The sequence below is a fragment of the Streptomyces sp. NPDC050535 genome, from assembly GCF_044457665.1.
Lineage (GTDB): Bacteria > Actinomycetota > Actinomycetes > Streptomycetales > Streptomycetaceae > Streptomyces.
On the sequence record NZ_JBITHE010000006.1, the window covers coordinates 189,592 to 247,262 of the forward strand.

Sequence of the window (57,671 nt, forward strand, 5' to 3'; positions counted from 1 at the left end):
CCCGCGGCGGCCGCCCCCGGGGCGGCCCCCGGGGGGGTCGCGGGCCCCCGGGCCCCCCCCGCCGGGGGGCGGGGCCCCCCCCCCCCGGGGGGGGGGGGGGGCCCGGGGGGGCGGGCCCCCCCCACTTCTGTGCGTACGGGGCTTCAGCCCGCCGCCGGCACTGGCACCTGCGCCTTGAGGAGAGCGGGCAGCCGGGTGGTGCGCGGCTTCTGCGGGACCTCCGCCACCGCCCGCGCCAGCGCCTGGTCCACCCCGTGCACCACGGAAAGGTGGCGCTCGGCGCGGCCGAAGGCCGTGTAGATCCACGGCCTGGTCAGGGCCTGCGCGGCGTCACCGGGGAGCACCACCACCGCGGCCGGCAGACGCAGACCCACCGCCTGGTGCGCCGTGAGTGCCCAGCCGAGCCGCACGGACCGCTCCACCCGCTCCTTGGGTACGACCACGGGGGCGCCCGCGCACTCCAGATGCAGTCCGTCGGCGTCGGCCTTCACCACGAGCCCCGGCACCGTACGCCCCGGCGCGGGGGAGTACGCGATCCGGTCGCCCGGGTCGAAGCCGCCGAAGCGGCCGGGGCCGGGGTTGAGCCGCTCCTTGAGCGCGCTGTTCAGCGCGCGGGTGCCGGCCGCTCCGCCGTGCCCCGGAGTGATCACCTGCGTCTGCTCGGCCGGGATGCCGAACGCGCGGGGCACCGAGTCCGCGACCAGCTGCACCGTGCGGTGCACCGCCTCACCCGCGTCACGCACCGGGACGATCACGACTTCCTTGCCGGGCGCGTCGACCTGGTTCAGCTCGCCGATCCCGATGCCGGACACCAGCTCGCCGATGGGACCGGGGTCCGGTGTCCGCGAGGCGACCTGCGGCCAGACACGGGCCGCGAGAAGGTCCGCGAAGACCCGCCCGGGGCCCGCCGACCACAGCACTCCGGGATCCCCGCTCAGCACGAGGCGGGCACCGTCCGGCAGCGACTCCGCCAGCATCGCCGCCGTCTCGATGTCGAGCTGCGGCGCGTCCAGGACGACGAGAAGGTCCAGGCTGAACGTGCCCTCCGCGTCCCGGCCCGGCCCCTCGGCACCGGCGAGCAGCCCGGCGACGGTGACGGCTGCCCGGTCCTCGTCCGCGGCGGCACCCTCGCGGCGCTCGCCGCCCGGTGACTCCGCCTCCTCGAGCAGCGCGGCGAAGCGCCGGCGGCCGTCCGGCGTGTGCGCGGCGGCGTACGCCCGCAGGCCCAGCCGGCCCGCCGCGACGACGAGCGCCGCGGCCTCCGCTCGGGACGCCTCGCCGCCGGTGTGCAGGACGATGCCGTGACCGGCGACCGCGCGGATCAGCTCGGCGCTGGAACCGGACGCCGAAGCGGCGGCGGACGGCCAGTCGGTCGCGTCCTCCTTGGGCAGGGAGTTGACCACGCGGGCGAGGCCGTCGGCGAGGCTCTCCTCGGCCAGCGCGTACCTCTCGAGACCGACGAGGACGCGGACCGGGCGTTCCTCCTCGGTCTCCTCGTCGTCCTCCTGCGCGGGCGCGGCCGATTCGAGCGCGTCCTGGAAGACCAGGGCCTCGCCCTCGGCCAGCGCGCTCTGTACGGCCGCGTCCGGGTCCGGCACCGAGTGCTGGGCGAGCGCGGCGGTGAGCGCCGGGGCGTCGAGAGCGGTGTGTCCGGCGATCGCGGCCTGCTCGAGGAGCCAGACGGTGAGCGCACGGCCCCGCCGCTCGTCGTCCGGGCCGCACTCCGCGCCGAGCAGCGCCCGGGCGAACCCGTCGGCCTGCTCGGGCCGCACCCCCGGGACCCGCAGCAGCTGCCAGGGGTCCTCGCGCAGTCGCCCGTCCGCGCCCTCGCCCAGGGTTTCGGCGACCTGTGGTGCGAGCGCGTCGGGCGCGCCGCCCTCGGCGAGCACCGCGCTCACCGTCTCGACGGCCTCCGGGGCGGGCGCCGACGGCCTGTCGGCCGGGGTGGGTGCGGGCTCGGGTCGCCGCGCGGGCTCGGGCACGGCGGCTCGGGATGCCGGCTCGGGCGCACGGAACGCGGTGGCCGCCGGCTTCTCACCGCTCTCCACGGCGCGGACCGCGGCGAGCAGGTCGGCGGCCGTCCCGCTGAGCTTGCCGCCGGCCGCGACCGGCCCCTGCTTCTCGGCCTTCCGCCGCGCGATGCGCTCCCGCTCCAGCCGCTGGGCCGCCAACTCGGCCGCGGCCTCGGACAGCTGCTTGACGGTGCCTTCCGCGCCTTCGACGGTGCCTTCCGCGCCCTCGGGGGTCGCGGTCGAACCGTCGTCCGTGCCGGCGCCCGTGTCCCCGCCCTCGGGGGTTTCCGTACCGGGCGCCCCCGGCTCCCCGTCCTGCGTGGTCTCGGGCTCCGTGCTCACAGCGTGCTCCAGTCGTGATCGGGATAGTGGTGCACCGGTGCTGACACGTCGTCGAGCGCCCGGCAGATCTCGTCAGGAAGACTAAGGGTCTCCACTGACAACGCGGCCGTGAGCTGCTGCGCGTTGCGCGCGCCGATGATCGGGGCGGCGACCCCCGGCCGGTCGCGCACCCAGGCGAGAGCCACCTGGAGCGGTGTCACCGCGAGGCCGTCCGCCGCGGTCACCACCGCGTCCACGATGCTGCTCGCGGCTTCGTCCAGGTACGGCGCGACGAAGGGCGCGAGGTGTTCGGAACCGCCCCGGGAGTCGGCGGGCGTGCCGGCACGGTACTTGCCCGTGAGGACGCCCCGGCCGAGCGGCGAGGAGGGGAGCAGGCCGACGCCCAGATCGAGGGCGGCGGGCAGCACCTCCCGCTCTACGCCGCGCTGGAGCAGCGAGTACTCCATCTGCGTACTGGCCAGCCGGGTCCGCACCCCGGGCGCCGCGAGCTGCCAGGTCGCCGCCTTGGCGAGCTGCCAGCCGCAGAAGTTGGACACTCCCGCGTACCGCGCGCGGCCACTGCTGACGGCCAGGTCGAGGGCCTGGAGCGTCTCGTCCAGCGGTGTCCCCGGATCGAAGGCGTGCACGTGCCACACGTCCACGTGGTCGGTGCCGAGGCGGACGAGCGAGGCGTCGAGGGCCGACAGCAGGTGCCCGCGCGAGCCGTCGAACCGGCGGTCCGGGTCGGGTACGCTCCCCGCCTTCGTCGAGATGACCAGATCCCGGCGCGGCACGAGCCCTTCCATGAGCTGTCCGAGCAGATACTCCGACTCCCCGTCCCCGTACACGTCGGCCGTGTCGACGAGGTTCCCGCCCGCTTCCCAGAACGCCTTCAACAGGTGCGCGGCGTCATGCTCGTCGGTGTCCCGGCCCCACGTCAGGGTGCCGAGTCCGATCCGGGACACACGCAGGCCTGTACGGCCGAGATGCCTCTGCTCCATGGACGCCGAGATTACTGGCCAAGGCTGTCCGCGTGGGGCCCTGTGGACAACCAGAATCACCCGAGGCCGATCCCGTACCTGCCACGGCGCCCACCAGCGCGCTAGTGTCTCGGACACAAGGGACGTTACTGATCAGTAAGGGGAATCGGTCATGCAGCTCGGGATCAACCTCGGCTACTGGGGCGCCGGAATGGACGCCGACAATCTCGCCGTCGCCCAGGAGGCCGACCGGCTCGGATACGCGGTCTGCTGGGCCGCCGAGGCCTACGGCTCGGACGCGGCCACCGTGCTCAGCTGGGTCGCCGCCAAGACCGAGCGCATCGACGTCGGCTCGGCCATCTTCCAGATCCCGGCCCGCCAGCCAGCGATGACCGCGATGACGGCCGCCACCCTGGACTCGCTCTCGGGCGGCCGCTTCCGCCTGGGCCTCGGCGTCTCGGGACCGCAGGTCTCCGAGGGCTGGTACGGCGTCAAGTTCGACAAGCCGCTGGCCCGCACCCGCGAGTACGTCGAGATCGTCCGCAAGGCCATGACGCGCGAGCGCCTCTCCTACGAGGGCACGCACTGGACCCTGCCGCTGCCGGGCGGCCCGGGCAAGCCCCTCAAGCTGACCGTGCACCCGGAACGCGAGCACATCCCGCTGTACGTCGCCGCCATCGGCCCCAAGAACCTGGAGCAGACCGGCGAGATCGCCGACGGCGCGCTGCTGATCTTCCCCTCGGCCGACCACCTGGAGGACACCGCGATCACGCACCTGCGCGCGGGCCGGGAGAAGGCGGGGAAGACCATGGAGGGCTTCGACGTCTGTCCGACGCTGCCGCTCGCGCTCGGCGACGACAAGGACGTGACCACGCTGGCCGACATGTTCCGGCCGTACACGGCGCTCTACGTCGGCGGAATGGGCAGCCGCAAGCAGAACTTCTACAACCAGCTCGCCCAGCGCATGGGCTACGAGAAGGAGGCCGCCGAGATCCAGGACAAGTACCTGTCCGGCGACAAGGAGGGCGCTGCCGCCGCCATCCCGCACTCGCTGATCGACCAGACCACGCTGCTCGGATCCGTCGACCGCATCGCCGACCGGATGAAGGCGTACGCCGCGGCCGGGGTCACCACGCTGACGCTGGCCCCCGCGGGCTTCTCGCTGGAGGACCGGATCGCCTCGCTCCGGGCCGGCACCGACGCCCTGGAACGCGCCGGTCTGGCGTAACGCGGCGGGACGTCCGCCAAGAAGTTTCCGCGGCCGTGGTGGGGGCTCGGGGGTCTTCCCCGCCACGGCCGTCACTGGGAACAACGCGCCAGGGCCCTCTCGGGTTACGCCCCCGGGCGTCCCTCTCCGTCCTCCGTTCGGCGGAGTTGTCCGACATATCGGTTGCCGCGCTCCTGTCAACCCATTTGACTCGGTTTCTGCGGAAACCCTGTATGGAGGTGGCAGTGATGCTTTCGGCCAAGAGTTTGTTCCAGGAGATCCTCGACAACGACGAGTCGTTCCGGCTCTTCTGCTCCATCGCCGCCAGCGGTGAGTCACAAGGAGGCTGGGAGAACGCGCGGATCGCCGCGCTCGTCCCGGAGGGCCAGCGCGCCCTCGCGCCCAAGATCGCCCGGCACGGCGCCGACGAGGACAAGCACGGGCGGATCTTCAACGCCCTGATGAGGAAGCGCGGTCTGACACCTGTCGAGGTCCCGTCCGACACCGACTACACGATGCTCCTGGAGCGGCACGGGATCGGCCTGGCGCACGACAAGCTCAAGAGCGACGAACAGCTGAGCGTGCGGGACATCGTCACCTACCTCGCCCACAGCAGGGTCACCGAACAGCGTGCCTCCGAGCAGATGGAGCTGCTGCGCAAACACTTCGCCGACGACCCCGACCTCGGCCGGGCAGTGAGGATGATCTCGAACGACGAGGACAACCACCTCGCCTACTGCCACGAGGAACTGCTGCGCTTCGCGCACGCCGGGCACGGCCGCGCCATCCAGCGGACGCTGCGCGAGTGCGCGCACGCGGAGATCCGCGTCTACCGGGACGTCAGCCTCGCCGTGATGGCCCACATGGGGCGCATTCTCGGCTGGTCCAGGACCAGGTCCGCGACGCTCGCCGCGGGAATCCACGCCGTCCACGCCTACGAGCGGGCCATGGGCTGGCACCGGATGGTCTCCCTCCGGATGCCCGAGCGCCGCGACGCGCTGGGCGGGCCCGCGACGGCGGCACCCGAGTTCGCGTAGCCCGGTGCCACGCGCGCGTGGCACCGGGCTACCAGGCCGTCCCGCCCCGGAAGGGGGGACCGTCTCACAACCAGCCACGCTGCTTGAACTGCCTGTAGAGGGCGAACTCCAGCACCACCATCAGCAGGATCACCGCCGGATAGGCCCACACCCAGTGCAACTCCGGCATGTGGTCGAAGTTCATGCCGTAGATGCCCGCGATCATCGTGGGGACCGCGGCCATGGCCGCGAACGCGGAGATCTTCCGCATGTCGTCGTTCTGCCGCACGCTCATCTGCGCCAGATGCGCCGCGAGGATGTCCGAGACCAGCCGGTCCAGACTCTCCACGGACTCGTTCACGCGCATCAGGTGGTCGTTGACGTCGCGGAAGAAGGGCTGTGCCTGCTCGTTCACGAAGGGAACGGCCGCCGCGTAGGGTCCCGTGCCCGCGAGCCTGGACAGCGGGACCGCCAGGGGGACGGTGGCCCTGCGGAACTCCAGGATCTGCCGCTTGAAGGTGTAGATCCGCGACGCGGTCGTGCGCGAGCCGCCGAGATTCGGTGAGAAGACCTCCGCCTCCAGCTCCTCCAGGTCGGTCCCAAGTTCGGTCGCGACCTCCAGATAGTGATCGACGATGGCGTCGGCGATCGCGTAGAGCACCGTCGTGGGCCCGTGCCGAAGCTGCCCGGGGTCGTGCTCCAGGTGCTTCCGTACCGCCGCGAGGGGCGAGCCCTCGCCGTGCCGGACGGTCACCACGAAGGAGTCGCCGATGAAGATCATGACCTCGCTGGTGGAGACCCTGTCGCTCTCCGGCTCGTACACGACCGGCTTCAGGACCACGAACAGCGAATCGTCGTACACCTCCAGCTTGGGCCGCTGGTGTGCCTTCAGAGCGTCCTCGACGGCCAGCGGGTGCAGCCCGAACTCCTCGGTGACGAGGTCGAACTCCCGCTCCGTCGGGTCGTGCAGCCCGATCCAGAGGAACGCGTCGCCCTCGGCGCGGGCTTCGGCCAAGGCGTCGGACAGGTCGTCGGGCCCCTCCGTGCGGCGCCCGTCGCGGTAGATGGCGCTGTCCACGATCACGGAGCGTATTCTTCCGCCGAAGGGGTCGCGGTGCACGCCGGGCATGCCCCGTCAGGGTCCGGGCCTGGTCCCCGGGGCGCCCGTTTACGCTGGGCCGCATGCCCACTCTGATCCTCGTCCGGCACGGACGCTCCACCGCCAACACCTCCGGCCTGCTCGCCGGCTGGACGCCCGGCGTCGCCCTGGACGAGCGCGGCGCCCAGCAGGCCGCCGCGCTCCCCGGGCGGCTCGCGGCGCTGCCGATCTCCGAAGTCGTCGCAAGCCCCCTGCAACGCTGCCAGGAGACCGTCCGGCCGCTTCTGGAGGCACGGCCGGAGCTGCGCGCGCACAGCGACGAGCGCATCGGGGAGGCCCACTACGGCGACTGGACCGGCCGCAAGCTCGCCGAACTGATGGACGAGCCGCTGATGGAGGTCGTCCAGACGCATCCTTCTGCGGTGGCGTTCCCCGGCGGCGAGTCGATGCGGGCCATGCAGACCAGGGCCGCCGAGGCGGTGCGCGAGTGGAACGCGCGCGTGGAGCGTGATCACGGCGCTGACGCCGTGTACCTCATGTGTTCGCACGGCGACATCATCAAATCCCTTGTGGCGGAAGCACTCGGACTTCATCTTGACCTCTTCCAGCGGATCTCTGTTGAACCGTGTTCCATCACCGCGATCCGTTACACACGGATGCGGCCCTTTCTCGTGCGCCTCGGGGACACCGGTGATTTCGCGTCCCTGGCGCCGCGTGAGGAACCCCCGAGCGGTGCTGCCACGGTCGGGGGCGGTGCGGGCGCACCGTGATCGTCGGCCGCAGTAGGGTGAAGCGGTCGAAGCAGCGCTGCAGTTGTCATCCGTAGCGCGTCCGTAGTTGTCAGCAGACTTGTCAGCAGCCGATGCGGCCCGCGCCGTCAGCCGGTCCGCATGCCGAATCAATGGAGACAGGACGTGTCCCGTCAGGTGTTCCTCTACGACCCCCCGGACCGTTTCGTGGCCGGTACGGTCGGGTTGCCCGGGCGCCGTACCTTCTTCCTGCAGGCCACCTCGGGCCCCCGGGTGACCAGTGTGGCTCTGGAGAAGACCCAGGTGGCGGCGCTCGCCGAGCGGATGGACGAGCTCCTCGACGAGGTCGTACGGCGTACGGGGGGCAGCGCGCCCGTCCCGGCCGTGGCCCCCACCGAGGTGCCCGACACCGCCCCCCTCGACGCCCCCGTCGAGGAGGAGTTCCGGGTCGGCACCATGGCGCTGGCCTGGGACGGTGACGAGCAGCGCATGATCGTCGAGGCGCAGGCCCTCGTGGAACTCGACGCCGACTCCGACGAGGACCTCGCCGACGCCGAGGAGCGACTGCTCCAGGACGAGGAGAACGGCCCGCCGATGCTCCGGGTCCGCCTCACCGGCGCGCAGGCCCGGGCCTTCGCCAAGCGCGCCCTGGACGTCGTCAACGCGGGCCGGCCGCCCTGCCCGCTGTGCAGCCTCCCGCTCGACCCGGAAGGACACGTATGTCCGCGCCAGAACGGATACCGCCGCGGAGCGTGACCACGGCCGAGCTGCTCGCCAAGGGCGAGCTGAAGGTGCGCGGACGCATCCGCGAGGCCTCGAACGCGGTGCTGTACTGCTCCGTGTCGTACGAGGGCCGGGACGCGTTCTGCGTCTACAAGCCGGTCGCCGGGGAGCGGCCGCTGTGGGACTTCCCCGACGGGAACCTCGCGCGGCGGGAGGTCGCCGCGTTCGAGGTGTCCGAGGTGACGGGATGGGGGCTCGTGCCGCCCACCGTGCTGCGGGACGGGCCGTACGGCGAGGGCATGTGCCAGCTCTGGATCGAGGCGGCGCCCGACGCGGAACTGCTGGCCCTGGTGGACGGCGAGGAGCCGGCGGAGGGCTGGAAGGCGATCGGGTTCGCCGAGGTCGGTGAGGGCAGGACGGCGCTGCTCGTGCACGCCGACGACGCCCGGCTGCGGAAACTGGCCGTGCTCGACGCCGTGATCAACAACGCGGACCGCAAGGGCGGCCATCTGCTGCCCGGCGGTGAGGGGCGGCTGTACGGCATCGACCACGGGGTCACCTTCAACGCCGAGAACAAGCTGCGGACGCTGTTGTGGGGCTGGGCGGGGGAGTCGCTGACCGGCGAGGCACTCTCGGTGCTCGCCGCCCTGAGGGACGCGCTGGCGCCCTCCGCGCCGCTCGCCACCCGGCTGGCCGAACTCGTCACCGCCGCCGAACTCGATGCCACGCGCGCGCGTGTCGAGGCGATGCTGGCCTCGCGGAAGCATCCGGAACCCAGCGGGGAGTGGCCGGCGATTCCCTGGCCGCCGGTCTGACGGCACCCCGGGAGGCAGGCTTCTCCAGCGGCCCCGACGCATACCGTCACGAGCCGCGCAAGAAGGCCTTCCCGGCCATCGGACCTGGTCCGGTTCGTATACGTAACTTCCGGCCGGTTAGGCTCATGGCATGTATGCCTGGCCCGCTTCCGATGTCCCCGCCCTGCCTGGTGAGGGCCGCGACCTCCGGATCCACGACACCGCGACCGGTGGGCTCGTCCGTCTTGACCCCGGTCCCGTCGCCCGAATCTACGTGTGCGGTATCACGCCGTACGACGCGACCCATCTGGGACACGCGGCGACCTACAACGCGTTCGACCTCGTTCAGCGCGTGTGGCTCGACACCAAGCGGCAGGTTCACTACGTCCAGAACGTGACCGATGTCGACGACCCGCTGCTGGAGCGCGCGGAGCGGGACGGCATCGACTGGGCGGCGCTCGCCGAGAAGGAGACCACCCTCTTCCGTGAGGACATGACCGCCCTGCGGATGCTTCCCCCGAAGCACTACATCGGCGCCGTCGAGGCGATACCGGGAATCGTTCCGCTCGTCGAGCGGCTGCGGGAGGCCGGAGCGGCGTACGAGCTCGAAGGGGATGTCTACTTCTCCGTCGAGTCGGATCCGAACTTCGGCAAGGTCTCCAACCTGGACGCCGCCGCGATGCGTCTGCTGTCCGCCGAGCGCGGTGGCGACCCGGACCGCCCGGGCAAGAAGAACCCCCTCGACCCGATGCTCTGGATGGCCGCCCGCGAGGGTGAGCCCAGCTGGGACGGGGGCTCGCTCGGGCAGGGCCGTCCCGGCTGGCACATCGAGTGCGTCGCCATCGCCCTCGACCATCTCGGCATGGGCTTCGACGTGCAGGGCGGCGGCTCCGACCTCGCCTTCCCGCACCACGAGATGGGCGCCTCGCACGCCCAGGTGCTCACCGGCGAGTTCCCCATGGCCAAGGCGTACGTGCACGCCGGCATGGTCGCTCTGCACGGCGAGAAGATGTCGAAGTCCAAGGGCAATCTCGTCTTCGTGTCCACGCTCCGGCGCGACGGGGTCGACCCGGCCGCCATCCGGCTCGCGCTGCTCGCGCACCACTACCGGGCCGACTGGGAGTGGACGGACTCGGTCCTCGACCAGGCCCTCGCGCGACTGGAGAACTGGCGGGCCGCGGTGTCCCGCCCGGACGGGCCGCCCGCCGACGCGCTGGTCGAGGAGATCCGCGCCGCCCTCGCCGACGACCTGGACGCGCCGACGGCGCTCGCCGCGGTCGACCGCTGGGCCGCGCTCCAGCACGAGCGGGGTGGCACCGACGAGGGCGCCCCCGGCGTCGTGTCACGCGCCGTGGACGCCCTCCTCGGAGTGGCTCTCTGACGGCCGGCTCATCTGCGGGGTGGTGCTCATGCGGGTGCCACCTTCCCTCATCAGCTGAGCATGGATGGCGTTCCCGCGGACTGGGAGCTGCACGAGGCGAATCCGGCGAGAGGCCGGCGGGGGCCGTCAGCCCGTGATCACCAGGCCGACGATCTCGTCGTCCGAGAACCAGACACGCACGTCTGGCCGTCCGCTCGCGAAGGCGGCGTGCACCGCCTGGCGGATCTCGGCGGACGGGTTGTTGAGGCTGCGCCAGCTGCCCGCTACGAACAGCCGGAGCCTGGGCGGGAGTTCACGCGGATACGGCAGGAGCTCGTCCCAGTAGCGCTCGGCCCGGCCCGAGCCGACCGCGTCGGGCAGCAGGTGGGTGACCGCCGCCCTGATGTCCGGCCGGCTGCCGATCCGCTGGGAGGCCGGCCGGCCCGGCGCGTCCTGCTGCGGGGAACCCGTGGCCCGGAACACCGCGCGGGCACGGTCCGGGGAGATCGGTTCCTGACCGGCCGCCTTGAGCATGCCCTGCAGCGCGGCCAGGGCACCGGCCACCAGCGGTGAGGCGGACGAGGTCCCGGAGAACCTGTCCGTGTACCAGCCGATCTCCTCGGTCCCGCCCTGGAGGTCACCGGGCCGGTCCCAGAATCCGCCGGTGGTCGTGACCTCGTGTCCCCAGCCCTGTGCGTCCACGCGTGCCCCGTAGTTGGAGAACGCGAGCCGCGAGCGGTCCGGGCCGTGGTCGCGGCCGTGCGTGCCGGGCGGCGGTGCGCCCGCGCCGACCAGGATCGCGCCGGAGGACCGGTTGGAGGGGTTGAAGGGGTTCCGCCACCACTCCGGGAACTCGGCGGGGCGCCGTTCGTAGACCCCGTCGTCGAGCGACTCGGCGCCGTTGCCGGCGACCGCCACCACGACCACGCCCTTGGCGGTCGCGTACCGGACGGCGGCGAAGTTGTCCGGCCACCACTCGATCGGGATGTAGCCCTGCTGGTCGTCGCGCTGTTCGAAGTCGAACCGCGGGCCCGGAGCGTGCAGTTCGATCAGGATGATGTCGCCGGGGCCGAGCCGGTCGGCCGCCGAGTGGATCGCGGGCGCCGTGCCGATGCCCTGGAAGGACGCGGCCGCGGTCACGCTGTCCGGCACGATGCCGGTGATCCCGTGCTCGTCGCGGTCGCCGCCGAGCACGCCGATCACGGCGGTGCCGTGGTTGCGCCAGGCGAGGTCGGTCAGCGGAGTGCCGACGACGACGCCCGCGAGCTTCGCGGCCAGGTCCTGGTGGCCCAGTTGCCAGGCCCCCTCCACGTCGATCACCGTCACGCTCTGGCCCGAACCGCCCGGCCGCTGCCAGGCCCAGTACGCGTCGATCCCCTCGGGCGCCGGCCGCAGATATCCCTGGCGGCCGGTGAAGTCCGGGGTGACGGGCGACCCTTCCTTCACTTGCCGGGCGTCGTCGGCGCCTTCTTCGGTCCGCCCCGCTGATCCCACGGTGGCCGGTACAGGGCCCGGCTTCACGTACGCCGCGTCGATCTCCGGCAGTGCCGCGATCCGTGAGCGCAGTTCCTGGGCGCGGCGCTCGACGCCACTCACCCGGTAGAACAGTGCGAGGTCGGGGCCACTGTCGGTGGTCGTCGCCGTGGTCTGCCGCAGGCGTTCCTCGCTGCCGAACAGCGGCTCCAGGGAGAGCTGTTCGTCGCTGAGGAACATGTTGAGGGCCGACACGTCCGCACCCGCCACCGAGTGGACGCCCTCGGTCCGGGCACGAAGCCCGGCCTCGGGGCGAGCGACGACGATCAGCTCCTGCTCGGCCCCCCGATAGGTGAATCCCGCTCCGTCGGGCCCCGGCCAGGACGTTCCCGGGCCCTGTGCCGGCTGTACCTGGTCGGTCATCGCGTACCGATCCCTTCGGTCCATGCTGCCGTTCCTGGCCCGGTCCGTACGGGTGCACCGTCGCGGGATGACGCGGCGTCATGTCCCGTACCGGGGCCGCGCCTTCGGGGCACACCCTGCTACGGGCACGGCGACTCGGCAATCCGGCCGAATGCTGAGGAGGCGGGCGTCGTGCGACGGCTGAGGGGCGGTGCGCGTCCTGCGCACCGCCCCTCAGCCGTTCTGTCCTTGTCCTCAGGTCCTCGGTCGTCAGTCCTCCGAGGAATCCTTGGGATCCGAGGAGCCCTTGGGAGTGTCGTCGGAGCCCTCGTCCCGACCCTCGTCGTCCGTCCCGGTCTCCGCGTCCGCCTCGGGCAGTTGCGGCTTCGACGGCCAGGGGCGGCCGCCGGGGCCGTCCCGGAGGAACGAGGCGGCGTCGCCGCTCTCGGTCGCGTGGCCCCCGGGCTGGGTGGCCGGACCACCACCGTCCCGTCTGCGCAGATAGCGCTCGAACTCACGGGCGATCGCTTCGCCCGACGCCTCCGGCAGATCGGCGGTGTCCCGGGCCTCCTCCAGCGACTGCACGTACTCGGCGACCTCGCTGTCCTCGGCGGCGAGCTGGTCGACGCCCAGCTGCCAGGCCCGCGAGTCCTCGGGCAGCTCGCCCAGCGGAATGCGCAGGTCGATCAGGTCCTCGAGGCGGTTGAGGAGGGCCAGCGTCGCCTTCGGGTTCGGCGGCTGCGACACGTAGTGCGGGACGGCCGCCCACAACGACACGGCCGGTACGCCCGCGTGCGTGCACGCCTCCTGGAGGATGCCGACGATGCCCGTGGGGCCCTCGTACTTGGTCTCCTCCAGGTCCATGGTGCGGGCCAGGTCGGCGTCGGACGTCACCCCGCTGACCGGAACCGGACGTGTGTGCGGGGTGTCACCGAGCAGCGCGCCCAGGATCACCACCAGCTCCACGCCGAGCTCGTGCGCGAAGCCGAGCAGTTCGTTGCAGAACGAGCGCCATCGCATCGACGGCTCGATACCCCGGACCAGCACCAGGTCACGCGGCTTGTCCCCGCCGACCCGGACCACCGACAGCCTGGTCGTCGGCCATGTGATCTTGCGGACACCACCGTCCAGCCACACGGTGGGGCGGTTCACCTGGAAGTCGTAGTAGTCCTCGGCGTCCAGCGCCGCGAACACCTCGCCCTTCCATTCCTTGTCCAGATGCGCGACCGCGGTGGAGGCGGCGTCGCCGGCGTCGTTCCAGCCTTCGAACGCGGCCACCATGACCGGGTCGACCAGCTCGGGAACTCCCTCGAGCTCGATCACCCAGTGCCTCCTTCCGACGGGCCCTCACGTACGCCCCAACCTTACGGCGTGCGAAGGGGGCCTCCGCAGCCCCCTTGCACGGGGGAGTGAACGGATCACTGCCCCACCGGGACGCCGGAAACACGCGTGATCGTCACCGGGCGACACCCCCGGGTCATCGGATGAGTCGTCTTCGGCTGCCCCGGCCCGGGCGCGGGGAGCGGCAGGACTGACGTCGGTCGCCCGGCCAGGACGCGGGACTGAGGCGGTTCACAGGGTCGAGCGAAGCCACTGTTCCACGCTCGCGATGTGGACCGTCGCCCATGAGCGGGCCGCCTCCGCGTCGCGGTCGCGCAGGGCCGTGAGGATCGCGCGGTGTTCGTGCAGGGTGCGGCTGACCGCGTCCTCCTGGGTGAGCCCCCGCCAGATGCGGGCTCTGGTGGTTGGCCCGGAGAGACCGTCGAGGAGGGAACAGAGCACCGAGTTCCCGGAGCTCCGCACGATGCCGCGGTGGAACTCCAGGTCGCAGGCCACGAGTTCCTCCACCGAGGGCGTCTCGCCAAGCAGGTCCAACTGGGCGGACAGAGCGTCCAGTTGCTGCTCGCTGATGCGCGAGGCCGCCATCGCCGTGGCGGCCGGCTCCAGGATGCGGCGAACCGCGAGGAACTCGAGAACCGTGTCGTCGCGGTGGAAGTCGACGACGAAACTCAGTGCCTCCAGCAGGAGTTGGGGATCCAGGCTGGTGACGTACGTGCCGTCGCCCTGCCGGACATCCAGGATGCGGATGAGCGACAGGGCCCGCACCGCCTCGCGAAGGGAGTTGCGGGACAGCCCGAGTTCGGCGGCGAGTTCGCTCTCCTTGGGAAGCCGGTCGCCGGGGCGCAGCGAGCCGGAGACGATCATTCCCTTGATCTTCTCGATCGCCTCGTCGGTGACTGCCATGGCGGCCTCCCTGCCGTTCAGAATGCGGTTCGGGATGTCGCCAGGGCATCCGCTCAGACATCCGATGTCTCAGTCCATTATGCGGGTCGGCGGGCTGAACAGGACACGGAATCCCCAGGTCGGCTCAGGCGAGTGCCTCCAGGTCCGCCAGCGCGGCGGCCTCGTCGAGAGTGGTGAGCGCGCGGTCCCGCATCAGGATCCGGCCGTCGACGACCGTGTCCCGTACGTCCGCGGAGTGGGCGGCGTAGGCGAGCGTGGACCAGGGGTCGTGCAGGGGCCGCAGATGCGGAGCGGCGAGGTCGAGCACGATCAGGTCGGCGCGCTTGCCGGCCTCCAGCGAACCCAGGTGGTCGCCGAGGCCCAGCGCGCGGGCGCCCTCGATCGTGGCCATCCGCACCGCCTGTTCGGCGCCGACCGCGGTGGGGTCGCCGGCCGCCTTGTGGATGAGGGCCGCCTGTCTGACGGCCCCCAGCATGTCCAGGGTGTTGGAGCTGACCGCGCCGTCCGTGCCGAGGCCGACGGTCACCCCGGCGCTGAGCAGCCGCGGAACCGGCGCGATCCCGCAGCCGAGCTTCAGGTTGGAGACCGGACAGTGCGCGACCGACGTGCCGGTGCGGGCGAGGGCCGCGATCTCGGGGCCCGTCAGATCCACGGCGTGCGCGAGCAGCAGGTCGGGGCCGAGCAGCCCGAGCGAGTCGAGCAGTTCCACCGGACGCCTGCCGTGGGCGACCTCGACGGTGGCGACCTCGGTGGCGTTCTCCGCCGCGTGGATGTGCAGCAGCGCGCCGAACTCCCTTGCCAGCGCGGCGATTTCGACGAGCTGTCCGGGTGAGAGTGTGTACGTCGAGTGCGCGAAGAGGACGGGACGGACGCCGGGCCGCGTCGTCGCACGGTCGGCCAGATCGCGGCGCGCCCACTCCAGCCGGTCCCCGTACGCGATGCCGTCGGCGGGGTCCGGTACGTCCATGAAGGTCGGCCCGGTGTGCAGTCGCCAGCCCGCCTCACGCGCGGCCTCTTCGGCCGCCTCGTGGAACCAGTACATGTCGAGCGCGGAGGTCACCCCGGCCCGTACGCTCTCGGCGACCGCGACCCGGACCGCCGCCGCGACGTTCTTCGGGGACAGCAGCTCGGCTTCCCAGCGCAGCACCCGCTCCAGGAATCCCTGGAGGGTGACGTCGTCGGCCCGGCCGCGCAGCAGCGTCATCGCCAGGTGGGTATGGGTGTTGACGAGTCCCGGCAGGACGAGGCAGCCGCTCGCGTCCAGGGTGTCGGTGGCCGCGTACCGCGCGCGGAGTTCCTCTGCGGGGCCGACGGCGAGGATCCCGCCGTCGCGGACGGCGACCGTGCCGGAGCGCACGAAGGTTCCGGCCTCGTCGACGGTCAGGACGTCCCCGCCCTCGACCAGCAGGTCGGCGGGCTCGCTCATGCCGCGGACCCCGGGTGCTCCTCGGCCAGCAGCCGCAGTGCCTCCAGCGACACCACGGCGCCCCGCTCCACACCCTCCGCCACGACATCGCGGTGCGGGTTGTATCCGCCGGTGTTCTCCTCGTCGACCAGTTCGTCCGCGTTCGCGCCGTCGACGACGAGCACGCCGCCCGCGACGAGACCGCGCAGCGAGGCGGTGACCAGCAGCGCGGACAGCTCCATCTCGATCGCCGCGAGGCCCGCGTTGTCGTACGCGGTGAGCGGGATCAGTCCGGGCTGGAAGGCCGCCCGGGTCCAGACGAGACCCCGGTGGTGCGGGGCGCCGGCCGCGCGGGCCGCGCGCTGGAGTGCGAGGACCGCCTCGGGGGCGGACACCGCGGGGTACTCGGGCGGCAGCAACTGCTGGGTCACGCCGTCGTCCCGTACGGCAGCCTCCGCGATGACGAGATCGCCGTCGCCGACACCGGGGCGCATCGCCCCGGCCGTGCCGAAGCGCAGGAAGGTCGTGACGCCCGCGTCGGCCAGCTCCTGGAAGAGCAGGATCGCGCCGGGCGCGCCGACCCCGTGCGAGGCGACGGTGACCGGCAGGCCCTTCCAACTCCCGCTGAACACACGGTATTCGCGGTGGTACGACACCTCCTCGGCGCCGTCGAGCAGTGCGGCGACGGCCGCCGCTCGGGCCGGGTCGCCGACGACGAGGGCGTACGGCGGGAGGCCGGTGCGCGGTATTCGGGTGATGGGCAGCAGGTCCTGGGTCATACGGCGGCTCCAGCGGGTTCGGCGGGGCGGGTACGGCGACGACGGCGGGCCGTCGTGAGGAAGAGGGCGCCGAGGGTGACGACGTACGGCGCGGCGTCGGTCGTCTGCTGCGGCAGACCGAGGCCCTGAAGACGGAAGCCAGCGGCCTCCGCGAGGCCGAAGAGCAGCGCGGCGAGCAGCACGCCCAGCGGCAGTGCGCGGCCGAGCATCACCGCGACCACGGCGATCCAGCCGCGCCCGGCCGTCATGTTCTCGGAGAACAACGTGACGTTGCCGAGGGCGAGTTGGGCCCCGGCCAGACCGCACAGCACACCGGAGACGAGTACCGCCGCATACCGGTACTTCGCCGGGCTCACTCCGAGTGTGGCCGCCGCCTCGGGGGCTTCGCCGACCCCGCGCAGCCTCAGCCCCCACACATGCCGGGACAGCATCAGAGCGGCGACACCGACCGAGGCCCACGCCACGTAGGCGAGCGGCGAGAAGCCACCGACCAGTGGCAGCCCGGCAAGTGACGGATCGTCAAAAGTGCCCTGGACGCCGAAGACCGTACGCAGCAGGAAGCTGGTCAGGCCCACGGCGAGGAGGTTCATGGCGATGCCCAGAACCACCGCGTCGCCGCGCAGGGTTACGGTACCGACAGCGAGGATCAGCGAGTACGCGGCGGCGGCGAGCGCTGCCGCGAGGACGCCGAGCCAGGGGCTGCCGGTGAACCAGCTCGTGGTCACGGCCGTGAAGCAGCCCATCAGCATCATGCCTTCGAGGCCGATGTTGAAGACGCCCGCGCGCTCGCAGACCGCGCCGCCGAGCGCGGCCAGCAGGATCGGGGTGAGCGCCCGCAGCGCGGACATGAGGAGATCGGAGTCGAAGAACATCACACGGCCTCCTTCCGCCGGAACCGGCGCAGCCACTTGTCCGGGAAGGTCAGCCGGGCGGCCAGGAACACGATGACGATGGCCTGGAGCACCTGCGTCAGTTCGCGCGGCACCTCCGTCGTACGTTCCATGGAGAGCCCGCCCACCTCGAGTACGGCGAAGAAGAACGAGGCCAGGACCGTGCCCAGCGGGCCCGCCGCGGCGAGCAGCGCGGCCGTCAGGCCCGTCCAGGTGTATCCGGGGGCGGTGAGCGCGCCGTCGAGGAAGCGGTACGGGAAGCTCAACACCCCGATCGCGCCCACGAGTCCGGCGAGCGAACCTGACACGGCCATCAGCCGGAGCGTCAGGCCCTTGCGCTCGACGCCCGCGTACGCGGCGAAGCGGGAGTTGAGGCCGGTCATCCGGATCTCGTACCCCACCGCCGTACGGGAGTCCGCGAACCAGTACGCGGCCGCGGCGGCCACGATCAGCAGCAGACCGACCGTCACGGTGGTGTCGCCGAAGGCCGGCAGGGCCACCCCGTCCGGCAGTTGACGGGTCTGGGGAAGGCTGGAGCCGGGTTCCTTGAGCGGATAGCGCACCAGGTACGAGGCTAGTGAGGACGCCGGGTAGCTGAGCAGCAGGCTGCTCACCAGGAGCGGTACGCCGAGGTGGTTCTCGCAGAGCGCGGCCAGGGCGGCGTAGCCGGCGCCCGCCGCCATGCCCGCGAGCAGCGCGAGGACGACGGTGAGCGGTGCGGGCAGCGGCGAGTAGAGACCGGTGACCGCCGCCGCGATGCCGCCGAGCACCAACTGCCCGTCCCCGCCGAGGTTGATGAGCCCGGCACGCAGCGGAATCGCCAGCGCGAGCGCCATGCCGAGCACGCTGGTGGTGGTGCTCAGCGTCGAGCCGATGCCGTCGGCGCCGAGGGAGCCGCTGACGACCGCGCTGTACGCGGTGACCGGATCGGCGCCGGTGCCCACCAGGAACAGCGCGCCGATGACGACTCCGGCGAGGACGGAGAAGGTGACGGGGGAGCGGAGGACTCTCCCTATGTGGGCCGTCGCAGGGCCCTTCGTGCCGAGGTGGGCCATGTCAGTCTCCGGCCTTCGCCGACGAGATGCCGCCCGCCATCGCCAGGCCCAGCGTCCGCTCGTCCGCCTCGTCCTTGGTGTACGTCGCCGTCACGCGGCCCTCGTACATCACGAGCACCCGGTCCGCGAGCCCGCGGATCTCGCTGAGCTCGGCGGAGACGAGCAGGACGGCGTGGCCCGCGTCGCGGTAGGCGACCAGTTCGTCGTGGATGTTCTGGATGGCGCCGATGTCGACGCCCCGGGTCGGCTGCTCCACGAGCAACAGGGGTGCGTCGTGCGCCAGTTCGCGGCCGATCAGCAGCTTCTGGAGGTTGCCGCCCGACAGCGCGGAGGCGGGCACCTCGGGCGTGGACGCCTTGACGCCGAAACGCTCGACGAGACGCCGCGCGTGGGCCCGTACGGCCGAGGGCGCCAGCAGTCCGTGCCGCGTGGACAGCGACGTACGGTGATGGCCCATCGCGAGGTTGTCGGCGACGGACGCGGCCGGCGCGGTGCCGACCGCGTGCCGGTCCTCGGGCACGTACGCCAGGCCCCGGGCGCGCCGTTCGGTCGCCGAGGCGTGCGTGATGTCCTGGCCGCGCAGGGTGACCCGGCCGCCGGTGACCGGCCGCAGCCCGGCCAGGGCCTCGATCAGTTCGCTCTGGCCGTTGCCCGCGACGCCCGCGATGCCGACGATCTCGCCGGCGCGGACGGTGAGTCGGACCTCACGTACGGCCGTCGTGCCGAGGCCTGTCACCTCCAGCACCACGTCACCCGGGGTGCCCGTGGCGTGCACGCGGTCCAGGTCGACCGCGCGGCCGGTCATCGCGGCGGCGATCTCGTCGGCGCTGGTGTCCGCGGTGCGCAGCCGGGCGACGACGCGGCCGTCCCGCAGCACCGTCACGTTGTCGCTGCCTTCGAGGACCTCCCGCAGCTTGTGGGTGACAAGGATCACCGTGCGGCCCTGCGCGGTCAGCGACTTGAGCACCGCGAACAGGGCGTCGGCCTCGGCCGGGGTCAGCACCGCGGTCGGCTCGTCGAGGATGAGCGTACGGGCGCCACGGTGCAGCAGCTTCAGGATCTCGACGCGTTGCCGCAGCCCGACCGGGAGGTCGCCCACCCGGGCGTCCGGGTCGACGGCGAGGCCGTGCTCCTCGGCGAGTTCGCGCACCCGGCGCCGCGCCGCGGCCCGGTCGAGAAGGCCGAAGCGGCGGGGCTCGGCCGCGAAGACGACGTTCTCGGCGACGGTCAGCGAGTCGAACAGCTTGAAGCTCTGGTGCACCATGCCGAGCCCGGCGGCCATCGCAGCGCCGGGGTCCGCGAAGGACACCTCACGCCCGTCGATCAGCACCGAACCGGCGTCGGGGCGCTCCATCCCGTACAGGACGGACATCAGCGTGGACTTGCCCGCGCCGTTCTCGCCCATCAGGGCGTGGATCTCGCCGCGCCGGACCGTCAGGTCGACCGCGTCGTTGGCGAGCGTGCCGGGGAACCGCTTGGTGATTCCCCGGAGTTCGACGACGACCTCGGCCTCCGCCGGGACGAGACCGCTCTCAACCGGCTGCGGGGTCATCGACCTTCAGCTCTCCGGACACGATCTGGTCGCGCAGCGCCTCGACCTTCGTCAGGACGTCCTTGTGGTCGGCGATCACGCACTTGGAGGTGTCGACGCCGTCCTCGAGGCCGGTGAGGCTGATGCCGCCCTCCTTCAGGCCGTACGAGATCGTCTTGCCCGCGTTGCCGTCGAGGACCTGCTTGATGCCCTCCTCCACCGCGACGTCCGTCTTCTTGATCACGTTGTCGACGACCGTGCCCGGCGCGGAGGTGCACTGGTTGACGTCGACGCCGTACGCGTAGGCGCCCTTGGCCTTCGCCGCCTCGAAGACGCCGTAGTTGCCGGCCGCCGCGGCCGCCATGATCTGGTCGGTGCCCTTGGCGAGGAGGCCGTTCGCCTGCTCCTTGGCGCGGGCCGAGTCGTCGAACGGGGACTGGCCGCCGACGAAGCGGGTGGAGGCGGTCGTCTTGGGAGCGACCTTCTTCGCGCCGGCCGCGAACGGGTCGCTGTAGCGCCGGAACTGGGGCGTGTCCAGGACGTCCACCGCGCCGACCTTGCCGCTCTCGCTGAGCAGCCCGGCCTCGGCGCCCGCGAGGTACACACCCTCGTGCTCACGGAACGTCGCGCAGCTCACGTTCGCGTACGTCTTCGTCGTGCACGCGTCGACCATCAGGAACTGCTGCTTCGGGTGTGCATCGGCCTGCTGCGCGACCAGGTCGGCGAACTCGAAGCCGACCAGCACGATGACGTCGGGCTCGGCCTCCACGGCGGCGGCCACGTTCTGCTGCTCGGACGCGGTGTCCGAGGACTGATACACCTTTCGCGTCCCGTCGTGCGCCTTCGCCGCCGCCTCCACACCGCTGACCGCGAGCTTCAGGAACTCGTTCTGCCCGACGGGGTCGGGGGTGACGAGTGTGAAGGACTTGCCGCTGCTCGCGGAACTGTCGGACGCGCTGTCCTTGGCCGCCGCGTTGCAGGCGGTGGCCAGCAGCGCGGTGCCCGCCGCGAGGGCGGCGAACTGGAGGGAGCGGCGGTTTCTGCGGTACATCGGGATGACCTTCCGGAGGGTGCGGCAGGGCACGCTGTGCGGTAGCGCGAAGGGGGTGGGACGTGCGAGGTACGGCGGGAGCTGAAGTACGGGTCAGCTACAACAGCCGTTGGCGGCGCACCGGCCGAAGTCGAGGTAGCGACGCCTGGTGAGCAGCACAGATCCCCCTCCTTCGCGACGGTCTCGGGTCTGCGGGTGCTGGACTGTAACACCGGTTTTAGGACACTTGCCCGACTGTCTCGAACTGTGGTTCTCACAGGTCATGTACGGTGTCGCGCACTGTCGGAACTTCAGGAGTGCCCCGTTATGCCCCAGGAACTGCGCGCTGTCGACTGGACCGGAAGCAGCCTCACACTCATCGACCAGACTGTGCTTCCGCAGCGCACCGAGACTCGTGAAGTCCGCGATGTGGACGACCTGGTGGACGCGATCAAGAGACTCGTCGTCCGGGGCGCGCCGGCGATCGGGGCGGCGGGGGCGTACGGCGTGGCGCTCGCGCTGCTTCAGGGCGAGCGGGAGGGATGGGACCGTTCGCGCGTGCTCGCGGAGGTCGCCCGGATCCGGGAGGCCCGGCCCACCGCCGTCAATCTCATGGTCTGCGTCGACCGTGTGCTGACCCGGTTCGACGAAGGACTGGAGGCGGTTCTCGCGGAGGCGGCCGCCGTCCAGCGCGAGGACGTCGAGGCGAACCGGGCGATGGGCGCGTTCGGCGCGGACTGGCTCCTGAAGCGCACCGACGTGGGCCGCCCGCTCCGCGTCCTGACCCACTGCAACACCGGCGCGCTCGCCACCGCCGGCTGGGGCACGGCCCTCGGCGTCATACGTGAACTGCACGAGCGCGGCCTCGTCGAGGTCGTGTACGCCGACGAGACGCGCCCCCTGCTCCAGGGTTCCCGCCTGACCGCCTGGGAGTTGGTCCAGGAGGGCATACCGCACTACGTCCAGGCCGACGGCGCCGCCGCGGGCACCATTCTGCGCGGCGAGGTCGACGCGGCGATAGTCGGCGCCGACCGCATCGCCGCGAACGGCGACACCGCCAACAAGGTCGGCACGGTGGGCGTCGCACTGGCCTGCGCCTACGCGGGCGTGCCGTTCCTGGTGGCCGCCCCCACGACGACCGTGGACCTCTCGACCGCCTCGGGCGCCGACATCCACATCGAACTCCGGGGCGAGGACGAGGTGTTGGAGTGGTCCGGGGTACGGACGGCTCCCGCCGGGTCGCGCGGGCACAACCCCGCGTTCGATGTCACGCCGGGGCGGCTGGTGACCGGGCTCGTCACCGAGCGCGGGGTGCTGGAGGTGGCGGCGGGGGAGCTGCCGGGGGAGCACCTGCGGTAACCCGCCAACTGCCTTCAGTGCGGCGAGAAGCCGCGCTCCGGTCGTGTCACCGGAGCGCGGCCTCTCGTCGATTTCAGCGCTGGGTCAGTTCCAACTCGAGGAGCCACTCCACCACTTCGGTGTGGTGCCGCGCCTGGCGAGGGTCGGCGCCCCAGACGTAGAGACCGTGACCGGCGACGACGACGGCCGGCATCCGCGGGTCGCGGGCCGCCTCCAGCCGGTCGCCCAGGACCTTCATGTCCTGGCTGTTGGCGATGACGGGAAGGGTGACCTCGACGTCGTGGGCGGGCTGGCCGACGCCCTTGAGCATCTCGACGTCCTTGAAGACGATGCCGCCGGGTTCGCGGCGGCCCATCGCCACGGACGCGACCGTGTGGACGTGGACGACGGCACCGGCACCGGTCAGCGCGGCCACCCGCGCGTGCAGCTCGGCCTCGGCGGACGGCCTGCCGCCAGACACCGCCGCACCCACGCCGTCCACCAACACCACGTCCGCGGGGGTCAGTTCACCCTTGTCGTGCCCGCTCGCGGTCACCGCGAGGCGGAGCGGGTCCCGGGACAGGACCACCGACAGGTTTCCCGACGTGCCGCGCATCCAGCCGAAGGAGGCGAAGCGGGCCGACTCGGCGGCCAGCACCGCGCCCGCCTCCTCCAGGTCGAGGGCCGAGGTCTCGACGGTCGTCATGCGGTGCTCCTCGTGATGGTGATCTCGTCGAACGTCCCCGCCTCGGGGTGATCGCCGACGCCCTGTTCGTAGTACGGCTCCCCGGGGCGGCGCACACCCACGGCCCGCCAGCCCGCGGCACGCGCCGCGTCCAGCTCGCCGGGCCGGTCGGAGAGGAAGAGGATCCGGTCCGGGGCCTCGCCCAGCGCGGCCGCGATCGTCGCGTACGACTCCGGTTCCTGCTTGGGTCCCGCGTTCTCCGTGTCGTACAAGCCCTCGACGAGCGGCAGCAGATCGCCCTCGGGACCGGCCCGGAACCAGGCGCGTTGCGCGGCCACGGATCCGGACGAGTACACGTGCAGGCGTACGCCGTCCGCGTGCCAGCGCCGCAGCGCGGGGACCACGTCGTCGTAGAAGTGCGAGACGAGGTCGCCGCGCGCGAAGCCCTCGGACCAGATGAGGCCCTGGAGGGTCTTGAGGGGCGTCGCCTTGCGGTCCTCGTCGAGCCACTCGTCGAGCGCCTTCTCGACGCGGACGGCGTCGGCGTCCGGCTCGCCGATCAGCTCACGCACCTGCGCGACCGCCCGGACCACGTCCGGATCACCGCTCCGTTCCGAGAGCACCGCTCCGAAACGAGAGCGCGAGTACGGGTAGAGCACGTCAACGACGAACCCCGTGGCGCTCGTGGTGCCCTCGATGTCGAGCACCACGGAGTCGATGTCGAAGTGCTGGGTCACGCGGCGGCCTTGTCCTTCGCGTATCCGGCGTCGATCGTGTCGTAGTCCGGGAAGCGGGACGCGATGGTGGAGCCGGTGAAGCTGCCGATCCAGCCGTCCTCCTCGTGGAAGAAGCGGATCGCGGTGAAGGCCGGCGCCGTGCCCATGTCGAACCAGTGGGTCGTGCCGCGCGGCACCCCGAGCAGGTCGCCCTTCTCGCAGTACACGGCGTGCACCTCGCCGTCCACGTGCAGATAGAAGATCCCGGAGCCCGAGACGAAGAAGCGCACCTCGTCATCGTCGTCGTGCGTGTGCTCCTGGAGGAACTTCGCGCGCGCGGCTTTCGCCTTCACCGGGTACTCGGGGTCCTCGCTCGGGTGCAGGCCGAGCACGTCGACCGTGGTGAACCCCTCCTCGGCGTTCAGCTTGTCGATCTCCGGGCCGTAGGCGGCGAACACGGTCTCGCTGTCGGCGTCCGCGGGCACGTCCTCGCGGATCGGCCACTGCTCGTAGCGCACCCCTATCGGCGCGAGCGCGGCGGCGATCTCGGCGGGGTCGGACGTACGGCGCACCACGGTCTCCGAGCCGGACTCGGGCCAGGTCGTCAGCAGGGTCATGGGAGCAACTCCAGGAACTGGGAGGGATGTCCGAATGCTGGACAGGCATCCGGACGGGAGGGGGAGGGAACAGGGGGCGCGGCACACCCGGGCGCGGTGGGCGGACGGGGGCTGTGGGGTCCGGTCGTCAGCCGCGACACGCCGCGCCGGTACAGCGTCGCATCGCTGTCGCGCCTGGTGTCGTCATCGGAGCCTCACTGTCCCGGGTCGGGTGCCGGTTCCGAGATGGTAACTCCAGGCGGGCGGTCGGCCGAGTGTGACGAAGTTGTTGTCTCAACCACTGAGAAAGGGCGTCCAGTGCTTTGACGCGTGGCTGGAAACGTTCACATGATTCGTTCATGAAGACGCTGCTGCTCGTAAGGCGGCTGTACGTGGACTTGCTCCGGTCGACCACAGCCAGCTGTCGCTGACCTGTCCCGGAGCCTCAACGCCCGCGCCCTCCATGGGTTTCCTGTGCATCAGGAAGAGCCCCCGTCCCCTCGTACGAGACATGCGAGACGGATGAGGCGGAGGTACGACGTCCGCGCGGCCGTGGCGTGATTCCTCCCTCCGGCGCTCCGGACCGGCACTCCCCCCTCTCCCTCCTCGCCCCTCTCCTTCGCACCGCCCCCTGGAGCCCTCGTGTCCCGTATCCGTGTCCCCCTCGCCGCGCTCTCGCTGGCCTCCGTCTCCGCCCTCCTCCTCGCGGGCTGCTCCCAGTCCACGAACGCCTCGGAGAGCACCGGCGACAAGGCCGCCCCGGCCTCCGCCGCGACCGCCGCGAAGCCCGCGCCCTTCAGCAAGGGCAAGGTCAAGGTGGCCCTGGTCAGGCAGAGCGGCGCCGGCGACTACTTCGAGCAGTGGGGCAACGGCGCCAAGGCGCAGGCAAAGGCCCTCGGTGTCGACCTGACCGTGTACGACGCCCAGGCCGACAACGCCAAGCAGGCCACCGACCTGTCCTCCGCCATCAACTCCGGGGCGCAGGCGATCATCGTCGACCACGGCTTCCCGGCCACCATCCAGCCGGAGATCGACAAAGCGGTCAAGAAGGGCATCAAGGTCGTCGTCTACGACGTCGAGCAGACCAACAAGTCGGTCGTCAGCACCAAGCAGGACGACGCCAGCATGGCGCAGGCCGTCCTCGACGTGATGGGCGAGACCCTCGGCAAGGACGCCAAGGTCGGCTACGTCAACGTCGCCGGATACGCCGCCCTCGACAAGCGCGACAGCGTGTGGAAGAAGACCGCCGACGCCAACGGATGGCAGCAGGCGTTCAAGGTGGGCAAGGTCACCGACTCCACCGCGACCGACAACGTTCCGCTGGTCTCCGCCGCGCTGACCCAGCACTCGGACGTGACCGGCGTCTTCGCCCCCTACGACGAGCTGGCCAAGGGCACCGTCCTCGCCGTCCAGAACAAGAAGCTCCAGGACAAGGTGAAGGTCTTCGGCGCGGACGTCTCCAACGCCGACATCCAGAACATGACCGCCGCGGACAGCCCGTGGGTCGCCACCGCCGGCACCGACCCGTCCGCGGTCGGCGCAGCCGTCGTCCGCACCGCCGCCCTGGAGCTCGCCGGTCAGCTGAACAAGACCTCGGTCGAGTTCCCGGCCGTCGCGATCACCCAGGACTTCCTGCGTGAGAAGAAGATCGAGAACATGGACCAGCTTCGCGCGGCGCTGCCCGCACTGAACCTGTCCCAGGTGAGCACGGCGGACTGGATCGCCAATGTCGCCCACTGACAGCCCGTCCGGCACCGGCACTGCCACCGGCGCCGCGGTCCGCCTCCGTGAGGTCAGCATGGCGTTCGGCGGCAAGACGGTCCTGGAGTCCGTCTCGCTGGACATCGCGCCGGGCAGCGTCGTCGCGCTGCTCGGCGCGAACGGCGCCGGCAAGTCCACCCTGATCAAGATTCTCTCCGGCGTGCACACGGACCACGGCGGGGAAGTGAGCGTCAACGGTGAGGTCGCCGCGCTCCACTCCCCGCTCGCCGCCCGCCAGTTGGGCATCCAGACCGTGCACCAGCGGATCAGCGAGGGCATCGTCCCCGGCCTCACGGTCGCCGAGAACCTGGTCTTCGAGGAGCTGGCCCAGAGCCGCGGGAACCCTTTCCTGAACGGCCGCAGGCTGCTTGCCCGCGCCCGCGAGATCCAGTCCGCCCTCGAACTGGGCTGGAACGACACCGTACTCAGGCGCGATGTCACCGAACTCGGCATCTCCGACCGCCAGTTGCTCATCCTGGCGAGGGCCCTGGCCACCCGCCCCCGGCTGCTGATCCTCGACGAGCCGACCTCCGCGCTCTCCGCCACCGAGGCGCAACGCCTGTTCGCGCTCGTCGAGCGGATGCGCGAGGACGGCATCGCCGTCCTCTACGTCTCCCACCGGCTCGGCGAGATCGACGCGCTCGCCGACCGGCTGGTCGTCCTGCGGGACGGACGTCTCACCGAGGACCAGGTCAAACCCTTCGACTGGGACAGCGCCCTGCGCGCCATGCTCGCCCAGGCGCACGAGGCGACGACCGCCCGTCCCCAGAAGGCGGGGCACCAGGGCGAGGTGGTGCTCTCGCTGCGCGGAGTCCCGCTCCTGGCGGGCCACACACCCCAGGACCTCGACATCCGGTCGGGTGAGGTCACCGGCGTCGTGGGCCTGTTGGGCGCGGGCAAGACGGAACTCGCCCGCGGGCTGTTCGGCGCCGACCGCTTCACCGGGGGAGCGGTCGAGCTGGACGGCAGGCCGTACGCGCCGCGCCGCCCGGCCGACGCCATCGGCAGCGGCGTACACCTCGTACCGGAGGACCGGCACGCGGACGCCCTGGTGCCCGGCTGGTCACTGGCGCAGAACATCTCGCTGCCGTTCCTCAAGTCCCTGTCCACGGCGGGGCTCGTGAGCCGGAGCAGGGAGGACGCGCTCGGCCGCGCCACCATCGAACGGCTCGGTGTCGTCGCCCGCGACGAGCACAGCACCGTCGAGGAACTGTCCGGCGGCAACCAGCAGAAGGTCGTGGTGGGCCGCTGGCTCGCCGAGAGCCCTCGCGTCCTCATCCTGGACGAACCGTTCCGAGGTGTGGACATCGGAGCCCGCCGCGACATCGGCCGCCGCGCCCGCACGCTGGCCGCCGAAGGAGCCGCGGTCCTCGTCCTGTCCGCCGACGTCGACGAGATCCTGGAGGTCGCCGACCGGGTCGTCGTCCTCGCCGCGGGCGAGATCCGCCTCGACGCGTACGGCGAGGACGCGGAGCGCGACCGCGTGATCCAGTCCATCTCGGCGTCCCTCTGATGCCGGGCACAGCCGTCGGCGTCCGCCCGACACCGGTCACACCAGGAAGTACGCCATGACCACCACACAGAGCGTCCCCGCGAAGACGGCCGCCCCGGCCCCGCCCGCCGCCGGCCCGCGCGTCCAGAGCGCCGTCATCAAGTACGGCTTCATCTTCGTCACCGTCACGCTCTTCGCGTACTTCGCGATCAGCGAGCCGTCCTTCCGCGACTCGGCGACACTCCTCGACACCCTCAGGTACGTCTCCGTCGCCGCGATCCTCGGCCTCGGCGTCACGCTCACCATGGCGGTGGGCGGAATGGACATGTCGGTCGGCGCGGTGGCCGGACTCGGCGTGACGGTCGCCGCCAAGACGATGGTCTCCTACAACCAGGTCGGCCTGGTCGCGATCCTCGCCGTCGTCGCGGCGGGTGCCCTGGCCGGACTGCTGAACGCCCTGCTGATCGTCGTCCTCAAGATCCCCGACATGCTGGCCACGCTCGGCACCATGTTCGTGATCCAGGGCACCAAACTCATCCTGGTCGACGGCCAGTCCATCACCCCCGGCATGACGCAGTCCGACGGCACCACCGCGCCCGGCAGGTTCACCGACGGCTTCCTGCGCATCGACCGGGGCACCTTCCTCGGCATACCCGTCTCCGTGCTGATCTTCGGCGGACTGACCGTCGTCGCCTGGGTGTTCCTGGCCCGCACCCGCTGGGGCCGGGTCCTGTACGCGATCGGCGCCAACCCCGAGGCGGCGCGACTGGCCGGCATCCGTGTCGGGGCCTACCGCGCCCTGGCGTACGTCCTCTCCGGCGTCCTCGCCTCCATCGGCGGCCTGATCCTGGCCGCCCGCATCGGCCAGGGCGATGTCTCGGCCGGTACCTCCCAGCTCCTCGAGGCCGTCGCGGTGGCGCTGGTCGGCACCTCCGTCCTCGGCCGGGGCCGCCCGAACGTCTGGGGCACGGCACTGGGCGCCGTCCTGATCGGCATCATCACCACCGGCCTGACCATCAAGGGCCTGCCGTACTACACCCAGGACGTCGTCGAGGGCGCGGTCCTCATCCTCGCCCTGGTCTTCAGCTTCACCCTGTCCAAGCGCCGCACCGCATAAGGGAGTTCACGATGGGCTACCGCATCCTGGAGACCGAGGACGTCGCCGGCTACCTGCGCGAGCGCGGCCACTGGGACCTCTCCGACGCCGAGGTCCGCGAGGTCTCCGACGGCAACATGAACCGTGTCTTCCTCGCCTCCTCGAAGGACGGGACCCGCAGTCTCGCCGTCAAGCAGGCGCTGCCCTGGGTCCGCGTGGCGGGCCCCTCCTGGCCGATGAGCCCCGAGCGCGCCGACGCGGAGGCCCGCGCCTACGAGCGGGTCGCCGCCGTCGCCCCGGACAAGATCCCGGTGATCCACGGCTATGACCCCGAGAACTACGCGCTCGTCATGGAGGACATGTCCGACCTGGAGGTCCTGCGCACGGTCCTCAACGAGGGCGCGCCGTACGGGCCCGACACCTCCGCCCGGATCGGCGAGTTCGTCGCCCAGCTCTCCTTCACCACCAGCGACTTCGGCCTGGCCTCCGCCGACCGCAAGGCCCTGATCGCCGCCTCCGTCAGCCCCGAACTGTGCGAGATCACCGAGGACGTCGTCCTCTCCGAGCCCTACATCGAGCACGAGCACAACCACTGGCACCCGGAACTCGACGACCTGGCCGCCGAGTTCCGCGCCGACGCCCGGCTGCGCACCGAGGTCGCGGACCTCCGCCATGTCTTCATGACGAGTGCCCAGGCCCTGCTCCACGGTGACCTGCACACCGGCAGCGTCATGGTCGGCGTACGCGAAGGCGCCCCGGTGATACGGGTCTTCGACCCCGAGTTCTCCTTCGTCGGCCCGATCGGCTTCGACCTCGGCCTGTACTGGGCCAACACGCTGGTGTCCCAGGCGCGTGCCGCCGCCCTCGGGGCCGAAAGCGACCACGCGGACCAACTCCGGCTGTCCTGGGAGGCGTTCGAGGCCGAGTTCCGCCGGCTGTGGCCGACCCGCGTCGACACCTTCTTCGACGACGCCTACCTCGACCGCTTCCTGGCCCGGGTCTGGACCGAGTCGATCGGCTTCGCCGGCACCGAGATCGTCCGTCGCATCATCGGCTTCGCCCACCTCACCGACCTGACCACGCTGCCCGACCCGGTACCGGCCTCCCGCCGGGCTCTGCTGCTCGGGCGGGAACTGATCGTCGGGCGTGCGGAGCTGACCTCACCCGAGGACGTCGAGGCGCTCCTCCACTGAAGAGGACCTCCCGGCCGACGGCCCGGCACCGGCGAGCCGCCGCTGGAGCCGCTGGTGCCGGAACTCGTAGCAGGCCCCCGACTGGCGTAGCACGCCCCGCCGGTGGGCCTCGTCGAGGAAGGCCATCAGCCGCCAGGGAGCACGCCCCGTCGTGGCCAGCCAGACGCGGGTGACCAGGAAGCGGCCCCAGGCGCTCAGCGCCAGCGCGGTGGCGCCGACGGGAACCCACAACTGCGCCCCGGCGGTGGCGACCCCGCCCCAGTCGTGGGACAGCAGGACGACCGGGAGACAGACGACCGCGGCGAGCAGCGCCGCGATGCCCCCGCGCGCCAGGGACGCGGTCCGGTCGGTGCGCAGCGTGCTGCGGGGCCCCGCGGCACGCAGCACGTCGGACGGCGCGCTCAGCGCCCGGTAGACACCGCAGACGCAGCCGCCGACCAGGCCGACCAGCAGACCCGGGGCGAGGATCGGCGGCAGACAGCGCGCGACGAGCCCCAGCACCGGGCCGTCGGTCAGCCAGGCACGGGCGGGTTCCGGCAGCACGGACCGCATGTTCGCCGCGTACGCCCTCCTGTCCGCCCCCGGCGTCGCGATCCCGGACGGAGTGAGACGCACGGTCACCGAACCGGCGCGGGACTCGAACACCGTGTGCCGGGAGCTGAACGGGGCACACCTGCGCTCGGGAAGCAGCGGAATCTCGCAGCTCGGCGGTGTCGTACCGGCCGGATAGGCGACCGGGAGCTCTCCGCGGTCCGGCACCAGCAGCGTGCCCCTCAAGGGGCGATGCGTGGTCGCCGTCCTGAGTCCGTCCCGCTCCCGGAACCGCCACTCGCCGATGCGCTGCCCGTCGAGATCCACCCGGGATCCGGACTTGAGGACGGTCACCGTGACCGCCGCCGTACCCGCGACGGAACTCGCGACCACGCCGATGAACAGGGTGGCGGCCAGGCCGTGCGCCAGTCCCGCCGCGAAGTCGCGGGCGATCCGGCTTCCGCCGGGACGGGACGTGCTGTCCCGCTCGGCCCGCCGCGTAGCGCCGAGCAGCAGGGCGGACCCGGCCACCGCGCACATCGCTCCGGCGAGCGCGGTCCAGGGGGTGACGGTCACGCCGAGGAGCACCGCTCCCACCAGGTACACCCCGCAGGCCAGCAGCACGACCCCGCAGGCCAGCACCGCGGCGCGTCCCCGGTGGCCGCCCGCCCACGGCAGACTCAGCGGCACCGGCTGCCGGGGCAGGCCGGCGACACCGAAGAACAGGGTCAGCAGCAGCGCGAAGAGGCAGCTGCCGAACAGGTCGGGCAGCAGACCGTCGGTGACGGCGCCGAAGCGGAACCCGAACCGCAGATCGTCCGTGAGCGCGAAGCCGGTCCACAGGGCGGTGGCGACCGCCGTGGTGACGGCCAGCCGCCCCAGCAGGGAGTCCCACCGGCCGGGGGGTTCCGTCCGTCTCGGCAGCAGAATGGCGGCACCGAACGCGTATCCGAGGGTCTGGCCCGCCATGGCGACGAGGATCGACGCGGAGTCCTCGGCCCCGGCCGTGCTGTCGGACGCGCGGGCCAGCGCGACGGCCGGGAGGATCGCGAGGGTCGCGCCGAGAGCGACCAGGCCCGTGGCGTACGCCCGCACCACCTGCGGCAGCGCCGAGTCGAGCTCCCACCAGGCGAGCCGGCCCGTACCGCGCCGCTCCAGGTCCTTGGCCAGCAGCGCGAGCCGGTGCCGCGCCTCGGCTCCCCGCTCGGGCCCGCAGTCCGCGAAGGCGGCGGGTACGAACGCGTCCAGCAGATGCTCCTCGATGTCCCCGGCCGTCGGGAAGCGGGCCGGGTCGAGCAGTTCGGCCGGGTCGCGGGAGGTGTCGCCGTAGACGGTGCGGGCCAGCGCCACCATCAGGGGCACCCTGAGTACGTCGGCCAGTGGATGGGGGTCTCGCGCGAGGCGGCGCAGGACCGGTGTCCACACCGTCTCGCGGCGGGCGCCGTCGTGGGCCCCGGGGCGGGCCGTGCGCTCCAGGTACGAGCCGGCCTGCGACTCGTCCAGCGGCAGCAGTTCGACGACCTCGGCGGCTGTCAGTACGTCGCCCGCGCGCACCGTGGCCGCCCAGGCCTCGGTGCGGCTGGTGAGCAACAGCGGGAGGTCGTCGTCGAGTTCGGAGTTGATGTGCCGTACAGCTTCCGCGTACGCCGGCCGGGGCAGCTCGTCGAAGCCTTCGAGGATGGGGAGGATCAGCCCGGTGTCGAGCAGCGCGCGGGCGAGGGTGGGCCGGCCGTCGGCGGACGCGGCCAGCAGCCGGTGGTCGGCGGCGAGGCGCTCGGCGAGCCAGTCGCGCAGCCGGCTGCCCCGCGGATCCCAGCTCGCCAGCGGGAAGATGACCGGGACGGGCCCGCCGGGTTCGCGCGCGGCCAGCAGTCCGAGGGTGAACCGCAGGGCCAGCACGCTCTTGCCGGAGCCGGGACCGCCGAGCACCACCAGCCGCCGGCGCGGCAGGGCCGCGAACGCGCCCGCGAGGCCGTCGGGCCGGGACGCCGGGTCCCGGGGCGCCGGGAGCGGCACGCCGGGACGGATGTTCTCCGGGTGGTCCGCGAGCCAGGGGTCGGCCGGGGCCCAGCGCACCTCCAGTGGCCCCGGGTCCTGGAGCCTGCGCAGCCGGGACTCGGCCGCCCACTGCTCCCGTACCGCGGAGGCCAGCGCGTCGGCCGTCTGCCGCCGTACGTCCTCGGCGGGCCGCTGCGCCTCGGCGCCGTCACGCAGCGCGTCGGCGAGGAACGCGGCGACCGACACCACGGCCGCGATCACGGAGATGAACACACCCGCGGTGTTCTTGTCCCGTGAGTCGTGGAGTACGACGGCGAGCGCGACGAGCGCCGCTCCGCACACCCCGAAGACCGCGCGTCGCCGCGTGCGCGCATCCCGCAACCAGCCGCTCATCGCCCGACCTCTCCCGATCCGATATGCCCGACGGTCACCGTTGTGTCCGTCACGCGTAGTGACAACGTCGGACAGGGGTGCGGAGGGGAGGGGCGCGCGAGGCGTTCGGGGGGCTGCCGGATGCTCGGCAGCGCGGATGTGGGCGCACACGGCCGAGGGGCGGCTCCCCCGTGGGAGCCGCCCCTCGATCCGACCGGATTCCGGCTACTTCTTGTCGAGCAGATCCTGCACCTTGCCACGGACCTCGTCCGTGGCGAGACCACGGATCGTCAGCGTGGTGCGGCGGCGCAGCACGTCGTCCGCCGTCTCGGCCCACTCGTTGTCCCGGGCGTAGACGACCTGCGCCCAGATCTCCGGGGCGTCCGGGTGGACGCGCTCGGCGAGCCGCGGGTCCTCGTTGGCGAGGCGCGCGATGTCGAAGGCCAGCGAACCGTAGTGGGTGCCCAGGTGCTTGGCGGTGTCGGCCGCCATACGCGGGCCGGCGCCCGGACTGTCGATGAGCAGGCGGTGCGCGACGGCCCGCGGGTTGGCGACGCCCGGCAGCGGCATCTTCTTCGGCAGCTCGGAGATCGGCTCGAAGTCCTCGCCCAGCGGGTGGCCGGGCAGCGACTCCAGCTTCTTCATGACGGTGCGGCCGATGTGCCGGAAGGTGGTCCACTTGCCGCCGGCGACGGACAGCATCCCGCCGCGGCCCTCCGTGACGACCGTCTCCCGCTTGGCCTTCGACGTGTCTCCGGGCCCGCCGGGCAGCACCCGCAGGCCGGCGAAGGAGTACGTGATCAGGTCACGGGAGAGCTGCTGGTCGCGGATGGAGAACGCGGCCTCGTCCAGGATCTGGGCTATGTCCTTCTCGTTCACCGCGACGTCCGCCGGGTCTCCCTCATACTCCTCGTCGGTCGTACCGAGCAGCAGCATGTCCTCCCAGGGGAGGGCGAAGGTGATGCGGTACTTGTCGATGGGAGTGGCGAGCGCGGCCTTCCAGGGGGCGGTGCGCTTCAGAACCAGGTGCGCGCCCTTGGACAGGCGGATGGACGGCGCCGCGTCCGGATCCTCCAGCTTGCGCAGGTGGTCGACCCACGGGCCGGTCGCGTTCAGCACCAGACGCGCCGACACGCCGAACTCGTCACCGGAGAGCCGGTCCCTGAGCTCCGCACCGGTCACCCGGCCCTTGGTGAAGCGCAGCCCGGTGACCTCGGCGTGGTTGAGGACGACGGCGCCCGACTCGACGGCCGCGCGGACCGTCATCAGGGCCATCCGGGAGTCGTTCATCTGGTCGTCGCCGTACACGGCCACGGCCTTCAGGTTGTCGGTGCGCAGCTCGGGCACGTCCTGCGCGGCCTTGGCGGGGCTCAGCAGGTGCCCGACGCCGTCGCCGAAGGCGGACAGCGCCGAGTACGCGAACACACCGGCACCGAGCTTCGCGGCGCCGTGCGGGCCGCCCTTGTACACGGGGAGGTAGAAGGTCAGCGGGTTCGCCAGGTGGGGGGCCACCTGGCGGGAGACCGCACGGCGCTCGAAGTGGTTCTCCGCCACCAGCTTCACCGCACCGGTCTGCAGGTAGCGCAGACCGCCGTGGAGAAGCTTGGAGGAGGCGGAAGAGGTGGCGCCGGCGAAGTCACCGGCGTCCACCACGGCCACCCGCAGCCCGGACTGCGCCGCATGCCAGGCGGTGGAGATGCCCAGGATGCCGCCGCCGATCACGAGAAGGTCGTACGTCGCCTTGGAGAGCTGCTCCCGGGTCTCGGCTCGGCTCGGATTCGAGCCGGAGACCGGGCGCGTACCGAGGGCAGGTACGGACTGCAGGGTGGACTGGGTGCTCATGCGGGTTCTTACTCCTCGCCAGAGTTGTCGTCGAGCCAGCCCATGGACCGTTCGACGGCCTTGAGCCAGCTCTTGTACTCACGGTCGCGGGTCTCCGCGGCCATGTTGGGGGTCCATTCCGCGGCCCGGCGCCAGTTGGCGCGCAGGTCCTCGGTGTTGGTCCAGAAGCCGACGGCGAGGCCGGCGGCGTAGGCGGCGCCGAGGCAGGTGGTCTCGGCGACCATCGGGCGCACCACGGGGGCGTCCAGGACGTCGGCCAGGGTCTGCATCAGCAGGTTGTTGGAGGTCATGCCGCCGTCGACCTTGAGCGCGGTGAGCTCCACGCCGGAGTCCTTGGTCATGGCGTCGCTGACGTCACGGGTCTGCCAGGCGGTGGCCTCGAGCACGGCGCGCGCGATGTGCGCCTTGGTGACATAACGGGTCAGGCCGGTGATGACGCCGCGGGCGTCCGGTCGCCAGTACGGGGCGAACAGGCCGGAGAAGGCGGGCACGAAGTAGGCGCCGCCGTTGTCCTCCACCGACGAGGCGAGCGTCTCGATCTCGGCGGCGGACTTGATCAGGCCCATCTGGTCGCGCATCCACTGCACCAGCGAACCGGTGACGGCGATGGAGCCCTCGAGCGCGTAGACCGGCTTCTGGTCGCCGATCTGGTAGCCCACCGTGGTCAGCAGCCCGCTGTACGAGTTGATGATCTTGCTGCCGGTGTTCATCAGCATGAAGGTGCCGGTGCCGTACGTGGACTTGGCCTCGCCCTCGGAGAAACAGGTCTGGCCGAACAGGGCCGCCTGCTGGTCGCCGAGCGCGGAGGCGACGGGGATGCCGCCGAGCAGCTCGCCGAGCCTGCCGCCGGTGATCTCGCCGTACACCTCGGCGGAGGAGCGGATCTCGGGCAGCATCGCCAGCGGAACGCCGATGGACTCGGCGATCTTCGGGTCCCACTGCATGGTGTGCAGGTTCATCAGCATGGTGCGGGAGGCGTTGGTGACGTCGGTGACGTGCCGGCCGCCGTTCACACCGCCCGTCAGGTTCCAGATGACCCAGCTGTCCATCGTGCCGAAGAGGATGTCGCCGGCCTCGGCGCGCTCGCGCAGGCCCTCGACGTTGTCGAGCAGCCAGCGGGCCTTGGGCCCCGCGAAGTACGAGGCGAGCGGCAGGCCCGTCTCGCGGCGGAAGCGGTCCTGGCCGACGTTGCGGCCGAGCTCCCTGCAGAGCGCGTCGGTGCGGGTGTCCTGCCAGACGAGCGCGTTGTGGACGGGCTCACCGGTGTTCTTGTCCCACAGCAGCGTGGTCTCACGCTGGTTGGTGATACCGATGGCCTTGATGTCGTCGCTGGTGATGCCGGCCTTCTCGATGGCCGAGACGACGACCTCCTGGACGTTGGTCCAGATCTCGGCGGCGTCGTGCTCGACCCAGCCCGGCTTCGGGAAGATCTGCTCGTGCTCCTTCTGGTCGACGGAGACGATCCGGCCGTCCCGGTCGAAGACGATGCAGCGGCTGGACGTGGTGCCCTGGTCGATCGCGGCGATGAAGGGCCCTGCGCCGTGGGAGAGGGTGCCTGTGGTGGGTGCGTCGGTCACGGTGTGCTCCTGAAGGTTCCGTGTGAAGGGGCGGTATCTACGGCGCGTTGCTGTGCGGCGGTGCTGTGTGAAGCGGTGCGGTTGAAGCGTGCGGCTCTCAGGCGGTGCTCACAAGCGGTGCTCTAAGCAAAGGCGAGGTTGTAGATACCCGCTGCGATCGCGCCGCCGATCAGCGGACCGACGACCGGGATCCAGGCGTAGCTCCAGTCGGAACCGCCCTTGTTGGGCAGCGGGAGCAGGGCGTGCACGATGCGCGGACCGAGGTCACGGGCCGGGTTGATCGCGTAGCCGGTCGGGCCACCGAGGGAGAGGCCGATGCTGACCACGACGAGCGCGGTGATCAGGGCGCCCAGGGTGCCGAGGCCGTCGCCGTTGCCGTTCAGGCCCTGCGTGAGGATCGCGAGGATGAGCACGAAGGTGCCGATGATCTCGGTGGCGAGGTTCTGCACCACGTTCCGGATCTCCGGGCCGGTGGAGAAGATGCCGAGCACGGGGCCCGCGCCCTTCTCCTCGGCCTCGACGGCCTTGGTCCTGACCTTCTCGCCCGGATCGCCGACGATCTCGCGGTCCGTGAGGTGCGCCTGGAACTGGCCGTAGTACGCGATCCAGACCAGCGTGGCGCCGATCAGGGCGCCCAGCAGCTGGCCGGCCCAGTAGATGGGGAGGTCGTCCCATCCACCGTCCTTGATGGCGAGCGCGAGGGTCACGGCCGGGTTGAGGTGCGCGCCGGAAAGGGGCGCCGAGATGTAGACCGCGGTCAGTACCGCGAAGCCCCACCCGAAGGCGATGGCCAGCCATCCGGCGTTGCGTGCCTTGGAGGCCTTCAGTGTGACGGCGGCGCACACGCCACCGCCCAGCAGGATGAGTACGGCGGTACCTATGGTCTCGCCGATGAAGATGTCGGAGCTGGACACCCGCGACTCCTTTGTCCTTCGTCCAGGGGAAGCCGAACCCCGGGTCCCTCCGGTGGTTCGTGCTCTCAGGGAGAGAGAGCTGCGGTCCTTGGCGTAGTCACACTGTAACTCGTATTGCCGTCAAGTGTTCGACAATGCCGACCGCTGGACGGGAGTCTTGCTCTCGCGTTACGGGCACGTCAAGAGTTCTGTTATCGAAAACGCGATCGTTATTGATTGCTGTGGGCTATCGATCTTGGTCGCGCACGACGAAGGCCGGGACGCCCTTGGCGTCCCGGCCCTCTCTTGTGCGAACCTCAGAACTTCGCCGGCCCGGCCCGTCCGAACCGTCCCGGTACGTCCCCGGGTCTCAGAACCGCCCCGCGCCCAGGTCCCGCGACACCGCGCGGGCGCAGTCCCGTACCGCCGCGATCAGCTCGGGGCGCAGCTCCCCGTCCTTGCAGACCCGCTCCACGGCCCCGGTGATGCCCACCGCGCCGACCGGCATGCGCCGTCGGTTGTGGATCGGGGCGGCGACCGAGGCGACGCCTGTCCAGGTCTCCTCGACGTCGTCCGCGTACCCGCGCGCGCGGGTGAGGTCGAGAACGCCCTCGAACTGTTCCAGCTCGCTCACGGTGCGCACGGTGAACACCTTGCGATCGGCCTCCAGGACCTCGCTGTGCGCGACCGGATCGTAGGCGGACAGGACTTTGCCCAGTGCCGTGGAGTGCAGCGGCTGCATGGCCCCGACCTCCAGGACCTGGCGGCTGTCGTCCGGCCGGAACACGTGGTGGACGATCAGTACCCCCTGCTGGTGCAGCACGCCCAGATAGACGCTCTCGCCGCTGGAGCGGGCCAGGTCGTCCGTCCAGACCAGGGCGCGCGCCCGCAGCTCGTGCACGTCGAGATAGGTGGTGCCGAGCCGCAGCAGCTCGGCACCCAGCTGGTAGCGCCCGGAGACGCCGTCCTGCTCGACGAACCCCTCCTGCTGCAGGGTACGGAGGATGCCATGGGCCGTACCCTTGGCCAGACCGAGCGAGGAGGCGATGTCCGACAGGCCGAGCTGCCGCTCGCCGCCGGCGAGGAGCCGCAGCATCGCTGCTGCCCGTTCGAGCGACTGGATGTGCCGTGCCATCGCCGTGCTGCCTCCGTCCCCTTCGACCGACGGCGGGCGATTCACTGCCGCCGTTCGGCAATGTCGAACACTACCGGTCCTTGCCGACCTCCCGCTATTGGATGGTCGCCCCATACTGCGTCCGTCTGCGTCCATCCAGGCACCGCTGTCGCGTGCGTCACGACGGTCCGTCCGGTGGACGACCCGACCCTATGGCCGCGCTCCGGGCTAACCTGACTCCGTGCGCGTTCCATGGGAAGCGCAAAGCCGACAGCCGTCGCACTCCAGGGAGCACTTTCATGGCCTCGTTGCCGAATCCGTCCCTTTCCTCCGAGCTTGCCGAGAGCCGGACGCGCGCCGAAGAGCTCCGCCAGGCCCTCGCCACCCGCGTCGTGGTGGCCGACGGGGCGATGGGCACGATGCTTCAGGCGCAGGACCCGACGCTGGAGGACTTCCAGGATCTCGAGGGCTGCAACGAGATCCTGAACGTCACCCGCCCCGACATCGTCCGCTCGGTCCACGAGGAGTACTTCTCCGTGGGCGTCGACTGCGTCGAGACCAACACCTTCGGAGCCAACCACTCCGCGGCGACCGAGTACGAGATCGCCGACCGCATCTTCGAACTGTCCGAGTCGGGCGCCCGGATCGCCCGCGAGGTCGCCGACGAGTTCGCCGCCGGGGACGGCCGCCGCCGCTGGGTCCTCGGCTCGATCGGTCCCGGCACCAAGCTGCCCTCGCTCGGCCACATCACGTACGACGTGCTGCGCGACGGCTACCAGCAGAACGCTGAAGGCCTGCTGGCCGGCGGCGCGGACGCGCTGATCGTGGAGACCACGCAGGACCTGCTCCAGACCAAGTCCAGCCTGGTCGGCGCGCGGCGTGCGATGGAGGCCCTTGGCCTCGAGGTCCCGCTGATCTGTTCGCTCGCCTTCGAGACCACCGGCGTCATGCTGCTCGGCTCGGAGATCGGCGCGGCGCTCACCGCGCTGGAGCCGCTCGGCATCGACCTGATCGGCCTCAACTGCTCGACCGGCCCGGCCGAGATGAGCGAACACCTGCGTTACCTGGCCCGCCACTCGCGTACGCCGCTGATGTGCATGCCGAACGCCGGCCTGCCCGTGCTGACCAAGGACGGCGCCTACTTCCCGCTGACCGCGCCCGAGATGGCCGACGCGCAGGAGAACTTCGTACGCGACTACGGTCTCCAACTCGTCGGCGGCTGCTGCGGATCGACGCCCGAGCACCTGCGCCAGGTCGTCGAGCGCGTCCGCGGCATGGTGCCGGAGGCCCGCGACCCGCGACCCGAGCCCGGCGCCGCCTCGCTCTACCAGACCGTGCCGTTCCGTCAGGACACCGCCTACATGGCGATCGGCGAGCGGACGAACGCCAACGGCTCGAAGAAGTTCCGTGACGCGATGCTGGAGGCCCGCTGGGACGACTGTGTGGAGATGGCCCGCGATCAGATCCGCGAGGGCGCGCACATGCTCGACCTCTGCGTCGACTACGTGGGCCGGGACGGCGTCGCCGACATGAAAGAACTGGCCGGCCGCTTCGCCACCGCCTCCACGCTCCCTCTCGTGCTCGACTCCACCGAGGTCGAGGTGCTCCGCGCCGGCCTGGAGATGCTCGGCGGCCGGGCGGTCATCAACTCGGTCAACTACGAGGACGGCGACGGCCCCGAGTCGCGCTTCGCGAAGGTCACCGCCCTTGCCCAGGAGCACGGCGCCGCGCTGATCGCGCTGACCATCGACGAGGAGGGCCAGGCCCGCACCGTCGAGCACAAGGTCGCCATCGCCGAGCGGCTGATCGAGGACCTGACGACGAACTGGGGCATCCAGGAGTCGGACATCCTCATCGACACCCTGACCTTCACCATCTGCACCGGTCAGGAGGAGTCCCGCAAGGACGGCATCGCGACGATCGGGGCCATCCGCGAACTCAAGCGGCGCCGCCCGGACGTGCAGACCACCCTCGGTCTCTCCAACATCTCCTTCGGCCTCAACCCGGCCGCCCGCATCCTGCTCAACTCGGTCTTCCTCGACGAGTGCGTCAAGGCGGGCCTGGACTCGGCGATCGTGCACGCGTCGAAGATCCTGCCGATCGCCCGCTTCGACGAGGAGCAGGTCCAGACGGCCCTGGACCTGATCCACGACCGCCGCGCCGAGGGCTACGACCCGCTCCAGAAGCTGATGGCACTGTTCGAGGGCGCCACCACCAAGTCGCTCAAGGCGGGCCGCGCCGAGGAACTGGCCGCGCTGCCGCTGGACGAGCGGCTGAAGCGGCGCATCATCGACGGCGAGAAGAACGGCCTCGAACAGGACCTGGCCGCCGCCCTGGAGACCCGCCCCGCCCTCGACATCGTCAACGCGACGCTCCTGGACGGCATGAAGGTCGTCGGTGAGCTCTTCGGCTCCGGCCAGATGCAGTTGCCGTTCGTGCTCCAGTCCGCCGAGGTGATGAAGACCGCGGTGGCCTACCTGGAGCCGCACATGGAGAAGTCCGACGCGGAGGGCAAGGGCACCATCGTCCTGGCCACGGTGCGCGGCGACGTCCACGACATCGGCAAGAACCTCGTCGACATCATCCTGTCCAACAACGGCTACAACGTCGTCAACCTCGGCATCAAGCAGCCGGTCTCCGCGATCCTGGACGCCGCCGAGGAGCACCGGGCCGACGTCATCGGCATGTCGGGCCTCCTGGTCAAGTCCACCGTGATCATGAAGGAGAACCTCCAGGAGCTCAACCAGCGCGGCATGTCCGCCGACTACCCCGTCATCCTCGGCGGGGCGGCGCTGACCAGGGCGTACGTCGAGCAGGACCTGTACGAGATCTACCAGGGCGAGGTGCGCTACGCCCGCGACGCCTTCGAGGGCCTGCGTCTGATGGACGCGCTGATCGGGGTGAAGCGCGGGGTGCCCGGAGCCGTGCTGCCCGAGCTGAAGCAGCGCAGGGTACGGCCCGCGGCGGCGACCCCCGAGGTCGAGGAGCGCCCCGAGGAGGGGCATGTCCGCTCGGACGTCGCCATCGACAACCCCGTGCCCACGCCGCCCTTCGCGGGCACCCGCGTCATCAAGGGCGTCCAGCTCAAGGAGTACGCCTCCTGGCTGGACGAGGGCGCGCTGTTCAAGGGCCAGTGGGGCCTGAAGCAGGCACGCACGGGCGACGGACCGACGTACGAGGAACTGGTCGAGACCGAGGGCAGGCCCCGGCTGCGCGGCCTGCTGGACAAGCTCCAGACCGACAACCTGCTGGAAGCGGCCGTCGTCTACGGCTACTTCCCGTGCGTCTCCAAGGACGACGACCTGATCATCCTGGACGACCAGGGCAACGAGCGCACCCGCTTCACTTTCCCGCGCCAGAGCCGCGGCCGACGGCTCTGCCTGGCCGACTTCTTCCGGCCGGAGGAGTCGGGGGAGACGGACGTCGTCGGCCTCCAGGTCGTCACCATGGGCTCGCGGATCGGCGAGGAGACCGCCAAGCTCTTCGAGTCCAACTCCTACCGTGACTACCTCGAACTGCACGGCCTGTCCGTCCAGTTGGCCGAGGCGCTGGCCGAGTACTGGCACGCCCGGGTGCGCGCCGAACTCGGCTTCGGGGGTCAGGACCCGGACGCGATGGAGGACATGTTCGCCCTGAAGTACCGGGGCGCCCGCTTCTCACTCGGCTACGGCGCCTGCCCCAACCTGGAGGACCGCGCCAAGATCGCCCAGCTCCTCGAACCGGAGCGCATCGGCGTCGTGCTCTCCGAGGAGTTCCAGCTCCACCCGGAGCAGTCCACGGACGCGATCATGATCCACCACCCGGAGGCGAAGTACTTCAACGCGCGCTGATCGGACACGACGTACACTGGTCGGTCCACCGCAGGCCGGTTGCCCCCTTGGCAAAGAGGGGCGACCGGCCTGGTTGTCCCTCAAGGAGGTGCGCCAGGATGACCAGTACGGTCCCCGCGCTCAGTACCCGTACGGCCGAAGGCTCCGCCCTGGAAGCCGTGCTCCTCGACATGGACGGCACCCTGGTGGACACCGAGGGCTTCTGGTGGGACGTCGAGGCCGCGGTGTTCGCCTCCCTCGGCCATGTGCTCGACGAGTCCTGGCGCCATGTGGTCGTCGGCGGCCCGATGACCCGCAGCGCCGGCTTCCTCATCGAGGCCACCGGTGCCGACATCACCCTCGCCGAGCTGACCGTGCTGCTGAACGACGGCTTCGAGGCCCGTATCGGCGACACCCTGCCGCTGATGCCGGGCGCGGCCAGACTGCTCGCCGAACTGGCGGCGCACGAGATCCCCACCGCCCTGGTCTCCGCCTCGCACCGGCGCATCATCGACCGCGTCCTGGCCTCGCTCGGTCCCCAGTACTTCGCGCTCACCGTGGCGGGTGACGAGGTGGAGCGGACCAAGCCGTTCCCCGACCCGTATCTGCTGGCCGCCGCGGGGCTCGGCGCCGTACCGGCCCGCTGCGCGGTCATCGAGGACACCGCGACGGGCGTCGCCGCCGCGGAGGCCGCCGGCTGCCGGGTGGTCGCCGTGCCCTCGATCGCCCCCATCGCGCCCGCCGCCCGGCGTACGGTGGTGACCTCGCTGGAAGAGGTCGACCTGCCCTTTCTCCGCGGCCTGATGACGGAAATGCGCTAGGCGTTCACCCAGCGTGCGGAGCTGAATACGCGAATAGGCCCGAGGGCCCCTGCCGGGGGTACTCGGTGGATCATCAACGGAACGCCGAGGCAATTCGGTCCAGGGTGGGATGGCTGAATTCCGGTACGCGTTGGCAGAGTTACTCCTGTGACGTTCGCCACTTGACCAGGGGTCGACATCGGGTCTGGCATATGCCGTCAACTCCCTTTTGGGGGTGGCCGACGTGCCCTTGTGTCCCGATTGGTGAAGGGCTGCACGAATCCTTCCGCTGTCGGGTTATCGGTGCGTCCACGTCCGGTTTCACAGCGTGATGGAAGTTCAACTCCTGCCGCTGAGGGCCCCGGTGGCGGTGCGGACTAATGTCATCGCGAGAACATCGCCGTATCCCCGTGAACCCGCAGCACCACCCCTGCATGCCGGGTTCGCGGAATCTACAGCTCTGGAGAAACTCGAGCATGAACCGCAAGACTTTGGTGCTGCCGGCCATAATCGGCCTGCTCGCCCCGGTGCTCGCCGCGTGTGGGGGGTCCGACGGCGGGAGCGACAGTGGCGACCCGATCGTCGTCGGTACCACCGACCGGTTCATCGCATCGAAGGATGCCCCGGCTCCCCTCGACCCGGCGTACGCCTACGACGTCGGCAGCTGGAACATCCTCCGTCAGACCGTGCAGACGCTGATGGTCATTCCGCGCGGCGACGGCGACCCCCAGCCCGAGGCCGCCGAGCAGTGCGGTTTCACCGACACGGGCAACGAGCGCTACGCCTGCACCCTGCGCAAGGACCTGAAGTTCGCGAACGGCGACCCCGTCACCGCGAAGGACGTCAAGTACTCGATCGACCGCGCCCTGTCGATCGAGGCCGACAGTGGTGTGTTCGCGCTGCTGTCCACCGTGGACACCGTCGAGACGCAGGGCGACCGCGAGGTGATCTTCCACCTCAAGACCGCGGACGCCACCTTCCCGTTCAAGCTGACGACCCCTGTCGCCGGCATCGTCAACCCCGACGACTACGAGAAGAACAAGCTGCGCAACGGCTTCAGCATCGACGGCTCCGGCCCGTACTCCTTCAAGGCCGAGACGAAGGACGGCGAGCTCACCAAGGCCGTCTTCACCAAGAACCCCAATTACGAGGGTGTTCTGACGGTGAAGAACAGCCAGGTCGAGATGCGTTCCTTCGAGGACGCCAAGTCCATGGGCACCGCGCTCGACGACGGCGACATCGACATGATGACCCGCTCGATGACGCCGGAGCAGATCAAGAAGCTCGGCAGCGCCACGGACAGCGACGTCGACCTGATCGAGATGCCGGGTCTGGAGATCCGCTACCTGGCCTTCAACACCAACGGACCGGCGGTCAAGTCCGCGGCCGTGCGCCAGGCGATGGCCCAGGTCATCAACCGCAGCGAGCTCGTCTCCAAGGTCTACGGCACCGCGGCCGACCCGCTCTACTCGATGGTCCCGGCGACCATCACCGGTCACTCCAACTCGTTCTTCAACAAGTACGGGGACCCGAGCGTCGCCAAGGCCAAGGCGATGCTGACCGAGGCCGACATCACCACGCCGGTGAAGCTCACCCTGAACTACACGACCGACCACTACGGTTCGGTCACCGCGGAGGAGTTCGAGCAGCTCAAGAAGCAGCTCAACGACAGCGGCCTGTTCGATGTCAACATCAAGGGAACGGCCTGGGACACCTACGTCCCGGCTGAGCGCGAAGGCAAGTACGAGGTCTTCGGCATGGGCTGGTTCCCCGACTTCCCGGACTCCGACAGCTTCCTGGCGCCGTTCCTCGACAAGGACAACTTCCTCAAGTTGCCCTACTCGAACAACACGATCATCAACAACCTGATCCCGGAGTCCCGTCGCGAGGCCGACCGCCTCACCGCGTCGAAGAGCATCACCGAGATCCAGGACATCGTGGCCAACGACGTACCGCTGCTGCCGCTGTGGCAGGGCAAGCAGTACATCGCCGCACGGGACGACATCACAGGCGCGGAGTGGGTGCTCAACTCCTCCTCCACCCTGCAGCTCTGGGAGCTCGGCCGCGGAGTGAGCGGCTGACGGACCCGTCCGGCCGGGCCCGCCGACGGGCCCGGCACCGGCGGGATCCGGTTACTCCCGAGAATCAATGACAAGGCACAGCACGTGAACATGCGCGACCGATGGCCAGTCCTGTCCGTCACGACGGGACTGGCCATCGGCCTGCTCACCGGCTGCGGCTCTCAACAGGGCGGCACCGGGAGCAACGGCTCCTCCATCGTGATGGGAATGTCCGACGACGTCCTGGCCACCGACCCGGCCTCCGGCTACGACCCGGGTTCCTGGCTGTTGTTCAACAACGTCTTCCAGTCGTTGTTGAGCTTCCCCAAGGGCGGCACGGAGCCGGCACCGGAAGCAGCCGAGGAGTGCTCGTTCATGGACGCGAGCACGGCGGTTTACTCGTGTACGTTGCGGAGCGGGCTGAAGTTCAGCAACGGTGACGCGCTCACCTCCGAGGACGTCAAGTACTCCTTCGACCGCATCCTGAAGATCAAGGACGACGCCGGCCCCGCGATCATGTTCCCCATGCTGGACAAGGTCGAGACGCCGGACGCCAGGACCGTCGTCTTCAGGCTCAAGTACGCCGACGCCACCTTCCCGAGCAAGATCGCCTCCGGCGCCGGCTCGATCGTGGACCACCGGCAGTACGCCGACAACGGACTGCGCGGGGACGACGAGGTCGTCGGCTCGGGCCCGTACAAGCTGGACTCGTTCGGCAAGGACGAGGCCGTCTTCTCCGCCAACGAGAACTACCGGGGCACCGCGAAGGTGAAGAACTCCGGCGTGACGCTGAAGTTCTTCCACGGCGACCAGACAGCGCTGAAGAACGCGCTGGAGAACAACGAGATCGACATCGCCTACCGAGGTCTCGCCGCCGACGACATCGCGGACATCGAGAACGACACCTCCACCGGCAAGGGCGTCAACGTCGTCGAGGGCAGCAGCGCAGAGGTGCAGCACCTGGTCTTCAACATGAACGACCCGGTGGCGGGGAAGCTCTCGGTGCGCAAGGCCATCGCCCATCTGCTCGACCGGCAGGCCCTGGTCGACGAGGTCTACCAGGACACGGCGACGCCGCTCTACTCGATCATCCCGGCCGGTATCGCGGGCCACAACACGGCCTTCTTCGACACCTACGGCGCCAGCCCCTCCCAGGCCAGGGCCAAGGCCGCGCTGCGCGCCGACGGCATCACCGGCAAGGTGAAGCTGACCCTCTGGTCGACGCCGTCGCGCTACGGGCCGTCCACCGACCAGGAGTTCAAGGCGATCGCCAAGCAGCTCAACGCCGGCGGGCTCTTCGACGCGACCGTCAGGTCCGTCGCCTTCGACCAGTACGAGAAGGACATCGCCAAGGGCAAGTACGGCGTGTACGTGAAGGGCTGGGTGCCCGACTACCCGGACCCGGACAACTTCACGGCCCCCTTCTTCGGGGAGGGCAACGTGCTGAGCAACAACTACACCAACAGCACGATCACCGGTGATCTCATCCCGGAGACCGCCGCCGCGAGCAACCGCTCCTCGACCGAGACCGCCTACGGCAGGCTCCAGGACATCGTGGCCGACGAACTCCCGCTCATCCCGCTCTGGCGGGCCAAGCAGTACGCGGTCGTCCGCGACAACGTCTACGGCCTGGAGTACTGCCTCGACGCCTCGACCGTCTTCCGCTTCTGGGAGATCAGCAAGGACTGACCCGACGACGGATACGCGGCGGGCGCCCCTTCCTCGCTCAGGAGAAAGGGGCGCCCGCCGCGACGCTCGGGTGGCTACTGCGCGCCGGGGCGCACCAACCCGCTCTCGTACGCGTACACCGCGGCCTGTACCCGGTCGCGCAGCCCCAGCTTGGTCAGGACGTGTCCGACATGCGTCTTGACCGTGGTCTCGCTGACGAAGAGGTCGGCCGCGATCTCGGCGTTGGACAGCCCGCGCGCCACCAGCTTCAGCACCTCGACCTCACGGTCGGTCAGCGTGTGCAGGGTGTCGGGCACCGGCTCGTCGCCGGACGGCAGATGGCTCGCGTACTTGTCGAGCAGGCGGCGCGTGATGCTCGGCGCGAGCATCGCCTCGCCCGAGGCGACCACCCGGATCGCCTGCACCAGCTCGTTGGCCGGCGCGTCCTTGAGCAGGAAGCCGCTGGCTCCCGCGCGCAGCGCCTCCACCACGTACTCGTCGAGGTCGAAGGTCGTCAGCACGAGCACCTTCGCCGGACCGTCCCGGCCGGGTCCGGTGATCTGCCGGGTCGCCTCGACACCGTCCATCCGCGGCATACGGATGTCCATCAGAACCACATCGGGCTGCAGGGCACGGACCTGGTCGAGTGCCTGGAGACCGTCACCGGCCTCGCCGACGACCGCCAGATCCTGCTCGGCTTCCAGGATCATCCGGAAGCCGGTGCGCAGCAGCGGCTGGTCGTCGACCAGTAGGACGCGGATGGCCACGTGAGTCTCCTTCGCTAGTCCGGCCCCATTCTGCCCTGCTCGGTGTCACCGGACTCCGGCGCCCTGACCGGCAGGGGGTAGGGCGGGGGAGTGCCACCGAATTCCGGACAGGACGCCTGGTGGTCGCACCAGCCGCACAGCTTGGTGGGCCGGGGCCGCCAGTCACCGGTCTCGGTGGCCTCCCGGATCGCCTCCCACAGCGAGTGCAGCTTGCGCTCGACCCGCTCCAGGTCCGCGATCACCGGGTCGTACGTCAGTACGTCGCCGCTGCCCAGGTAGACGAGCTGGAGCCGGCGGGGGACCACCTGCTTCAGCCGCCACACCACCAGGGCGTAGAACTTCATCTGGAACAGGGCACCCTCGGCGTACTCGGGCCTGGGGGCCTTGCCCGTCTTGTAGTCGACGATCCGCACCTCGCCCGTCGGCGCCACGTCGACGCGGTCGATGATCCCGCGCAGCTTGAGGCCGGAGTCGAGACTGGCCTCGACGAACAGCTCCCGCTCGGCGGGCTCGAGACGGGTCGGGTCCTCCAGGGTGAACCAGCGCTCCACCAGCCGCTCGGCGTCGGTCAGCCAGCGCGCCAGCCGCTCGCCCCCGGGGTCGTCGGCGAACAGCTCCACGACCTCCGGCCGGGTCTCGCGGAGCCGGTCCCACTGACCGGGGATCAGGGACTTGGCGCGCGGCGCCGTACGCTCCGTCGCCGGTGCGTCGAAGAGCCGCTCGAGGACCGCGTGCACCAGCGTGCCGCGGGTCGCCGCCTCGCTCGGCTTCTCGGGGAGCTTGTCGATCACCCGGAAGCGGTAGAGCAGCGGGCACTGCATGAAGTCGTTCGCGCGCGAGGGTGACAGGGACGCGGGCGGCCGCGCGGTCACCGCCGCCACCGCGACGTCCGCCACGGTTTCGGTGGGTACGTCCGCGGTGTCGGCCCCGGCCATGCCCTCGGCGACGGTTCCGACCGCGACCCGCGTGCCGGTGCCGACCGCCGCGTCGGTCCCGGCCACGTCCTCGGTGCTGGTTTCCATGACGACAGACCTTACGGCTCACCACTGACAGTGATGCGGCGGCGGCTCCAGCGACGGCGCGGAAAACAGAGGGGGTGCCGGGGCGGAACGCGTCGCGACGGCCGCATACCATCGACCACAGACCTCCTGCTCCGCATGATCGGGAGCGAGGGACGCTTCGAACAAGGGGACATCGTGGACGAGAGCGGCGGGAGCGGGCAGCCGCGCTCCGGTACCGACGAAGCGACCGAGCGCCACGAGGGGCCCCAGGAGGACTCCGGGAGCCCGGCCGCGGATGCCACGCGCCCCGGACAAAAGGGACCCGAACGCCCCACCGGGCCCACCACCCCCACGGAGCCGGGCGGCGACTCCCAGACACCCCGGCCTGCGGACGCCGAGCCCGGTGCCGACGTCTCCGAGGAATCCCAGGCCCACCCCGACCCCACGCTTTCGCACACCAGTGCCCAGGGTGAGCCCGGGGCCGACAGCACCGCCCGGAAACGCGCCACGTCCGGTTTCGGCAGAGGACGGCCGCCACGGCGCGAAAAAGGCCCCGGCGGCGGCCTGCTCATGGGCCGCCCCTTCGGCGTACCCGTGTACGTCGCACCCAGCTGGTTCCTCGTCGCCGCCCTGATCACCTGGGTGTTCGGCGGCCAGCTCGACCGCGTGCTGCCCGAGCTCGGTGCCCTGCGCTACCTCGTCTCCCTCTTCTTCGCGGTCGCCTTCTACGCCTCCGTGCTCGTCCACGAGCTGGCCCACACGGTCGCCGCCCTGCGCTTCAAGCTGCCGGTGCGCCGGATCCAGCTCCAGTTCTTCGGCGGGGTGTCGGAGATCGAGAAGGAGTCGGAGACCCCGGGCCGGGAGTTCGTCCTGGCCTTCGTCGGCCCGTTGCTCTCCCTCGTCCTGTCCGGCGTCTTCTACCTCGCCATGCAGACCGTCGACCCGGGCACCGTGCCGGGCGTCCTGCTGGGCGGCCTGATGATCTCCAACCTCATCGTGGCCGTCTTCAACCTGCTGCCCGGGCTGCCCCTGGACGGCGGCCGGATGCTGCGCGCCGTCGTCTGGAAGATCACCGGCAGGCCGATGACCGGCACGATCGCCGCCGCCTGGGTGGGCCGCGCCCTCGCCGTCTCCGTACTCATCGGACTGCCCCTGCTCACCCAGACGGGAGCTTTCGGCGAGGCCCCCGAGGACATCGGCGGCATGGACACCGTCACGGACGCCCTGCTCGCCGCCATCCTCGCCGCGATCATCTGGACCGGGGCCGGCAACAGCCTCCGGATGGCCCGCCTGCGCGAACACCTGCCGGAACTGCGCGCCCGCGCGCTCACCCGCCGCGCGGTCCCGGTGGAGACCAGCACCCCGCTCTCCGAAGCGCTGCGCCGCGCCAACGACGCCGGGGCCCGCGCCCTGGTCGTGGTCGACGCCGAAGGCCAGCCGCTCTCCCTGGTCCGCGAGGCCGCCATCGTCGGCGTACCCGAGCACCGCCGCCCCTGGGTCGCGGTCAGCGGCCTCGCCCAGGACCTCACCGACGGGATGCGGGTCTCCGCCGAGCTCGCGGGCGAGGACCTCCTCGACACCCTGCGCGCGAACCCCGCCACCGAGTACCTGGTCGTCGAGGAGTCCGGCGAGATCTACGGGGTGCTGTCCGCCGCCGACGTGGAACGCGCCTTCGTGAAAGCCATGGCCCGCCCCTCCTAGCGCTGCCCCGCACGATGGTCCGCCGCCTCTTCCAGGACCGGTAGGCTGGTCACATGTCCGAACCGACCGGTGCCGCCCGCAGGCGCGGGCCCTTCAAGGTCGGGGACCAGGTTCAGCTGACCGACCCCAAGGGCCGCCACTACACGTTCACGCTCGAAGCCGGAAAGAACTTCCACACCCACAAGGGTTCCTTCCCGCACGACGAGCTGATCGGTGCTCCCGAGGGCAGCGTTGTCCGCACCACGGGGAACGTCGCCTATCTCGCGCTGCGCCCCCTGCTCCCCGACTACGTCCTGTCCATGCCCCGCGGCGCCGCCGTGGTCTACCCCAAGGACGCGGGTCAGATCCTCGCCTTCGCCGACATCTTCCCCGGCGCACGCGTCGTGGAGGCGGGCGTCGGCTCAGGCTCGCTCAGTGCCTTCCTGCTGCGCGCCATCGGCGACCAGGGAATGCTGCACTCCTACGAGCGCCGCGAGGACTTCGCCGAGATCGCCCAGCAGAACGTGGAGCGCTACTTCGGCGAACAGCACCCCGCCTGGCAGCTCACCGTCGGCGACCTCCAGGACAACCTGTCGGACACCGAGGTCGACCGGGTCATCCTCGACATGCTCGCCCCCTGGGAGTGCCTGGAGGCCGTCTCCAAGGCGCTGGTCCCCGGCGGCATCCTCTGCTGCTACGTAGCCACCACGACCCAGCTCGCGCGGACCGTCGAGTCCATCCGCGAGATCGGCTCCTTCAACGAGCCGACCTCCTGGGAGTCGATGATCCGCAACTGGCACGTCGAGGGCCTGGCCGTCCGCCCCGACCACCGGATGATCGGCCACACCGGCTTCCTGCTCACCGCCCGCCGCCTCGCGGACGGTGTCGAGCCGCCCATGCGCCGCCGCCGCCCCTCCAAGGGCGCCTACGGCGACGACTACACCGGTCCGAACGCCGACGGCGGCATGGGCCGCTGACGTAACCAACGCACCACGACTGTGGCCGAGTTCCCGGGACAGCCCGGGAACTCGGCCACAGCGCTTCCCCGTTGACGCGCCGCCAGAAGCCCGTCAGGAACTCCTGACCCCGCCGTTCCACCGCGGTGTGACGTGTGGCACCATGCGGGACACCCCCACCGGCACAGCCCTCACGGGAGACACTCCTAGTGCAGCAATCCGCCGTCCCGGAACTGGCACACACGCACACCAGCCCCATCCAGTGGGTCGCCACGGCCACCGCCATCGCCGGAGTCGTCGCGTTCTCCTCCGTACTCCAGCCCGACCAGGCGACAGCCGCCCAGCCCGGCCCCGGCGCGAAGCCGGCCCAGAGCGCCGCGGCCGCCCCCGACCCCTCCGGTGTCGACTTCCCGATCGAGTGCGGGCCCGCCAAGGTGCTCGTCCAGAAGAAGGCCTCCGGAGACCTCGACGGTGACGGACGCCCCGAGACCGTGGCCGTGGTCCGCTGCGACGCCGGCTCGGGCACCCCGCCCAACGGGGTCTACGTCCTCACCCAGGCCGCGGACGAGTCCGCCCCTCGCGTGGTGGCCACCCTGGTCGATCCCAAGGACCGCCTGAGCGTCACCGACTTCGCGCTGAGTGACGCCGCCGTCACCGCCACGCTCCTCGGATACTCCTCCTCCGACGTGCCGAGTTGCTGCCCGGACGTGAAGGACCTCGCCAAGTGGCAGTGGAAGAACGGCACGTTCGAGCGCTCGACACCCTCCGGAGCCCAGAGCGTCTGAGCGCCCCGCGAAGCCCGGGCATACAAAAACACCCTCCGCGCCGCGGAGGGTGTGAGAAAGCAGACAAGCGTACCGCCGGGTACCACTCGCCTCACTCGACGTCCGGGCCGTACACCTCGACCTTGTCCGAAACCCGACGTACGTGGATGCAGTCGCCCGGGCACTCCTTCGCGGAGTCCGTCACATCAATCAGAAGCGGCAGCGGTACGGGCGTTGTGGCGCCCGGGGCCTGGAGCAGTTCGTCGCCGGTGCCCTTCACGTACGCCAGGCCGTCGATGTCCAGCTCAAAGACCTCGGGCGCGTACTGGACGCAGATCCCGTCTCCGGTACAGAGGTCCTGGTCGATCCAGACCTCAAGCGCCTCGCCGTCGACTCCGGCCTCCTGCTGCACGGTCACTTCTCCTGCCGTTTTCTGCGCCGAGCGATCCGATATCCCTGCAAGTCGGGCCAGCTCTGACGGGTGTTGAACACTTCGACCCTACCTCCGGCCGCTTCCCAATCATGTTGGGTGGGTATTCCACTGGCGTGAGGGAGAGCGCAAGGGTGAAGATCGGACACACCCCGACAGTCTTTGTGATCTAGGGGTTTCAATCGACACCCACCCAGGTAGGGTCTGGAAGCGTCCAGCTCCCCTTGGAGGAGGTGAGGACCGTGGCAGCCCACGACGACGACATGAACCGCGGCATCCGCCCGGGAAGAGGGTCCGATGACCCCGCCGGGCAGATTGCCTACCTTGAGCAGGAGATCGCCGTCCTGCGACGCAAGCTCGCCGACTCTCCGCGGCACACGAGGATTCTCGAAGAGCGGATCGTCGAGTTGCAGACCAACCTGGCCGGAGTGTCCGCCCAGAACGAGCGGCTCGCCAACACGCTCCGTGAGGCCCGCGACCAGATCGTGGCCCTCAAGGAAGAGGTCGACCGGCTCGCACAGCCGCCGGCAGGCTTCGGTGTCTTCCTCGTCGCCAACGAGGACGGCACGGCGGACATCTTCACCGGGGGCCGCAAGCTCCGGGTGAACGTCAGCCCCAGCGTGGAGCTCGAAGAGCTCAGGCGTGGCCAGGAAGTGATGCTCAACGAAGCCCTCAACGTGGTCGAGGCCATGGAGTACGAGAGCATCGGCGAGATCGTCACCCTCAAAGAGATCCTGGAGGACGGCGAACGCGCCCTCGTACAGGGGCACACCGACGAGGAAAGGGTGGTACGGCTCGCCGAGCCGCTCCTGGACGTCGTCATCCGCCCCGGCGACGCCCTGCTTCTCGAACCCCGTTCCGGCTATGTCTACGAAGTCGTTCCGAAGAGCGAGGTCGAGGAACTCGTCCTCGAAGAGGTCCCGGACATCGGCTACGAGCAGATCGGCGGCCTGGGCAACCAGATCGAGCTGATCCGCGACGCGGTCGAGCTTCCGTACCTCTATCCCGACCTCTTCAAGGAGCACGAACTGCGGCCGCCCAAGGGTGTGCTGCTGTACGGGCCCCCCGGATGCGGCAAGACGCTCATCGCCAAGGCCGTCGCCAATTCGCTGGCCAAGAAGGTCGCCGAGGTGACCGGACAGGCCACGGGCAAGAGCTTCTTCCTCAACATCAAGGGCCCCGAGCTCCTGAACAAGTACGTCGGCGAGACCGAGCGGCAGATCCGCCTCGTCTTCCAGCGTGCACGGGAGAAGGCCAGCGAGGGCACCCCCGTCATCGTCTTCTTCGACGAGATGGAATCCCTCTTCCGCACCCGTGGATCAGGCGTCAGCTCGGACGTGGAGAACACCATCGTCCCCCAGCTGCTCGCCGAGATCGACGGCGTGGAGGGCCTGGAGAACGTGGTCGTGATCGGCGCCTCGAACCGCGAGGACATGATCGACCCCGCCATCCTCCGCCCCGGCCGGCTCGATGTGAAGATCAAGATCGAGCGCCCGGACGCCGAGGCCGCGAAGGACATCTTCGCGAAATACCTCACGGAGCGCCTTCCGCTGCACTCCGACGACCTCGGTGAGCACGGCGGTGACCGGGCGGCCACGGTCAACAACATGATCCAGACCGCCGTGGAGCACATGTACGACGAGTCCGAGGAGAACCGCTTCCTCGAGGTCACGTACGCCAACGGAGACAAGGAGGTCCTGTACTTCAAGGACTTCAACTCCGGCGCCATGATCGAGAACATCGTCGGCCGCGCCAAGAAGGCGGCCATCAAGGCCTTCCTCGACCAGAACCAGAAGGGCATTCGGGTCTCCCACCTCCTCCAGGCATGCGTGGACGAGTTCAAGGAGAACGAGGACCTGCCGAACACCACCAACCCGGACGACTGGGCCCGAATCTCCGGCAAGAAGGGCGAACGGATCGTGTACATCCGTACCCTCGTCACCGGAAAGCAGGGCGCGGACACCGGCCGCTCCATCGACACAGTGGCCAACACCGGTCAGTACCTGTAAAAGACAGGGCGGCTGCGGGTGCCCTGAGTGGGTACCCGCAGCTGACTGCTTTCCGGGTCACGGCTGGAGCGAGGCAATGACGCAAATGATCTCCCCACCAGGGCAAAGGCGTTCTAGGCTCTTCCGTACCGCCGAGTCGCGCAGTGCGGGGACGGGCACCGCACATACGCCGGAGAACCGGCGGTACTTGAGCGGTGCTCCCGACCGAGAGCACTGCCGGGCAAGGAGGGCCGCATGACCGTACGGCGAGTAATGGGCATCGAGACGGAGTACGGGATCTCCGTCCCCGGCCACCCGAACGCCAATGCCATGCTCACCTCGTCCCAGATCGTCAACGCGTACGCCGCGGCGATGCACCGGGCGCGCCGCGCCCGCTGGGACTTCGAGGAGGAGAACCCGCTGCGGGACGCACGGGGCTTCGACCTCGCCCGCGAGTCCGCGGACTCCAGCCAGCTCACCGACGAGGACATCGGGCTGGCCAACGTCATCCTCACCAACGGGGCGCGGCTGTACGTGGACCACGCACACCCGGAGTACAGCTCTCCGGAAGTCACCAACCCGCTGGACGCCGTCCTGTGGGACAAGGCCGGCGAGCGCATCATGGCGGAGGCCGCGGAGCGCGCGGCGCAGCTCCCCGGCGCCCAGCCGATCCACCTCTACAAGAACAACACCGACAACAAGGGCGCCTCCTACGGCACGCACGAGAACTACCTGATGAAGCGGGAGACCCCGTTCTCGGACATCGTGCGTCACCTCACGCCGTTCTTCGTCTCACGTCAGGTCGTCACCGGAGCGGGCCGCGTCGGTATCGGTCAGGACGGGCACGAGCACGGCTTCCAGCTCAGCCAGCGCTCCGACTACTTCGAGGTCGAGGTGGGTCTGGAGACCACCCTGAAGCGCCCGATCATCAACACGCGCGACGAGCCGCACGCGGACGCCGAGAAGTACCGCAGGCTGCACGTGATCATCGGCGACGCGAACCTCTCCGAGATCTCGACCTATCTGAAGCTGGGCACCACCGCTCTGGTCCTCTCGATGATCGAGGACGGCTTCATCGCCGTGGACCTGGCGGTCGACCAGCCCGTCCGCACCCTCCACCAGGTGTCGCACGACCCCACACTCAAGCGCCTGGTCACGCTCCGTAGTGGCAGGACACTCACCGCTGTCCAGCTCCAGATGGAGTACTTCGAGCTCGCCCGCAAGTACGTGGAGGAGCGGTTCGGGTCGGACGCCGACGAGCAGACCGTGGATGTCCTGCTCCGCTGGGAGGACACCCTGAACCGCCTGGAGAACGACCCGATGAGCCTCTCCGGAGAGCTCGACTGGGTCGCCAAGCGGGAGGTCATGGAGGGCTACCAGCGCCGTGACGGCCTCGACTGGGACGCGGCCCGGCTGCACCTCGTGGACCTCCAGTACGCCGACGTACGGGCCGAGAAGGGCATCTACAACCGTCTCGCGGCCCGCGGCAAGATGAAGCGCCTCCTGGACGAGCAGGACGTCGAGCGGGCCCGTACGAAGCCGCCTGAGGACACGCGCGCGTACTTCCGCGGGCGCTGCCTCGAGCAGTACGCGGACGACGTCGCGGCGGCCTCCTGGGACTCGGTGATCTTCGATCTGCCGGGCAGGGACTCGCTCCAGCGCGTCCCAACCCTGGAGCCGCTTCGCGGAACGCGTAATCACGTCAAAGAGCTCCTGGACCGCTGTCGAACCGCTGAAGACCTGGTCAAGGTCCTGTCGGGCGGCTGAGCGGGCCAGTGCGGCTCTCGGGGCCCAGCGGGCCGGACGGGGTGGAAACAGGCGCCGTCCGGGAATCATCGGGGTGGCACCCAGACGTTGTAGCAACTGCGGGGCCGATGTCGGACCCTGCTTGTAGGGTCTGATCAAGAACGTCGAACCGAGCGGGGTGAGGGTTTATGGCGACCAAGGACACCGGCGGCGGACAGCAGAAGGCGACGCGCGACACCGAGGAGGTCGAGGAGCAGGCGCAGGACGCGCAGGCTACGGACGACCTCAAGGAGCGCCAGGAGAAGCTGAGCGACGACGTGGACTCCGTCCTCGACGAAATCGATGATGTGCTCGAAGAGAACGCCGAGGACTTCGTTCGGTCCTTTGTTCAAAAAGGCGGACAATAACGGTCATGCCGTATTCGCTCGACGCGAAGCGGCATACCGGACGCGGGCGGGAATCGCCGCTCGCGTCGTCGGCTGTCCACGGGAACTGGTGTGACGGGCCCCAGGCGCGATGCCGGTGGTGCGTGGCGGAGGTATTCGGCCACGCACCACCGGCGACGCGGTGAGGCGCCCGGCATGACGGTGCGCGAGAAGATGGACGTCCCTGAGCCGTCGGAGAGCCTTCAGAGGTCGAGAGATCGTCTGGGGTCATCCGATGCGCCACTACGGCTTCACCGAAGCTGAACACGACGCGATGGTCGCCTCGCGACGAGGCTCTCCGTGATCCGTTTGAAAGCTCCGGCCATTCATGTGGATCACTGCCACGAGACGGGTAGGGTCCGTGGCGTACCGTGCTTCAACTGCAATTCGGCCATCGGCAAGTTGGGAGATGATCCCGACGCTGTTCGTCGGGGTGCCGCCTACTTGGAAGGATCCCCGTGGAAGCCAACACTCGTAGCACCGGGCGTCTACCGGCTGCCTTCCTGACGCCCGGGTCGTCGTCCTTCATGGACTTCCTGTCCGACCACCAGCCGGACATGCTCCCGGGCAGGCGGCAACTGCCGCCCACCCAGGGTGTGATCGAGGCTCCGCACGGCACGACCATCGTCGCCGTCACGTTCCCCGGCGGTGTGGTCCTCGCCGGTGACCGGCGGGCCACCATGGGCAATGTCATCGCGCAGCGGGACATCGAGAAGGTGTTCCCGGCGGACGAGTACTCGGCCGTCGGTATCGCCGGTACGGCCGGCCTCGCCGTCGAGATGGTCAAGCTGTTCCAGCTGGAGCTGGAGCACTTCGAGAAGGTGGAGGGCGCCACGCTCTCCCTGGAGGGCAAGGCCAACCGCCTGTCCACGATGATCCGTTCGAACCTCGGCATGGCCATGCAGGGCCTCGCCGTCGTTCCCCTCTTCGCGGGCTACGACGTGGACCGCGAGCGGGGCCGCATCTTCTCCTACGACGTCACCGGCGGCCGCTCCGAGGAGCACGGCTTCGCCGCCACCGGCTCCGGCTCGGTCTTCGCGCGCGGTGCCATGAAGAAGCTCTTCCGCAAGGACCTGGCCGAGGCGGAGGCCACCACCCTCGTCGTCCAGGCCCTGTACGACGCGGCCGACGACGACTCGGCGACCGGTGGTCCCGATGTCGCCCGCCGGATCTACCCGATCGTCACCGTGATCACCGAGGACGGATTCCGCCGTCTCGACGACGAGGAGTCCTCCGAGATCGCCCGCGCGATCCTGGAGCGGCGCCTCGAGCAGCCCGACGGACCGCGGGCAGCGCTGCTCTG

46 protein-coding genes (1 of these 46 running past the window's edge) are annotated in these 57,671 nt (G+C 70.5%); 23 read left to right on the plus strand and 23 right to left on the minus strand.

Annotated elements, in window-relative coordinates:
- Positions 1-143: 143 nt before the first annotated feature.
- Both ACIBLC_RS16305 and ACIBLC_RS16310 read right to left on the minus strand, forming a co-directional pair.
- Positions 144-2,354, minus strand: a complete 2,211-nt coding sequence (locus ACIBLC_RS16305) for a helix-hairpin-helix domain-containing protein (protein WP_399211600.1) — start codon at positions 2,352-2,354, stop codon at positions 144-146.
- A complete protein-coding gene (locus tag ACIBLC_RS16310; RefSeq protein ID WP_399211601.1) occupies positions 2,351-3,334 on the minus strand; it encodes an aldo/keto reductase in 984 nt (327 codons plus the stop codon). Before ACIBLC_RS16310 ends, ACIBLC_RS16305 begins: the two co-directional genes overlap by 4 nt.
- A gap of 151 nt (positions 3,335-3,485) precedes the next feature.
- Here ACIBLC_RS16310 and ACIBLC_RS16315 point away from each other — a divergent pair, with 151 nt between their 5' ends.
- Both ACIBLC_RS16315 and ACIBLC_RS16320 read left to right on the plus strand, forming a co-directional pair.
- Complete coding sequence (locus tag ACIBLC_RS16315) at positions 3,486-4,541, plus strand: LLM class F420-dependent oxidoreductase (protein ID WP_399211602.1); 1,056 nt, start codon at positions 3,486-3,488, stop codon at positions 4,539-4,541.
- Between the two features lie 227 nt (positions 4,542-4,768).
- Positions 4,769-5,557, plus strand: a complete 789-nt coding sequence (locus ACIBLC_RS16320) for a ferritin-like domain-containing protein (protein WP_399211603.1) — start codon at positions 4,769-4,771, stop codon at positions 5,555-5,557.
- Positions 5,558-5,621: 64 nt separating this feature from the next.
- On the opposite strand, the gene corA is transcribed toward ACIBLC_RS16320, so the two are convergent.
- A complete protein-coding gene (gene corA, locus ACIBLC_RS16325) occupies positions 5,622-6,620 on the minus strand; it encodes a magnesium/cobalt transporter CorA (RefSeq protein ID WP_399211605.1) in 999 nt (332 codons plus the stop codon).
- Between the two features lie 98 nt (positions 6,621-6,718).
- Between corA and ACIBLC_RS16330 the strand changes: the two genes are divergently transcribed.
- From ACIBLC_RS16330 to mshC, 4 genes are all read left to right on the plus strand, one after another.
- Positions 6,719-7,405: a histidine phosphatase family protein gene (locus tag ACIBLC_RS16330; protein ID WP_399211606.1), complete on the plus strand. Its 687-nt coding sequence runs from the start codon at positions 6,719-6,721 to the stop codon at positions 7,403-7,405.
- 144 nt (positions 7,406-7,549) lie between these two features.
- The gene (locus ACIBLC_RS16335; RefSeq protein WP_399211607.1) at positions 7,550-8,140 is read left to right on the plus strand and encodes a DUF3090 domain-containing protein; all 591 of its coding nucleotides are present in this window, start codon (positions 7,550-7,552) and stop codon (positions 8,138-8,140) included.
- Positions 8,104-8,922: an SCO1664 family protein gene (locus ACIBLC_RS16340; protein ID WP_399211608.1), complete on the plus strand. Its 819-nt coding sequence runs from the start codon at positions 8,104-8,106 to the stop codon at positions 8,920-8,922. The genes ACIBLC_RS16335 and ACIBLC_RS16340 overlap by 37 nt, the downstream gene beginning before the upstream one ends.
- Positions 8,923-9,052: 130 nt before the next feature.
- Positions 9,053-10,282 (plus strand): cysteine--1-D-myo-inosityl 2-amino-2-deoxy-alpha-D-glucopyranoside ligase, encoded by a 1,230-nt coding sequence (gene mshC / locus ACIBLC_RS16345; protein ID WP_399211609.1) that lies wholly within the window; start codon positions 9,053-9,055, stop codon positions 10,280-10,282.
- Positions 10,283-10,408: 126 nt separating this feature from the next.
- Here the strand turns inward: mshC and ACIBLC_RS16350 are convergent, their stop codons facing one another.
- The 9 genes from ACIBLC_RS16350 to ACIBLC_RS16390 form a co-directional block, all read right to left on the minus strand.
- Positions 10,409-12,181: a S8 family serine peptidase gene (locus ACIBLC_RS16350; RefSeq protein ID WP_399211610.1), complete on the minus strand. Its 1,773-nt coding sequence runs from the start codon at positions 12,179-12,181 to the stop codon at positions 10,409-10,411.
- A 225-nt stretch (positions 12,182-12,406) separates the two neighbouring features.
- Positions 12,407-13,459 (minus strand): PAC2 family protein, encoded by a 1,053-nt coding sequence (locus ACIBLC_RS16355; protein WP_399211611.1) that lies wholly within the window; start codon positions 13,457-13,459, stop codon positions 12,407-12,409.
- Between the two features lie 249 nt (positions 13,460-13,708).
- Positions 13,709-14,380 (minus strand): FadR/GntR family transcriptional regulator, encoded by a 672-nt coding sequence (locus tag ACIBLC_RS16360; RefSeq protein ID WP_399211612.1) that lies wholly within the window; start codon positions 14,378-14,380, stop codon positions 13,709-13,711.
- Positions 14,381-14,504: 124 nt separating this feature from the next.
- Positions 14,505-15,806, minus strand: a complete 1,302-nt coding sequence (locus ACIBLC_RS16365; RefSeq protein WP_399211613.1) for an amidohydrolase — start codon at positions 15,804-15,806, stop codon at positions 14,505-14,507.
- Entirely contained in the window at positions 15,803-16,564 is a 762-nt protein-coding gene (locus tag ACIBLC_RS16370; RefSeq protein ID WP_399211614.1) for a purine-nucleoside phosphorylase, read from the minus strand. The genes ACIBLC_RS16365 and ACIBLC_RS16370 overlap by 4 nt, the downstream gene beginning before the upstream one ends.
- Positions 16,561-17,436: an ABC transporter permease gene (locus tag ACIBLC_RS16375; RefSeq protein ID WP_399211615.1), complete on the minus strand. Its 876-nt coding sequence runs from the start codon at positions 17,434-17,436 to the stop codon at positions 16,561-16,563. The genes ACIBLC_RS16370 and ACIBLC_RS16375 overlap by 4 nt, the downstream gene beginning before the upstream one ends.
- Positions 17,436-18,509, minus strand: a complete 1,074-nt coding sequence (locus ACIBLC_RS16380; RefSeq protein WP_399211616.1) for an ABC transporter permease — start codon at positions 18,507-18,509, stop codon at positions 17,436-17,438. Before ACIBLC_RS16380 ends, ACIBLC_RS16375 begins: the two co-directional genes overlap by 1 nt.
- Position 18,510: 1 nt before the next feature.
- A complete protein-coding gene (locus ACIBLC_RS16385; RefSeq protein WP_399211617.1) occupies positions 18,511-20,061 on the minus strand; it encodes an ABC transporter ATP-binding protein in 1,551 nt (516 codons plus the stop codon).
- Complete coding sequence (locus ACIBLC_RS16390) at positions 20,042-21,091, minus strand: BMP family ABC transporter substrate-binding protein (RefSeq protein WP_399211618.1); 1,050 nt, start codon at positions 21,089-21,091, stop codon at positions 20,042-20,044. Before ACIBLC_RS16390 ends, ACIBLC_RS16385 begins: the two co-directional genes overlap by 20 nt.
- 306 nt (positions 21,092-21,397) lie before the next feature.
- Between ACIBLC_RS16390 and mtnA the strand changes: the two genes are divergently transcribed.
- Positions 21,398-22,429, plus strand: a complete 1,032-nt coding sequence (gene mtnA, locus ACIBLC_RS16395) for an S-methyl-5-thioribose-1-phosphate isomerase (protein ID WP_399211619.1) — start codon at positions 21,398-21,400, stop codon at positions 22,427-22,429.
- Between the two features lie 73 nt (positions 22,430-22,502).
- Here the strand turns inward: mtnA and mtnB are convergent, their stop codons facing one another.
- From mtnB to ACIBLC_RS16410, 3 genes are read right to left on the minus strand one after another with little or no spacing between them, the layout of a single operon-like run.
- Complete coding sequence (gene mtnB / locus ACIBLC_RS16400) at positions 22,503-23,114, minus strand: methylthioribulose 1-phosphate dehydratase (protein ID WP_399211620.1); 612 nt, start codon at positions 23,112-23,114, stop codon at positions 22,503-22,505.
- Positions 23,111-23,830, minus strand: coding sequence for an acireductone synthase (gene mtnC / locus ACIBLC_RS16405; RefSeq protein WP_399211621.1), 720 nt, complete (start codon positions 23,828-23,830; stop codon positions 23,111-23,113). The genes mtnB and mtnC overlap by 4 nt, the downstream gene beginning before the upstream one ends.
- A complete protein-coding gene (locus ACIBLC_RS16410; RefSeq protein WP_399211622.1) occupies positions 23,827-24,426 on the minus strand; it encodes a 1,2-dihydroxy-3-keto-5-methylthiopentene dioxygenase in 600 nt (199 codons plus the stop codon). The genes mtnC and ACIBLC_RS16410 overlap by 4 nt, the downstream gene beginning before the upstream one ends.
- A gap of 621 nt (positions 24,427-25,047) precedes the next feature.
- Here ACIBLC_RS16410 and ACIBLC_RS16415 point away from each other — a divergent pair.
- From ACIBLC_RS16415 to mtnK, 4 genes are read left to right on the plus strand one after another with little or no spacing between them, the layout of a single operon-like run.
- Complete coding sequence (locus tag ACIBLC_RS16415) at positions 25,048-26,145, plus strand: substrate-binding domain-containing protein (RefSeq protein ID WP_399211623.1); 1,098 nt, start codon at positions 25,048-25,050, stop codon at positions 26,143-26,145.
- Entirely contained in the window at positions 26,132-27,679 is a 1,548-nt protein-coding gene (locus ACIBLC_RS16420) for a sugar ABC transporter ATP-binding protein (RefSeq protein ID WP_399211624.1), read from the plus strand. The genes ACIBLC_RS16415 and ACIBLC_RS16420 overlap by 14 nt, the downstream gene beginning before the upstream one ends.
- Positions 27,680-27,734: 55 nt before the next feature.
- The gene (locus ACIBLC_RS16425) at positions 27,735-28,775 is read left to right on the plus strand and encodes an ABC transporter permease (protein WP_399211625.1); all 1,041 of its coding nucleotides are present in this window, start codon (positions 27,735-27,737) and stop codon (positions 28,773-28,775) included.
- Between the two features lie 11 nt (positions 28,776-28,786).
- Positions 28,787-29,947 (plus strand): S-methyl-5-thioribose kinase, encoded by a 1,161-nt coding sequence (mtnK, locus tag ACIBLC_RS16430; RefSeq protein ID WP_399211626.1) that lies wholly within the window; start codon positions 28,787-28,789, stop codon positions 29,945-29,947.
- On the opposite strand, the gene ACIBLC_RS16435 is transcribed toward mtnK, so the two are convergent.
- From ACIBLC_RS16435 to ACIBLC_RS16455, 5 genes are all read right to left on the minus strand, one after another.
- Positions 29,915-32,869, minus strand: a complete 2,955-nt coding sequence (locus ACIBLC_RS16435) for an NACHT domain-containing protein (RefSeq protein ID WP_399211627.1) — start codon at positions 32,867-32,869, stop codon at positions 29,915-29,917. The two genes, mtnK and ACIBLC_RS16435, sit on opposite strands and share 33 nt — an antisense overlap.
- Positions 32,870-33,073: 204 nt before the next feature.
- Positions 33,074-34,690, minus strand: a complete 1,617-nt coding sequence (locus ACIBLC_RS16440; RefSeq protein WP_399211628.1) for an FAD-dependent oxidoreductase — start codon at positions 34,688-34,690, stop codon at positions 33,074-33,076.
- 8 nt (positions 34,691-34,698) lie between these two features.
- Entirely contained in the window at positions 34,699-36,267 is a 1,569-nt protein-coding gene (glpK, locus tag ACIBLC_RS16445; RefSeq protein WP_399211629.1) for a glycerol kinase GlpK, read from the minus strand.
- 122 nt (positions 36,268-36,389) lie between these two features.
- Positions 36,390-37,181, minus strand: a complete 792-nt coding sequence (locus ACIBLC_RS16450; RefSeq protein WP_399211630.1) for an MIP/aquaporin family protein — start codon at positions 37,179-37,181, stop codon at positions 36,390-36,392.
- 349 nt (positions 37,182-37,530) lie between these two features.
- Entirely contained in the window at positions 37,531-38,295 is a 765-nt protein-coding gene (locus ACIBLC_RS16455; RefSeq protein ID WP_399211631.1) for an IclR family transcriptional regulator, read from the minus strand.
- Positions 38,296-38,573: 278 nt separating this feature from the next.
- Here ACIBLC_RS16455 and metH point away from each other — a divergent pair, with 278 nt between their 5' ends.
- The 4 genes from metH to ACIBLC_RS16475 all read left to right on the plus strand — a co-directional run bounded on the left by metH (position 38,574) and on the right by ACIBLC_RS16475 (position 46,632).
- Positions 38,574-42,104, plus strand: coding sequence for a methionine synthase (gene metH / locus ACIBLC_RS16460; RefSeq protein ID WP_399211632.1), 3,531 nt, complete (start codon positions 38,574-38,576; stop codon positions 42,102-42,104).
- Positions 42,105-42,202: 98 nt separating this feature from the next.
- Complete coding sequence (locus ACIBLC_RS16465; RefSeq protein WP_399211633.1) at positions 42,203-42,904, plus strand: HAD family hydrolase; 702 nt, start codon at positions 42,203-42,205, stop codon at positions 42,902-42,904.
- Positions 42,905-43,359: 455 nt separating this feature from the next.
- Entirely contained in the window at positions 43,360-44,964 is a 1,605-nt protein-coding gene (locus ACIBLC_RS16470) for an ABC transporter substrate-binding protein (RefSeq protein WP_399211634.1), read from the plus strand.
- Positions 44,965-45,048: 84 nt separating this feature from the next.
- Positions 45,049-46,632, plus strand: coding sequence for an ABC transporter substrate-binding protein (locus ACIBLC_RS16475; RefSeq protein ID WP_399211635.1), 1,584 nt, complete (start codon positions 45,049-45,051; stop codon positions 46,630-46,632).
- 74 nt (positions 46,633-46,706) lie between these two features.
- On the opposite strand, the gene ACIBLC_RS16480 is transcribed toward ACIBLC_RS16475, so the two are convergent.
- Both ACIBLC_RS16480 and ACIBLC_RS16485 read right to left on the minus strand, forming a co-directional pair.
- On the minus strand, positions 46,707-47,378 hold the full coding sequence (locus ACIBLC_RS16480) for a response regulator transcription factor (protein ID WP_266467029.1): 672 nt from the start codon (positions 47,376-47,378) through the stop codon (positions 46,707-46,709).
- Positions 47,379-47,392: 14 nt separating this feature from the next.
- Positions 47,393-48,400, minus strand: a complete 1,008-nt coding sequence (locus tag ACIBLC_RS16485; protein ID WP_399211636.1) for a RecB family exonuclease — start codon at positions 48,398-48,400, stop codon at positions 47,393-47,395.
- 174 nt (positions 48,401-48,574) lie between these two features.
- Between ACIBLC_RS16485 and ACIBLC_RS16490 the strand changes: the two genes are divergently transcribed.
- The 3 genes from ACIBLC_RS16490 (at position 48,575) to ACIBLC_RS16500 (ending at position 51,800) form a co-directional block, all read left to right on the plus strand.
- Positions 48,575-50,080, plus strand: a complete 1,506-nt coding sequence (locus ACIBLC_RS16490) for a site-2 protease family protein (RefSeq protein ID WP_399211812.1) — start codon at positions 48,575-48,577, stop codon at positions 50,078-50,080.
- Between the two features lie 53 nt (positions 50,081-50,133).
- Positions 50,134-51,036 (plus strand): tRNA (adenine-N1)-methyltransferase, encoded by a 903-nt coding sequence (locus ACIBLC_RS16495; protein ID WP_383688854.1) that lies wholly within the window; start codon positions 50,134-50,136, stop codon positions 51,034-51,036.
- 188 nt (positions 51,037-51,224) lie between these two features.
- The gene (locus tag ACIBLC_RS16500; RefSeq protein ID WP_399211637.1) at positions 51,225-51,800 is read left to right on the plus strand and encodes a hypothetical protein; all 576 of its coding nucleotides are present in this window, start codon (positions 51,225-51,227) and stop codon (positions 51,798-51,800) included.
- Between the two features lie 91 nt (positions 51,801-51,891).
- Here the strand turns inward: ACIBLC_RS16500 and ACIBLC_RS16505 are convergent, their stop codons facing one another.
- Positions 51,892-52,197, minus strand: a complete 306-nt coding sequence (locus ACIBLC_RS16505) for a ferredoxin (RefSeq protein WP_399211638.1) — start codon at positions 52,195-52,197, stop codon at positions 51,892-51,894.
- A 254-nt stretch (positions 52,198-52,451) separates the two neighbouring features.
- Between ACIBLC_RS16505 and arc the strand changes: the two genes are divergently transcribed.
- The 5 genes from arc to prcB all read left to right on the plus strand — a co-directional run.
- Entirely contained in the window at positions 52,452-54,218 is a 1,767-nt protein-coding gene (gene arc, locus ACIBLC_RS16510; RefSeq protein ID WP_399211639.1) for a proteasome ATPase, read from the plus strand.
- A 234-nt stretch (positions 54,219-54,452) separates the two neighbouring features.
- On the plus strand, positions 54,453-55,964 hold the full coding sequence (dop, locus tag ACIBLC_RS16515; protein ID WP_399211640.1) for a depupylase/deamidase Dop: 1,512 nt from the start codon (positions 54,453-54,455) through the stop codon (positions 55,962-55,964).
- A gap of 167 nt (positions 55,965-56,131) precedes the next feature.
- The gene (locus ACIBLC_RS16520; RefSeq protein WP_399211641.1) at positions 56,132-56,350 is read left to right on the plus strand and encodes a ubiquitin-like protein Pup; all 219 of its coding nucleotides are present in this window, start codon (positions 56,132-56,134) and stop codon (positions 56,348-56,350) included.
- Between the two features lie 348 nt (positions 56,351-56,698).
- A complete protein-coding gene (locus tag ACIBLC_RS16525; RefSeq protein WP_399211813.1) occupies positions 56,699-56,875 on the plus strand; it encodes an endonuclease domain-containing protein in 177 nt (58 codons plus the stop codon).
- Positions 56,827-57,671, plus strand: the 5' portion of a protein-coding gene (prcB, locus tag ACIBLC_RS16530; RefSeq protein ID WP_399211642.1) for a proteasome subunit beta. 1 nt of this gene lie beyond the right edge of the window; 845 of the gene's 846 nt are visible here — the first part of the coding sequence; its start codon is at positions 56,827-56,829; the stop codon is cut by the window's right edge — 2 of its three bases fall inside, at positions 57,670-57,671. Before ACIBLC_RS16525 ends, prcB begins: the two co-directional genes overlap by 49 nt.

Coding starts and splice junctions, on each gene's coding strand:
- ACIBLC_RS16420 (WP_399211624.1), top strand. CDS start 26,132: ATGTCGCCCACTGACAGCCCGTCCGGCACCGGCACTGCCACCGGCGCC.
- ACIBLC_RS16520 (WP_399211641.1), top strand. CDS start 56,132: ATGGCGACCAAGGACACCGGCGGCGGACAGCAGAAGGCGACGCGCGAC.
- ACIBLC_RS16410 (WP_399211622.1), bottom strand. CDS start 24,426: ATGACCCTGCTGACGACCTGGCCCGAGTCCGGCTCGGAGACCGTGGTG.
- mtnA (WP_399211619.1), top strand. CDS start 21,398: ATGCCCCAGGAACTGCGCGCTGTCGACTGGACCGGAAGCAGCCTCACA.
- ACIBLC_RS16385 (WP_399211617.1), bottom strand. CDS start 20,061: ATGACCCCGCAGCCGGTTGAGAGCGGTCTCGTCCCGGCGGAGGCCGAG.
- ACIBLC_RS16435 (WP_399211627.1), bottom strand. CDS start 32,869: ATGAGCGGCTGGTTGCGGGATGCGCGCACGCGGCGACGCGCGGTCTTC.
- ACIBLC_RS16375 (WP_399211615.1), bottom strand. CDS start 17,436: ATGTTCTTCGACTCCGATCTCCTCATGTCCGCGCTGCGGGCGCTCACC.
- ACIBLC_RS16455 (WP_399211631.1), bottom strand. CDS start 38,295: ATGGCACGGCACATCCAGTCGCTCGAACGGGCAGCAGCGATGCTGCGG.
- ACIBLC_RS16350 (WP_399211610.1), bottom strand. CDS start 12,181: ATGGACCGAAGGGATCGGTACGCGATGACCGACCAGGTACAGCCGGCA.
- ACIBLC_RS16360 (WP_399211612.1), bottom strand. CDS start 14,380: ATGGCAGTCACCGACGAGGCGATCGAGAAGATCAAGGGAATGATCGTC.
- mtnK (WP_399211626.1), top strand. CDS start 28,787: ATGGGCTACCGCATCCTGGAGACCGAGGACGTCGCCGGCTACCTGCGC.
- dop (WP_399211640.1), top strand. CDS start 54,453: ATGACCGTACGGCGAGTAATGGGCATCGAGACGGAGTACGGGATCTCC.
- ACIBLC_RS16315 (WP_399211602.1), top strand. CDS start 3,486: ATGCAGCTCGGGATCAACCTCGGCTACTGGGGCGCCGGAATGGACGCC.
- mshC (WP_399211609.1), top strand. CDS start 9,053: ATGTATGCCTGGCCCGCTTCCGATGTCCCCGCCCTGCCTGGTGAGGGC.
- ACIBLC_RS16370 (WP_399211614.1), bottom strand. CDS start 16,564: ATGACCCAGGACCTGCTGCCCATCACCCGAATACCGCGCACCGGCCTC.
- ACIBLC_RS16340 (WP_399211608.1), top strand. CDS start 8,104: ATGTCCGCGCCAGAACGGATACCGCCGCGGAGCGTGACCACGGCCGAG.
- ACIBLC_RS16440 (WP_399211628.1), bottom strand. CDS start 34,690: ATGAGCACCCAGTCCACCCTGCAGTCCGTACCTGCCCTCGGTACGCGC.
- ACIBLC_RS16495 (WP_383688854.1), top strand. CDS start 50,134: ATGTCCGAACCGACCGGTGCCGCCCGCAGGCGCGGGCCCTTCAAGGTC.
- metH (WP_399211632.1), top strand. CDS start 38,574: ATGGCCTCGTTGCCGAATCCGTCCCTTTCCTCCGAGCTTGCCGAGAGC.
- ACIBLC_RS16365 (WP_399211613.1), bottom strand. CDS start 15,806: ATGAGCGAGCCCGCCGACCTGCTGGTCGAGGGCGGGGACGTCCTGACC.
- ACIBLC_RS16485 (WP_399211636.1), bottom strand. CDS start 48,400: ATGGAAACCAGCACCGAGGACGTGGCCGGGACCGACGCGGCGGTCGGC.
- ACIBLC_RS16425 (WP_399211625.1), top strand. CDS start 27,735: ATGACCACCACACAGAGCGTCCCCGCGAAGACGGCCGCCCCGGCCCCG.
- ACIBLC_RS16310 (WP_399211601.1), bottom strand. CDS start 3,334: ATGGAGCAGAGGCATCTCGGCCGTACAGGCCTGCGTGTGTCCCGGATC.
- ACIBLC_RS16465 (WP_399211633.1), top strand. CDS start 42,203: ATGACCAGTACGGTCCCCGCGCTCAGTACCCGTACGGCCGAAGGCTCC.
- ACIBLC_RS16330 (WP_399211606.1), top strand. CDS start 6,719: ATGCCCACTCTGATCCTCGTCCGGCACGGACGCTCCACCGCCAACACC.
- mtnB (WP_399211620.1), bottom strand. CDS start 23,114: ATGACGACCGTCGAGACCTCGGCCCTCGACCTGGAGGAGGCGGGCGCG.
- ACIBLC_RS16390 (WP_399211618.1), bottom strand. CDS start 21,091: ATGTACCGCAGAAACCGCCGCTCCCTCCAGTTCGCCGCCCTCGCGGCG.
- ACIBLC_RS16380 (WP_399211616.1), bottom strand. CDS start 18,509: ATGGCCCACCTCGGCACGAAGGGCCCTGCGACGGCCCACATAGGGAGA.
- ACIBLC_RS16320 (WP_399211603.1), top strand. CDS start 4,769: ATGCTTTCGGCCAAGAGTTTGTTCCAGGAGATCCTCGACAACGACGAG.
- ACIBLC_RS16470 (WP_399211634.1), top strand. CDS start 43,360: ATGAACCGCAAGACTTTGGTGCTGCCGGCCATAATCGGCCTGCTCGCC.